Source organism: Brevibacillus invocatus, from assembly GCF_003710915.1.
Lineage (GTDB): Bacteria > Bacillota > Bacilli > Brevibacillales > Brevibacillaceae > Brevibacillus > Brevibacillus invocatus.
Genome location: NZ_RHHR01000010.1, coordinates 346029 through 402045 on the forward strand (window position 1 = coordinate 346029; position 56017 = coordinate 402045).

Sequence of the window (56017 nt, forward strand, 5' to 3'; positions counted from 1 at the left end):
TGGCTGCATTTCCCTTGCATACAGCTGATAGGCTCCATCCCGTTCAAACGCAGAAATGGAACCCCGCACAATGGCTTTGGTTCCATTTTTGGGCAGGAAGCGAAGAAAACGGTTGTAGCTGGCAAACATGACAACCTTGAGACGAGATTGATCATCCTTCAGCGTGAAGTACATATGCCCGCTGGAATGGTGAGTGAAGTTGGAGATTTCTCCCCTGACCCAAACATCCTGCAATTGTGAATCCCTTTCCAGCAGCATCTTGATGCTGCGGTTCAGTTGACTGACGGATAAGACATCTTGAATGGCCATGTTTCCCTCCCCGTAGACAGAAATGGGAAACAGGCTTGTTTCTCCCATTTCCCAGATGCTTGCGTTATCCATTCATGTCGAATGATTTGCTTGCTTGTTGTCTCGCAGCTTGTACGGTATTTTTCAAAAGCATAGTGATCGTCATCGGTCCGACTCCGCCTGGTACCGGCGTCAGGTAGCTAGCGGAATCCTTTACTTCGTCAAATTTGACATCTCCCACAAGCTTGCCTTCCTCATTGCGGTTGACACCTACATCGATCACAACAGCTCCTGGCTTGACGTGCTCTTTTCCGATCATGTGCGCCTTGCCTGCTGCTACGACCAGAATATCCGCCATTTTAGTGAACGACGGAAGATCCTGGGTGCGTGAATGACACATCGTAACGGTCGCATTTTCTCTTTGAAGCAGAAGCGATACGGGTTTGCCTACGATATTGCTACGCCCGATCACAACAGCATGCTTGCCCGCGATTTGAGTTCCGGTCCGTTTGATCAGTTCAATGACTCCGTGCGGTGTGCATGGCAAAAGCGTTTCATTGCCGATGACCATGTTCCCAACATTGATCGGATGAAAGCCATCCACATCTTTTTTCGGATCAATGGCATCCAACACGGCCTCCTCGGAGATGTGAGAAGGAAGTGGCAATTGAACCAATATCCCATTAACGTTCGGATTTTGATTCAATTGCTGGATGATAGCCAACAATTCAGCTTCTGTGGTGGAAGCCTCTTTCAATATCAGCTCGGAACGAATCCCTACTTCCTCACAGCCTTTGGATTTTCCTCGCACATACGAATGAGAAGCGGGATCATCGCCCACCAGTATAACCGTCAAACCTGGCACTATCCCTTGTTTTTTCAGTTCTAGAACTTCCTCTGCCAATTCGGCACGAATACTTTTCGCTACTTCTTTTCCTTGAAGAATAGTTGCTGGCATGGAGAAATAGCCTCCTTCATAACGTCGATACTCATAGTGTACCGATTTGAAAAGCTCATGTAAAGGCGAATCATAAAATGTTCATCATTATATAATGTTCGCCTTTTGCTTCATCCAGCCTAACATCGCAACACCGTATGCATTGTCTCCGGAGTAAACAGGATCACAAAAGTATAGCTTGGCTTTCACGGCTGGATGCTCCAGGCGATTGATCAGCCGTTCACGCATGTACTGATTGGCCGCTACTCCCCCGACGATCAGAATGTCACGCGGCATCCCTTTTTCGAGAGCATGGCGCAATGCCTTTTCCAGTGTGTTGGCAATGCACTGTTCGGTTGCTCGCGCGATATCTTCCTGATTCACTTGCCCCGCTTCAATCGCTCGCAATAGCGATGCTTCCGGACCTGAGAAACTGAAGTTCAGCCCGTCTACTGCTGAAGAAATACGGAAGTCTCCAGCCGCGTTTTTCGCGAGCTGCTCCAGTTGAGGTCCTGCTGGAAAAGACATTCCCATCGCCACACCAATCCGATCCACCAGTTGGCCGGCGTGCAGATCGATCGTTCCGCCGACTTTTTCGATCGCATATCCGGATTCGTGACGATCACACAGAAGGATCTCACTCGTTCCTCCTGACAGGTGCACGGCAAGAAAACGATTATTCGCAGGACGTTCTTCTGCTGTGTACTCCCCCGCTGCGATATGTCCTTCCTGATGAGTCGTCAGATAAAGAGGTACCTGCAAATAGATGGACAGAGATTTGGCCAAGCCTTCCCCTACCTTGAATACCGGCATATAGGATTGATCGACCGGACGCGGTTTCTCACTGACGCAGACAGCAACGATCTCATAGGCATCCCATTTCATTTGTTCGCTTAGCTCCGGCAAGTTCATCACATGCTGAAAGACGGCCTCAGATTGCTGCAGGCCGCGCTTCCCCTCCTTTACCTTCAGGAGGCGCTTCGCTTCCGCCACAATCTGGCCGTCTTCCCGAGCCAAGCATAGTGATGTCCGGTAATTGCTCGTATCAATGCCCAACAATACCTTAGTCATGCTTGTCCCCTGCCTTTTATGCCTGTGCCGTTTCACGAGCTTGCAGGAAGCTGGACAACACGCCATTGATGTAACGATGGGATTGCTCATCACTAAAGAGCTTCGCGATCTCAATCGCTTCGTTCATGACTACCTTGTCAGGTGTCCCTGCTTCAAACATGATCTCATAGAAAGCAAGACGGAGAATGGCGCGGTCTACATTGGCAATCCGCTCCAACTGCCACCCACGCAGGTATTTCTTGATCTCATTATCGATTTCGTTCTTGTTCTGCAGAACGCCGTCCAGCAAATAACGCAAAAATGTCGTATCCTCTTCGGAGTCTTCCATGACAAGGGCAACTGCCTCGTTCAGCGGAACTTCTGCCATGTCGATCTGAAACAGGCACTGGACTGCTTTTTCTCGTGCTGTTCTTCGTTTCATTCCATTCACCTACTAATTAAAGTGAGTACGGGAGCGGACTTACTCCCACGCCAATGCTACCGAAACTTTCCTGGTAGGATCCGATCGAGAATTTCTCGCAGATCTTCCTTGTGATCCAGCTTGCGGCCAATATAATATCCGGTTCCGATAAACACGACAAAGACCAGTGTATCCCAAAACCCGACGATTAGGTAGATGATACCGAAAAAAATTCCGGCCAAGATCCCCAATAGCTTCCCCTTATGCTCCCATAACAACTCCCAGATCATGGTGTTCACCTTCTATTCCACACGCTTACGAGCCGCGTAGTTTTCCTGCTGAGCCACTTCCGTCACGACAACCGCAACCTCAGAAATCAAGATTCCTGTAATGGTCTCGACGTGTTCCTTGACGTCTGTCTGAAGCTTATTAGTCAGTTCAGGAAAAGGGGTTTCCCCATCTACAGAGACTCTCAGCGTAATCATTGTGCCGCTTTCCAGTACCTTGACCGAGGTGCGCAAATCACGCACTCCCTTTACTCGTCTGGCTGCGCGTTCCACAATCGTCTGGATCGTCTGGACTGTAATGTTAATTTCACCCAAATCGCTCTTCTGGCGAATGCCGCGATCTTCTTTGGTTTTCTTGAAACGGAAGGAGCTGAAAAAGAAACGGAGACTGACAATGAGGAAAATGATCGCGACGATCAAGTAGGCGATATTAGTGCCCGCTAGAATTTGATCCATATAAGGCCGGAAGAGATCCGGGGAGAACCATCCGCTGGTCACGGCAATCATCACGCAGGATAAAACGATCAAAGCCAAGCTGTAAATCGCTAAGATAAACCGATCAAACAAATTCACTTGCATCACTCCTTCAGCCCTGTCATGGTTAACTATCCGGGACAAGGCGCGATTCGTGGTGTTACCAAGGTATGTATGAGGAAAAATGCCCCCTGTTAGTAGGGGGCATCTGTCCGCTGCTGCTTAGCGCACACGCTGATATTCTTCCACCACAGTAGCTGCTGCTGCAGGCGCTTTTTCTTCGGCTTTCAGCTCTACGTCAACGATATGTACATTTACTTCAACTACCGAAAGCCCTGTCATGGTCTCAATGGCATTGCGTACACTATCTTGAATATTTCGAGCGACATCCGGGATGCGGTGTCCATATTTTACAATAATCGATACATCTACAGCCGCTTCACGGGAACCAACTTCGACACGTACCCCGCGAGCTATATTTTTACGGCCTAAACGTTCCGCTATGTCACCAACGAAACCGCCGCTCATCGATGCCACGCCTTCCACTTCAGACGCCGACATACCGGCAATCACTTCCAAGACTTCGGGAGCGATCTGGACCTTACCAAGTTCTGTTCTCTCTAAATCTGGAGTAAACTCTTCCACACTTCGCACCTCCCTTTGGATTTGTATTCCATTATACCAAGTAGACAGTCTTTTTACAAATTAGCTCTTATTCGTCTTCGAGCTGGAGATCATAGGTCTCTAGGAATTTCGTATCAAAGTGACCACTGACGAATACCTCGTGGTCGAGAACTTTCAAGTGGAACGGAATTGTGGTAGAAATGCCATCCACGACAAACTCGTCCAGTGCCCGCTTCATCCGTTCGATCGCTTCTTCGCGATCTTTGCCCCATACGATCAATTTGGCAATCATGGAATCGTAATAGGGAGGAATCGAATAGCCTGCATATGCCGCACTATCGACTCGAACTCCAAAGCCTCCTGGAGGCAGATACTCGGTAATGCGTCCAGGTGACGGCATGAAGTTCTTGGCTGGATTCTCTGCATTGATCCTGCATTCGATGGACCAGCCGTTCATTTTGATATCCTCTTGGGTAAAGGACAGCGGAGCTCCCGCAGCTACTGTCAGTTGTTCCTTGATCAAATCAAAGCCGGTAACCAGCTCTGTGACCGGATGCTCAACCTGAATCCTCGTATTCATTTCCATAAAGTAGAATTTGCCGTGTTTATCCAGCAAAAACTCTACTGTTCCCGCTCCGTGATAGGAAACGGCCTTTGCTGCCGCGACTGCTGCTTCGCCCATCTCTTTGCGAAGCTCTTCGCTAAGAGCTGGAGAAGGCGCTTCTTCAATCAATTTTTGGTGACGGCGCTGGATCGAGCAATCACGCTCTCCCAGATACACGGCATTGCCATGCTTGTCAGCCATGATTTGAATCTCCACGTGACGCGGCCCTTCCACAAACTTCTCCAGGTAGACACCCGGATTGCCAAAGGCAGTCTTCGCTTCGTTCTGAGCTTGGCGAATCGCTTTTTCCAGGTCTTCATCATCGATAGCAACACGCATGCCACGTCCACCGCCGCCTGCTGTTGCCTTAACCATGACGGGATAGCCGATTTCGTTGGCAGTCTGAACCGCATCCTGCACGTCTTCGATCAAACCCTCTGTCCCCGGAACCGTCGGAACACCAGCTGATTTCATCGTGTCCTTGGCTGTAGACTTGTCACCCATTTTGACAATCGCTTCCGGATCAGGTCCGATAAAGGTGATGTTGCACGCTGCACAAATCTCAGCGAAGTCTGCATTCTCTGCCAGAAAGCCGTATCCCGGATGGATCGCATCTGCCCCCACCTTGGTCGCTACACTCATGATGCTCGTTACATTCAAATAACTCTCCTTGGATGCTTTGGGACCAATACAGTAGGCTTCGTCGGCCAATTTGACATGAAGCGCGTCACGATCCGCTTCGGAGTAGACAGCGACCGTACGAATGCCCAGCTCGCGGCATGCGCGGATGACCCGCACAGCAATTTCTCCGCGGTTGGCAATCAATACTTTTTGAAACATTCCGCTCTCCCCCACCTTATTCTGGCTTCACCAAAAACAACGGCTGACCGTATTCTACCAGTTGACCATCTTGAACCAGCACTTTTACGATCTCGCCATTTACTTCTGCCTCGATTTCATTGAATAGCTTCATCGCTTCTACGATGCATACAACCTTGTTGGAGCTTACCTTGTCGCCAGCTTGGACATACGGTGGCTTGCCCGGCTCTGGAGCGCTGTAGAACGTTCCTACCATTGGCGACACGATCTTGTGCAAGTTGGCATCATCTGCTGCTGAAGCTACCGGAGTTGCTGCTTTAGGCGCTTCTGCGACTAGCGGGGCAGCTGCTACTGCTGGAACACTTGGCATAGGAGCAGCTACTGCCTGCACGACTGGCGCTTGTGCTACAGGCTGTGCCACAACTACGGTTTCTGTACCAGAAGTTTTTTTCAGCTTGATTTTTGTACCCTCAGCCTCCAGCTTGAATTCATCAATGGAGGATTGATCGATCAACTTGATAATTTCTCGAATTTCATGGATTTTCAACACGAATAAGCACTCCTTCACTTCAGTAAATGTTTCAGGGAGTTATATATGTAACGATTAGGCAGACAGACCATAAACACATGGTAGCTTGTCGCCAGAAGCACGTCAAGAAAGGATTTCCCCTCTTTTCCAGCCAGAAAAGTGAGGAAATCCTTACAATCATGCCCGATTTGGGCTGCTCTTATAAGTGATTTCTTTGCTTCAGCTCAATCTAAGCAGCGAGCTTTATGAAGCCTGGAATTTGACCGATACGTGGGTCGCCGGAACGTTCAGATGCTGTCTGATGTGGGCGATAATTTCTACAGCTTCATTGGAGCTCAGCTCGTTTTTTTGCACGACGACGGTCACTTTGTCATCCTGCATGAAGACGACAGCATCCTGATACCCGCTCGCCTTCAACAGTTCCTCCACATTCATGATCGCGTTGTCCTGGTTGGACAGTTCTTCGTATTTCGCTTTCGCTTCTGCAACAGCTTGCGGAGAAGATTCTGTATTGCCCATGATCGCCAGCTGCTCGTCTTTTTGCTGTTGAACTTGAGCTTCCCGCTTCATTTTGTAGCCCTGGAAGATTTCACTTGCCGTCTCGGAGACTGGTACGACCGCAGGTGCGTTGGTCTGAGGAGTATTTGTCTTGCCAGCTTGAGCTGCCGGCTGTTCGTTTTTGGAGCCGACTGGTGTAGCATCAGGCGCTTGATCTACCTGCTTCGACTCCACGACGACTCCGGAAATTTGCTCTTGCTTCTGAACGGCTTGCTGCTGCCCAGAAGTAGGCACCTGTTCTTGTGGTCCTTTGGCCAAATAGTAGCCGGAAAGAACCACCATGACCGCCAACATCGTCAACAACCATACTGTTTGTCTTCTCAGAATCATTGCCCATTACCTCCTACCCTTTTTTAGGTAAAATGGATATCTTGTAAGCAGGGACGTCCAGAACCTTTTGCACGGCTTCTGTCATCCACGCTTTGACCTGGATGTTGTCTGCACCCTTCGCCACAACCAAAACCCCTCGAACCCTTGGCTTCATGGTCTTGATTACGACAGGCTGATCCTGTTTGCCGCCTTGCACGATGACCACTTCTTCATCCCTGCTCTGGTCGTTTTGATTGCGGGTCGCCTTTTCCTTGTCCGTCTCCTGATTGGTCGAGGATCGCGTGTTGGTGTTTTTTTCAACGATCAGCTCAGGAGTCGACTCTAGATTGACCATGACCTCAACATCCCCTACTCCTACCACCGTTGACAAAATATCGCGCAGCTGCGTTTCGTAGATGTTCTCGTATTCTGCGATAATATCCGGTGCTGGAGAACTCCCCATTGCCGGACTGACCTGTTCACTTGTCGGTGGCCCCGTAGAATCGTTGTTGATCGAGCCAATGCCCAATGGTTGATCCTTTTCCACACGCATAAAGTCGGTCAAGATCATGATTGCAATTCCAATTCCCAGGATGACGATAAAGTAATGCATCGGCTTTAGCTTTTTCGCCCCGCCCTCATCGCCTTCCCAAAGTTTTTTCCATTTTGCCAGCATCCCTCTCACCTCGCTTTTGTGGATACATCCGTCATTGTTTTTCACTCTGGTGGGACTCGTCCGTGACCATCACCTGATCGTCAGCAAGTCCCCATTGAAGGGCGATATCGGTGGCAATCCGTGCGTGCATGAGATTTTTCTGCTGCACGGCAACCTCCATGTCGGGCGGTGCAAGCTCGTGGTCTACATCATCAGCTGGTGGACCTATCTGGATGTCTACGGGCTGGATCGGCTGAACAGGCTGGATCCGCGTTGTTTCTGTCTTTTGCTCTTGCGCACCTTCGCCGAGTACGAGTTCGATCCGTTGTATGGCAGGCTGGTCTGGATTGGATTTGTCCATCTGAATTTCTATATGCTGGACATCCCTTCCATATACTTGTTTCACTCTGGTTTTGATTGCGGATGTTACCTGGGCTTGCACGTACGATGTGGTCTGGTCGTTCTGGTGACTTAACAATTTGCTAGTGATTCGCTTCCACTCTTCATCAGATGGCTTGTTCAGCTCCTCCTGGTAGCGATCCAGGCGCAAGGCCAAATCCTCCTGTGAGAGGTTGAAGAGAGAGAACAGCGGCGAGATGATCGTCAGCAGCAGGATCAAACCCATCACCATCTTGACGTAGCGCTGCAAGGTCGTATTGGGAAGAATCAGATCGAGAAAGGCTGCAAGCAATACGAGCAGAATGATCTTTTTAAGCCACAGAGTTAACCAGGTCATCTTCTTCACCTACCGAACCATCATGGAGATGTTGCCTGCTGCGATAATGATCGTGATTGCCAGAAAAAACATCAAGCCTACTGTCGCCAGCGCAGCAAATACGAACAAGAGACTTTTTCCGATCGTCCCAAGTGCACTGATGATCGGACTGTTCCCGAGCGGCTGCAGGATCGCTGACGAAAGATTGTAGATCAACGCTAGAATCAGAATTTTCATCGCGGGAAAAGCACACATGATGATCAGCAGAATGACACCAGCTAGTCCGACTGCATTTTTTACGAGGAGCGATGCGTTCAGTACGGTGTCAGCAGCATCCGAGAACACGCGCCCGACCACCGGGACAAAGTTACCCGTAATGTATTTTGCTGTGCGCAAGGTGACACCGTCCGTGACGGCAGAAGTCGCTCCCTGGATCGATATGACGGCCAGAAAAATGGTCAAGAACGACCCCAGTACGCCCATCGCTATGTTTCGGAGCAGTGTAGCCAGCTGAGTCACTTTGTATCTTTCCGAGAACATGCTGACGATCGAGAGCATGGCCGAAAGAAAGAGTAAAGGAAAAACCACGTACGTGATCATCATGCCGCTGATATTGATCATGAAGATAATCAGCGGATGAAACATCGTCGCCGTAGCCAGATTTCCCACTGATGCCAAAAGCGCGATTACCAGCGGGATCATGGCTAGCATGAAGTCGGTCATACTGCTGATTGCATCTTTGGCGTACGTAATAGCGACGTGAAAGCTATTGATGGCGAGCACCATCAGGACGAGATAAGCGATGGAGTAAGCTACCGTGGACACTGTATTTCGTTCAAAAGCATTTTGCATGGTTTCCAGGATCATGGCGAACACAGTGATGATGATAATGGAGCTGAGCAGCTTGCCGTTCATCAGGATTTCGTGGAAGGCGAACTTCGCCAGCCCTTTTAAGAATCCCGATAGACTAAAATCCCCTTCCTGCATCAAAAGCTGCACGAACCCCTGCGACTTGAGGTCAGGAAGGTAGCCCTGGTATTCGCTTTGCAGCTTTCTCCAATATTGCTCCACTCCGTCCAGTTGCATGTGACTTACCTGCTGTTCGACAAGTTCATTGATCGGGCCTGAGGAAGGTGCTGCTGGCGTGTTCGCCGACACAGGAGCTTGTACCGGGACAAGCAGGAGGAGTAGGAAGAGCGCCATGTACCATTTCAGTCGCGACAACTTTCATCCCCTCCCCTCATGCCGGCAACAAATCGATAACCGTCTCAATAATGATCTGGATGATCGGCACCGCCATGACCAGAATCAAGACTTTTCCGGCCATCTCGATTTTAGAAGCGATGGCACCTTGTCCGGCATCTCTCGTCATTTGTGCACCGAATTCAGCAATGTACGCAATTCCGATGATTTTCAAAATGGTTTCGAGAAAAACGAGATTGAGATCTGCCTGAACGGCTAGTTTTTCCAATATTTGGATGACCTCTGCAATCTTGCCGATGAGAAAGTAAAAGATGATGACGCCACTCGCGATGGCGATCAGAAAGGCGAACATGGGCTTTTGCTCTTTGATGACCAACGCGAGAATGGTTGCGACGAGTCCTAGACCGACGATTTGGACGATTTCCATCTGCACACCCTCCCTATTTGAACAGGAAGACGCGTTTTACCTCGTTAAACAGGTCGCCTACGTAGTGAGCCACCATGTACAGAACGATAATAAACCCGACAAGCGTCGCCCAGTGTGCGATATCCTCCTTGCCTGCCTGCTTCAGGACCGTATGAAGGATGGCCGTAATAAAGCCTACCGCCCCGATTTGGAAAACAGGTGTCAAATCAAAATCCACTTGTGAACACCTCGCCTTTAGAACATCAGGATGACGACCAATAGCCCACCCAAAAATCCGAGACTCTTGTACATTTTTTCGTACTTCCCCTGCTCAGCCCGAGCTTCTTCCTCAAGCCCGCGAAGGTGGGTGACAGCAAGGCGCAGATGCTTTTGCTGATCTTCTCGGTCTGTTGAACCAAGTACCTGTCCCAAACTGGCCATCACGTCCTTCTCCTGTTTTCGCATAGCAGTCTGAGACCACTGGCGCCTTACAGCCTTTTGCAGAGCTTCCTCTGCCGATTGAGCCTGCTCACTTCCCAGCATTTCGGCTGCCAGAAGAAAGATTTTGCCGACCTCCTGGTTCACCCGCTGCCCCACTTTGACAAAAGCGCGATGCAGGGGAGTCAAGCCGTACACGATTTCTGTCTCCAGCATCTGCAAGGCAACCAGCAAGGCTCGAATATGGGCTGGACGTTGTGAGTAAAATCGGCTTATTTGCCACCCGACCATGGAAGCTGAAAAGAGAATCAGCACGGCACCGATCAGCTTGACCATACGACCTTCTCCTTTTTCAACGGATTCAAGTTCTGGTCGTAGATCGCCTGGATCGTGCCAACCCCATTCGAACGACTCAGCACAATATAACGAGTAAAGGTAGCGTGCTTGATCAGCTTGCCCAGCATGGGGCGCTGTGCCACCTCGTGAACTTCTGCTCCGTGAGCCGAACAAATGACCGATACGCCAGCGTGAATCGCCTCCCAGACAGCTTCACCATCCTCCGGCCTCCCCACCTCGTCCACGATCAGGACATCAGGGGACATGGAGCGAATCAGCATCATCATTCCGATAGCTTTGGGACAAGCATCCAGCACATCGGTACGCGGTCCGACATCGCGTTGGGGTACTCCCAAGAGACAACCTGCCAGTTCAGAGCGCTCATCTACGATGCCTACCTTTCGACTGGAGGACCATTCGCTTCCATAGCTGATGGAGCGAGCGATATCACGCAACAGTGTGGTTTTCCCGCACATCGGCGGAGAAATGACGAGCGTGTTTTGGAGATTTCCTTTTTCGAAAAGGTAGCGCATTACCTTTTGTGCTACCCCTTTTTTCTCCCGTGCGATCCGTACATTGAAGCTGGTCACTTCCCGGATGCCTTTTACTTCTCCACGCTCCAGCACGACCTTGCCTGCGATTCCGATGCGATGTCCTCCTACCACCGTGATGTAACCCCGCTTCAGCTCTTCCTCCAGTGCATATAAGGAATGCTGACTTACCTTGTTCAACAGCTTGACCACTTGCTCAGCTGTAAACACCCAGCCCTGCCTTGCATGGGAGGTAATCTGACCAGAAGGAGTTACATAGCTGGTTTGCTGACCGTATCGAATTTCCAACGGCTGATTTTGCCGAAGACGTATCTCTTCCAGTACTTCTAGGACCGTGGAGGGAAGCGCGGTCAAGACACTGCGTACGGACGATGGCAATATCGCCAAAATCTCTTGCATGAAAGAAGCCCTCCTTTGCACGTGTCTGAAACGTATGCCGCTTTCATTGATGCCTTTGTCCATATTGACTTACCTCCATCCTATGCAGAGCTGGACGAGGTTTATGCCAAAAAGAGAGCGGCTCAGGAACGATATACAAAACGGTCATGACCGTTTTTCACAGAAAAAACCTGCCCCGGCGTATGGCACGTTTCAGGGCAGGCTAAGCAAAGTCTAGCTTGGAGGAGAAGGAGATAAGGTCAAGTCGGATTGATTGGTTCGAATCCGGCCTTTTCCTGGAAGGGCTCGATCACATAGTGCAGATAGCCTTCCTCATCCATGCCTTCATGGAATTTGATTCCTTTTTGACAGCTCGGACAAGTAAATTCATAGGAGGTATCAAACTCGTCTTCGTCTATCGACTCATACATGTACGCAGCTTCATCATCATCAAGATCGGAATACTCATCTTCATCGTCATCTACTGTCTCATAAAGAAGCTCGTTGTCATCGAACAAAAATAGCTCCATTTCACCCAGATCTTCATCGATCGCTTCGACGTAATCCTCGGTTTCCTCCAACCGCGTATGTAGTACGTGAATTTCCGCCTGCATGTCATCGAGGATTTCAATCATTTCCGCTAGCATTTTTCCCTCTGCACTCTGTGTACCTACATCAAGTCCGTCAGCCAATCCACGCAAGTAAGCAATCCGGTTCTCCAAGGCTTCCATCAACGTAAACCCCTCCTTGTCATCTGGTACCCAAAGCTATCTTTCCCAGACAAGAAGAAGATTACCAATGGAATCTCTTGGTCACGCTACTTTCGCACACCGATCAGAATGCAGGAGATGCCAAGCATAATCCAGGCAATCTTGGCAAAGCTGATGCGATCAGAGATGCCGATCAGACCGATCGCGGTAGAAGTAAGCAAAACCAGCGGACCAACAATGGCCAACCCCGAATTGATCAGAAGTGCCTTCTCCACTTGATTCACTTTTAAAATGAGCAAAGCGGCGAGAATTTCAAGACTGCCTGAAAAGACGCGGAGTGCCGCCATGCCCATGATCGCTTTTTCCCACATCGCTACTCGTCCCCCCTCGTTCCCACTCTATGCCTGTACCCATCGATTTCAGCACTCTTCTTGGGCAACCGCCCAAAGGCTGGCGGAGGTTCACTCCTTCTTTCCGATGGGCATAGACTGCACTAAATGCGCAGAGAAATGAGGAAATCACCTATGCTAGAGTGCTTCAACCATCCCAATCGTGCGATTCCTGCTGATTGGAGCGACCCCTCGGGTCACCGTTGTGCAAAAACGCACAAGTCAGGACTCACCATGGTCATCGACAAAGGCACCGGACTTTCTGCGTTCCGGGACTCACTTGAGCTAGCGGCTCCCTATATCGACATTTGCAAGCTTGGCTTTGGCACTACTGCCCTCTATCCTCCCGACCTCCTCCAGCATAAGCTCCAGCTCGCCAAAGCGTACGGCTTGCATATCATGCCTGGCGGAACCTTTTTTGAGATCGCCCTGCGCAAAACAACCTCCCTCTCATACATGAAAACGATCGCAAAGCTTGGTTTCAATGCTGTAGAAATATCGGATGGCACCTTTCCACTGTCAGCACAGCTGCGTAGAGAAGCAATCGTGGCTGGAGTCGAAGCCGGACTAACGGTGTATACGGAATTCGGAAAAAAAACAGCCCTTTATCGTGCAGAGCGAGAAGAGCTGCTGGAGACGCTTTCGCTCGATTTAGCCGCAGGCGCAAGCCATGTCATCGTGGAAGCGCGAGAAAGCGGTACGGTGGGTGTGTTTGATCAGGAAGGTAAATTCGACGAGCATTTCGTCCTGGATATCGTCGAAGCTGCGAAGGCAAATCGAGATCGGCTGATTTGGGAGGCTCCTCAAAAAGAGCAGCAGGTGAGTCTGATTCAGACCCTGGGTAGCAACGTACATCTTGGAAACATTGCCTATCATGACGTTCTGTCCGTCGAGACACTTCGAAGAGGCTTGCGGGGAGACACAGCAGTCAGTCTGGAAAAAAGGAGCGTCGCTCCGTGCGAATAGAAGTCGTCCCTACTGTCGAGGAAATACGCTTTGAACAAATCAGCAACCATGTCGTCATTGTCATCGATGTGCTCCGTGCCTCCAGTACCATAGTGACGGCTTTGGGAAATGGATTTGCTTCTGTACTGCCAGTGGAAACGATTGGTCAGGCTCAATCATTGCGTACGCCTACCTGCACGCTCGCCGGCGAACGCCACTGCAAAAAAATTCCCGAGTTCGATTACAACAATTCTCCTACCCAGCTAGCTCGACATCCACAAAAAGGCGGACAGCTCATCCTGACGACAACCAACGGAACACGCGCGATCCAAAAGGCAGAAAGGGCACCTGCGCTACTCATCGGTTGTTTTTTAAATGCCACCGCATGCATGTCTTACGCTTTTCACCAAAAGCTCGACATCACTTTATACTGCGCAGGCACACGCTCTGAATTTGCCCTGGAGGATGGTTTGGCCGCCGGCTACATGATCAGTCTTGCGCAAGCCAAATACCCGATGCTCCAGGTATGCGATCTGGGCAAAGCTCTCATGGCGAGTTATTTGCATCTGGCTGATTCGATTGCGGACGTACTGCCACTCACTACAACGGGTAAAAGGCTAGTACAGCATCTGTTCACCGATGATATCGCTTACTGCGCCCAGCTGGATCACTATCAGTTGGTCCCCTACGTCAAGGAGAGACGCATACTCCCCTACCTTGTCTCATAAAGTGAAAGGAGAACAGGGACAGGGGTTTTGATTCCGATGATGTCTGGAGAAGTGATGCTTGTCATCCTGATTGTGATCGGTTTGATCGGCCGTTCACCCATAATAGCGACAGCTGCGAGTATCCTGTTGGTACTGAAGCTGACGGCACTGGAACGCTTTTTTCCGACGGTAGAACGCCGTGGACTGGAATTGGGTCTGCTCTTTTTAACCATTTCCGTCTTGGTGCCATTTGCGAGTGAAAAAATCTCCTGGCGTGACATTACGCCATTGTTTACGACGGCTATCGGTTTGATGGCACTGGCAGGTGGCGCAATGGCTACCTGGATGAACGGGAAAGGGCTCGACCTGCTTAGGACCGAACCCCACATGATCGTCGGCCTTGTCATTGGTTCGATTATCGGGATTGTCTTATTGCGCGGCATTCCCGTCGGTCCACTAATGGCTGCAGGCATTACAGCATTCATTCTCAAGCTGTGGGAGTGGCTGGGTGGCCGCTGAGCCTAAGACAAAAAAGAGCTGCACCCCTGGGGTACAGCCCTTTTCTGTCTTAGGCACCGCTCTATTAAGCGCGGGATACGTATGCTTCTGTACGTGTATCGATGATCAGGCGTTCGCCTTCTTCTACGAACAGAGGAACGTTAACCACAAAACCGGTTTCCAGCGTCGCTTTTTTGGTTACGTTGGAAGCAGTATCGCCTTTTACACCCGGTTCACATTCAGTAACAACCAGCTCAACGGTGTTTGGAAGTTGAATTCCAATCGTTTCTCCGTTGTACTGCATGATTTGCACGTTCATGTTTTCCTTGAGGAAACGAAGCTCACGCTCAATCTGGTTACGCGTGAACGTCAATTGCTCGTATGTCTCGGTATTCATGAAAGTGTAATCGTCGCCACTCGCATACAGGTATTGCATGGTGCTGGACTCGATGCGGGCAGGGTTTACTTTTTCACCGCCGCGGAAAGTCATTTCCGTTGTGTTGCCATTGCGCATGTTGCGCAGTTTGGAGCGAACAAAAGCCGCACCTTTTCCTGGTTTAACATGTTGGAATTCAAGCACCTGAAAGATGTTGCCGTCCACTTCAATCGTCAAGCCAGTCCGAAAATCGTTAACAGAGATCATGGTAGTCCTCCCAAATCAATCAATAAACAACCTCTATCGAAGTCTGCCCAAGGAATCTTTTTCCTCCTAAAAGTGGCGACTGCGATACGGAGGTAGGTGCTTCTTGCTGCACCGGAATGTCTCCCAGCATGAGGCTCGATCCTTCCGATACAGTAACAGAAATAGTATAAATTACACCGGCAAAATGAGCAACTCTTTCGTGGACTTGTTTAGATTCTCATGTCCATCTGCTGTAATCCACACATCGTCCTCGATGCGCACTCCGCCCAGACCACTTACGTAAATGCCCGGCTCCATCGTTACCAGCATTCCTGGCTCCAGTACATACGTGCTGACGGTGGACAAGCCCGGTATCTCATGCACTTCCAACCCCAAGCCGTGACCGGCACTGTGTCCGTAAGCATCGCCGTATCCTGCCGCCGTAATGATGTCCCGAGTAGCCGCGTCCGCATCCTTGCAGCTTACACCCGGCTTCAGCGCCTCCAAACCAGCTAATTGTGCACGCAACACGATATCGTAGATCTCTTTCAACTTGGGGTCTGGCTCACCGACAGAAAGAGTACGTGTAATATCGGAGTTATAGCCTTTGTACGCTGCACCAAAATCCAGCGTCACCATCTCGCCCGCCTGAATCACTTTTTCTGAAGCTCGACCATGTGGCAAAGCACCGCGTGCACCGGAAGCGACGATCATGTCGAAAGCAGATCCGCTGGCGCCTTGCTTGCGCATGAAATATTCCAGCTCCAAAGCGACATCCACTTCACGTACTCCCGGTCTGATGAACCCTTGGATGTGTTCGAAAGCCGCTTCTGCAATACGAACTGCTTCACGGATGATAACCATTTCCGACTCGTCCTTGAACATGCGGATTTTCTCTACCAAGCCGTTGGTCGGAACCATTTCCACAGAGTCAAATGCCTGGCTCCAGTCTGAATAGGTCTGGAAAGACACGCTACCAGCTTCAAAAGCGAGTCGATTCACGCCGTTTTCTTTTAACAGACGAGCCATGCAATCGACAGCTTTGCGTTCATTGTTAATCACCTTGAAATCAGGCGCTTGCTCCTGTGCTTGTTCTACATAGCGGAAATCCGTTACGAGAAAGGAATCCTTGGCAGTCACAATCACCCATGCAGTCGAGCCTGTAAAGCCGCTCAAATAAAAGCGGTTTTCTGCCTTTTCCGTAATAAATGCATCTGCTCCCAATTGAGCCAGTTCCTCGCGAAGCTTGTTTATGCGTTTGCTCATTGTCTATACTCCCCTTTCTTTTCTTAACCCAGTCGAGAGCTCTGGATTTTTCGCACCAAAGCCCGTAGTGCCCACTCATATCCGTCTGCACCCAGGCCTACGATCTGCCCGATCACGATCGGTGCTATCACGGAATGGTGGCGGAATTTTTCCCTTGCATGAACGTTGGACATATGTATTTCGATAGTCGGCAGAACGACGCTGGAAAGAGCATCCCGTATGGCGTAGCTGTAATGCGTGAACGCCCCTGGATTGATAATGATGCCATCGTGTACGCCCATTGCCTGATGAATGGCGTCAATGATGTCGCCTTCATGGTTGGATTGAAAATGAGTCAGCGAACCACCAAACTCCTCCACCATTGTCTTCTCCAGATGCCCGACAATATCATCAAGTGTCTGGCTTCCGTATACCTCCGGCTCCCGCTTCCCCAACATGTTCAGGTTGGGTCCGTTTAACAACAACACGGAAATCATCTGTTCTGCCTCCCCTACGTCCGGTAAAAAAGTTTTTATTAATGAAAATATTCTACCATAAGCAATACAAACTTCAACAAAGGATTCACATCTCCTGTCTACCTTTGCAAAGATTGCGACTAATTTGTGCAAAGGATGGATATTCGTCCATCCTTTAATGATCAGCTTGCTCCAAGCTCAAGGTCATTCCGATGAAAAGGCCATAGGACAGAAACCACGCCGCTTCCGTGCTCAATGTAGAAATTTCCCATTTTCCGATGCGGAAGAAAAAACCTACCGCAAGCAAAAGCAGCACACCGTAGAGCAGTCCATTCCACCAGATCCGTGACCTGGAAAACAACAGCATATACAGAAACGAAGCAAGCAGGGAACAAACGAAAAGAACGAGCGCCCCCATCGCTGCTCCCGCAAATGTTTTTTCTCCGGTAATTCCCATAAACGGACGAGCAAAAGTAGACAATCCGTACGGGGTAAAATGAAAGAAATGTAAGCCCATGCGCATGATTCCCCAGAATATCGTGCCCCAGAAGGCTACCTCCAGAAACTTGCTGATCGATATCCGATTGCGTGTCTGTGAACGGTTTTGTTCAGCCGTGGCTTCGCCTGTTCCTTTTCGTGATTTTGTCAAATCCACTTCCCATCACCTCGCAATTAGTATGCGCGGTTCTCCCTACGCCATTCCAATTCTTTACACGCCAATCAACTGCATGTAGATTCAACGCTCCATTTCCGTTAGAATAAAAAGTGAGGAAGGTGATAGCAGTTGACGCAACAAAAAGTGCCAAACTACGGTGGCCAGGCTGTAATTGAAGGTGTCATGTTCGGCGGCAAAACCGTAACCGTAACAGCTGTACGTACAAAAAATCAAGAAATCGAGTATTTTGAAGCTCCGCGAACGGAATATACATGGATAAAGCCCTTAAAAAAGATTCCATTTCTACGTGGACTGGTAGGATTGATCGAAGCAAGTGCAAATGGAGCCAAGCATCTCAACTTTGCATCTGAGCGATACAGTTTGGATTCGGGAGAAGAAGTCTCCGAAGGCCCGTCGAAACTGACCATGATTTTGGGTGTGGCACTCGTCGGCGTCTTATCCTTCTTGTTCGGAAAGTTTGTCTTTACGTTAGTACCCGTTTTTCTAGCCGATTTTCTTTTGGGCAAATGGGTTCCGGACGGCGTTCCGCAAACCTTGGCAGAGGGTGGCTTCAAGATTCTCCTGCTGCTCGGCTACATCACAGCAATCGCCAAAGCCCCCATTATCAAAAGGCTGTTTCAGTATCACGGGGCAGAACATAAAGTGATTAACGCCTTTGAGTCTGGGGTAGAATTAACGGTAAAGAATGTACAAAAATTTTCCACACTCCATTACCGTTGTGGGAGTAGCTTTTTGATCTTCACTGTGTTTGTTGGAGTCGTCATATACTCCTTGTTTGATTACCAATCGCTCACTGAACGGGTCGTACAGCGGATCGTTCTGTTGCCACTTGTAATCGGTGTCTCGTACGAAGTTCTTCAATGGACGAACATGCTGCGCGATACACCTGTTCTGCGCTATTTGGGATATCCCGGTCTGTGGCTGCAAAAGATCACAACGCGCGAACCAGATGACAGCCAAGTAGAAGTGGCCATCGCCTCTTTTCAAAAAATGCGTGAGCTGGACCAAAAACAAGGACAGGAACGTTTGGTGACTACCGGATAACGTCTTAACGTGCGGCAATCTTTTTATTCCCTTTGAGGTGAGGCCCTATGTTACGCCGAATTCCACCTGTGATTCTGATTGTGATACTGCTTGCGATTTACGGTTTCTTAGTTACGTTCATTTCAGATCCAATCAACACCTTGATTGTGTTGGGTTTATCGGTCTTGCTTTTTCTGGGTGTCCGTCACTTCCTGCGGACGGGTAAATTTTTTTCCCGACCCGCTGTGCCGCGCAAACCCTATCAACCCAAGCCAAAGACCAACTCCGTGCGTTCGGCTGGGAAAAAGCCATCCCAACCTCCGCCAAGGAAAAACCACCCATTCCGCGTAATCGATGGAAAAAAGGGAAAAGGAAAAGGAAAAGCAAACGACAAGCAATCTGACCAGGATTCTCAGAACAATCTCTTCCAATGAATGACGAACACGGAAATTGCAAAAAACAGGTTGCCATTCAACATGGCAGCCTGTTTTCTATTAAACCAAGCGCTTCGGTGTTTGACTTCGAAACACTTCTACATAATTCTGAAAGTTCCAATGGTTCAGGAACCTCCTCGCTGACTCTTCCCCTGACAAAAACAATTCCTTTCTCATCTCTGGGGATAATTGAAATTGAGTAGCACGCACACCCAGCGTATTGATGAAAATCGTGCGAACCGCATGCGCTTTATCCACAAAAAGGCGATCGTGGGCATCCAGCATCGTCATCAATAGGCTTCGTGTAAAGGTAAACAGTCCGCTCACGTTGGCTTCCTCAGATTTCGACTGCTTGTCAGTTAATCGAAAGCCAATAGTCGGCCATTCCGGCACACCTGGGACATCAAACAACCAAACCGGATAGTTGCTGAGCAAAGCCCCATCCACAATGTAGTTCGGCTTGCCGTCCTTCTTGATCCGAACCGGCTGAAAGAAGAATGGGATCGAGGATGACATCCGTACGGCACGAGCGACCGAAAAATTCTCCGGCATCAAATCGTACTCCACCAGGTCATCAGGCAGGACGAGCATCTTTCCTCTGCTGATATCCGATGCGATAATTCTCAACTTGCCAGGCGGCAGATCACCGAAGGTTCGCACTCCCTTGCGCCGTAGCAGCTCCTCGACAAAAAGCTCGATCCTGTCCCCGCGATACATGCCCTGATGCATGATCAATTCGATTACGGGTCCCACATACGGCAGATGTCCCAGCCCTGTTTTTTTAAGAAAATAGAGATAGTCCAGCTCTTCAAATATGGGCTTCAATTCACGACCCGTATAACCCGCACTCAGTAAAGCCGCGACGATGGAGCCTGCTGATGTTCCTGCCAATTTTTCCCAGGTGTATCCATTCTGCTCCATGACCTCCAAAGCTCCTACAAAGGCTATCCCTTTTACCCCGCCGCCCTCAAACACGGCATCCGCCCTCATCCAGCCACCTCCTGTCGTTGCTCTCTATATCCATATAAGGAGATGGCTTATCTCATGCGAAAGCGAAAAACGCAAACCGTATCCGGCTTGCGTTTTTGACTGATTTCCTATTCTTCTTTTTGTTCATCCTCTAGTCTGATACGATGCAGTTCATCCATGCGGGATGGATCACCCTGAAAGTACTGCACCAAATACTCGATACAGGTTATCGATTCCCAGCTGAGATGATGTTCAATTCCCTCGACATCCTGATAAATGTGGCTCTCATCTACTCCGATGATCCGCATGAACTCTTCGAGCAGGCTGTGGCGATCCACCAATCTCTTCCCGATCTTCTTCCCTTTTGGCGTCAGCACCAGGCCACGATATTTTTCATAAATAAGATATTTGTCTTTGTCGAGCTTTTGAACCATCTTCGTGACCGAAGAGGGATGTACTTCCAACGCTTCAGCAATATCAGAGACTCGAGCATAGCCCTTTTCTTCAATTAAGCTGTAAATGCGTTCTAAATAGTCTTCCATGCTCGGCGTCGGCATGCGAACCCCTCATTTCCAAACCGTATTTCGGACGGCCAAAAAAGGCACGTAAAAATATCATACCTTGGAATGAGAATGATTTGCAAGATTTACCTGACCTATAACAGCTGTTTTTCTTTGCTTGAGTTCATGAATTGTACGAATTCCACCAGTTTCGTACCAAGTATTTCCAATCTGGCCTGCAAGGCTTCATCCTTTAGCCTGCCATCAGAAGTAAAAGCGTTGTATGCGGAAGGTATAGTCGGACTGGATGGTAGCGGACATGCATGCAAATTTCGCATGATTTGGTTCAGCGTATTGACTGTATTCGTCGCCCCCAAACTGCCCCCTGCCACTCCTAAAAGCGCTACCTGTTTATCCTTTAAGTGACGTCCTTCCAAAAAATCAAGACTGTTTTTAAGTGCGCCTGTCAGCGAGCCGTGATACTCCGGCGAACCGATGACCAAGCCATCCGCATCCTCGACAGCCTGGATGAAGCGGTGCACCACGTCCGGGTAGGTAGAAGTGTCGCTGCGACCATCATAAATCGGGAGCTGCCATTCTGCCAGATGGATGAGTTGGGTATCAGCTCCTGCTCGCTCGGCAGCCTTTAGTACAATCGATACGGCTTTTTGAGTTGTGGAATCAGCTCTCATGCTGCCAGCAATTCCGATAATTTTCATGACTTCACCTCATCGCATAATCTCGTGAGTATTTCTTTGTACAGTATACGCAACTTGCTATATTTTGTAAACATATATGTTTGTTTAATGTCTCAGTTCTGAACAAGCCCTATTCGCTCATACACTTGTACCAAGTTGGAAATAAGGATGATGCCTATGGACAAATACACTTGGCAGATCGCTGCACTTTTCGCAGGAGCTGCACTCGGAGGGACGTACCTGGGCGGATATGAATGGTTACGTTTTTTCGCCTACTTCGGTTCTTGGGGAACACTCGGGATCGTATGCGCCAGTGTCGGCCTGGGTTGGTTTGGCTATCACGTGCTGATCGTCTGTCATCGGCATGGAATCCGCTCCTTGCATGATTTGTATCTGCATTGCTTTGGCGAGTCGATCGCTCCTACCTTATCGGCATTGACCCATTTTTTTCTGCTCACGTATGCCGGAGTCATAGCAAGTCAATACGCTGGCTCTTTCGCTACAGGAACGGTAGCATGGATCATGATCGTCATACCGTCATTGATCGCCGTGTTTTTTCTGATAGGCGGCCGAAAAAGAATGATTACCGGTGCTTCCGTGATTCTGTCAACTGGCTTTCTCTTATTCCTGTTGATTTTCATGGAACAGCTGCATGTACCGATTCCCTCGCTCAGCTATCAATTAAACCTGTACTGGCTGATCCACGCATTTTTGTATTTAGCTCTTCATTATTTATTGTGCCTCGTCTTTTGTTTGCCCTTGATCAGCCGCATACCCGATGAAGGCACGATACGATGGGGAGTAGGACTGGGCAGTCTTTCGTTCTTTGTGCTTGCCATGCTCGGTCAAGCCATTCTTCTGGCTTATTGGCATGACGTACACGCGTCGCCGATGCCAATCAGGTTCATCCTGTCACAGCTCATCCCTTTTGGCGATTGGCTACACGTTCTGCTGTCCTTGTTCCATATCGGCATCTGGCTGGCTATTCTGATCTCCTCTCTTGCTTTACCGGTATCCGTCCGTCACGATCTTCAACTGAAGCCGCTCGTCTTGGTTATGGTAGGAACGATGTTCATCGTCGCATTGATATCCCTGATCTTCCCGAGGAGTGCTTCCCTTTTGGCAACAGGTGCAACGTACTGCGGAATACTCTTGCTGCTTCGCATGTACTGGATCAAACGAAAGCAAACCTGATATCAGAACTGCTATTGTGCACAGAAAAAAGCGTCCATGTCTCAGGACGCTTTTTGGCATTATTGAACCTCTTCATCCAAGCTATCTTTCCATTCAGGCAGGTTGTCATGCACAGGCTTCGGATAGGCTGGTGACTGAGGATCGGTGATGGGGCTGACTGCATCCAGCAGAGCCTGTGTGGCTTCTGCCAAATGCTCGCGACTGACGCTCTCTGGTGTATCTGGCTGCTGACCTTTTCCCGGCTGTCTTGTCAAGTAAGCGGTCGGTACATGGGAACCAGACAGGATTTGAGTACTCCCGAATACCGCCGTGTCGGAACCTGAGATCACCTGTACCCCTGCCTCTTGAATCAGCTTGACGGGAAGCCTCTCTGCTCCCCCATTCGACGTTGCCACCAACTGCCCCGCGTCCTTTTTTCCCAAGGCATCCAGCACAATAGCGGCTACAATTTTGCTTTTTTCTCGTTCTCCCAGGCTTTTGACAAAGCTGCGTGCTCCCTGATTGCCAGCCGTCGAGGCACCAAAGCTGACCAGCTGAATGTCTGTGTCAGATGGTTGCTCCGCGAGGATTCTCGCTGCCTCCAGCATGACTGCAACTCCAGATGCCCCCTGGTCCGCTCCCTGCGAATTTGCCAAGGAGTCGTGACGCGCGGCCAGAATTACCACTTGACCTCGATTGTCTGACGTGGCTGGACGATTGGCCAAAATCGAATACGACGTATGCCGAAGGGTCAAGGCTCCATCCACCTTCATGGTGGCCATAGCGCCCCCCTGATTCATTTTGGCACGCAACAGTTCTCCCTGACTTTTGGAAATCCCCACTACCGGTACCGCCATATCGAGCGGAGCACCCAATGAGCCCTTCCACATCTGATCCCGGTCATTTTGAATGATGAGTCCAGCTGCTCCTGCGGCTGCCGCCTGTCTCACTTTTTCACTGTATGGAAGACTCCCCCGTTTCACCAGGGCGATCTTTCCTTGAACATCTGTCTGTTGAAAATCGGCTGCCGTCCCTTCTCCGCATGCTACGACCATTCCACTGGCAATTCCGTTTGGAGCGTATGTAAACCCATGCAGACTCCCGGTTACCCCAGGCACCCCCTCTACCTGTAAGGAAAGGGTCGTAGGCTTTCGATAGGAGTAGTAAGTAAAGGGCTGCAGCTTCGTTTGATAGCCGTACGAACGCAAAGTATTTTCTATGTATACACCTGCGGCAAATTCCGTCTCTGTTGCTGGTGGGCGCGGGATTTTTGCCAGATATTCCACATGCTCATAAAGAAGGTCTGAATCGACCTGTGCTGACACCTGGCTGTTCACTACTGTTGGTGAGAAGGCAAGCAAAGGCGTTAGCAATAGCCCGCTTGCAAGTGCTGTTTTCAAGGCGTAATGGCGTATGATCTGCAAATCAATCTCCCCCTTCACCCGTTTGTACGTCTTATTATGAGCTGGGAAAACTGGCAGCGTCTAGTCAGAATAGTTAGTCAAATACCAGCATTCACCGTCAGTGAACGACAGCTTTTCTCCCGTTTATTCCTCTATCGATCTAATTCCTGTGTCGAATTCATGTTGGGCCTACGTTTTCGAGTATGAAGATTCTTTATGGAGACCCCTTGCTATCTGAAAAATGATTGATACTTGTTTTGCTATTTTGAAATTGACCATGATCTGACGAGATGCTAAGGTGAAATCAGTGGTTCAGGAACGCACGATTAGAGGAGGATTAACCATGCTATATGTGGATGGAAAATGGGTTGAATCAGGATCTGCAGCCGTTGATCCCGAAGATCGAGGTTACAACTTCGGAGACGGCGTCTATGAAGTCATTCGTGTTTACAAAGGAAAGCTGTACCAATGGGATGGCCATATCGCACGCCTGTATCGCTGTGCAAAAGAAATCAAGCTGGACATGACCTGGACCGAGAAAGAGCTTCTCGACATCGCTCAGCAGCTGCTGGAAAAAAATAAGATTACATCCAATGACGATGCCATCCTGTACATGCAAGTGTCGCGTGGAATCTCACCGCGCGCTCACGATATTCCCGGCAGTTCCAAGCCTGTCCTGATGGGCTTTGTCAGACTCAAGGACCGTCCACTCGCTGATCATAAAAAAGGATTGAGCACCAAGCTGGTTGACGATATCCGTTGGCTGCGTTGCGACATCAAATCGTTAAGCCTTTTAGGTGCAGTACTCGTCAAGCAATACGCCAAGGACGCAGGCGCACAGGATGCGATTCTGCATCGAGATGGCATCGTAACCGAGTGCAGTGCTGCCAATCTGTTCGCAGTGAAAAACGGCGCCCTCTATACACACCCTGCCAACAATATGATCTTGCGTGGAATTACCCGTGAAATCGTAATTGAACTGGCGAAAAACAATGGCATCGCTGTACACGAAGAGCCATTCGATACAAATTTCCTGATGCAAGCCGATGAGCTCTTCCTGAGTAGTACGACTGCTGAAGTCATGCCGCTCATCTCCGTAGACGGCCAGGCGATTGCGGATGGCCAAGTAGGAGCCGTAACGAAAAAGCTGCAAGCCTTGTTCGAACAGCATATTGAGGCAGCAGTCCTCGTATAAAAAGAACGAAGCTCTCCCGGTCTATTGCGACCAACGGAGAGCTTCGTTTTTCACCGACGCATATTCCACTCTTCTGTTCCGTATCTCGTTTGGACCAGCTCATGAGCCAGCTCCCGCTCTTCTGCTGTCAGATCGGATGCCACCAGCTCGACGTCCAAGCCCGAAGCAAAACCGCGACCAAATGCCTTGATGGCTTCCTGCAACCCGATTGGGCGTGTACTCACTTCATTGATGGTCACTGCTTTTTGGCGAAAGCTCTCCATCATGCGCTGCTTGACTCGTTCGGAAGGAAAATTCAACAGGGAGAACAAGAGCTCAACGTCCATATCGAGCAGGATCGACCCATGCTGCAGAATAACCCCTTTTTGTCTGGTCTGGGCGCTCCCAGCCACTTTTTTTCCTTCTACCACCAGTTCGTACCAGGATGGTGAATCGAAGCAGGCAGATGACCCTGGAGAAGTATATTTTTCTTTTTCCTCCTCACTGGCTAGCGACACCATTTCAGCACTCAAGCCCAGATTCTGAAATCCATGCAACAGACCCATACTGATAATTTTGTAGGCCTCTGTCACACTGGATGGCATCTTGGGATGCTCCTCCGATACAATCACGCTATACGTTAGTTCCTTGTCGTGGAGAACCGCTCTGCCCCCAGTAGGGCGACGAACGAACCCCAGACCTTGTCTATGTACTTCTTCCAGATTGATCTCTTTAACAGCTTTTTGAAAATAGCCGATGGACAGAGTAGCCGGGTCCCACGTGTAAAAGCGGACGGTAGGTGGTACTTTCCCTTCTCCATGGAGCTGCAAAATAGCCTCATCCACTGCCATATTCATCGCTGGTGACATCGGTTCTGTCACAATAAAGCGCCATTTTTCCATCAATTACGCCTCCTCTTAACCCTTTCATTGTACGCAGAAGATCGAAGCATCCACAACCCTCAGGGCGTTCACCTTGCAGTTTGCTCGATCAGCTCCAGTACCTGCTTCAAGGCATCCTCTTGTCGAATCTGCCTCATGGCAGCAGCATAACCTGTTCGACGTTCCCAAACCCGCAAAAGGTCTTGCAAAAACCGCTCGTTGCTAAGCTCTTCCTCCTGCAGCACCTGGCAAAAGCCCTGTTTTTCAAACGAACGAGCATTCAAAATCTGATCTCCCCGACTCGCCGCTTTCGATAACGGAATCAAGAGCATAGGCTTGGCTAACGCCAGAAATTCGAAAATGGCATTGGAGCCAGCTCTGGACACAACCAAATCAGATATGGCAAGCAGATGGGGAAGCTCCTCTTGCACATACTCAAATTGACGGTAGCCGTCATAGCGCAGGCTCTCCTGCATCTGCCCTTTTCCGCAAATATGTATGATTTGGAATTTCTCCAGCAGTGTAGGCAAATTTGCACGAACCGCATCATTGATCCGCTTGGCTCCTAGGCTTCCCCCCATCACCATCAGCACAGGTTTGTGATGAGAAAACCCACAGGTAATGAAGCCTTCCTGCCGATCTCCTCGCTTCAGCTCCTCCCGCACAATCGCTCCGACGTAAACCCCTTTGTGTTTGGGGATGTGGCTAAGCGTTTCGGGAAACGTCGCGCATACCTTGCTTGCGAACGGGATGGAGATACGATTCGCCAGTCCAGGTGTGAGATCGGACTCATGGATCACAACGGGAATTCGATTGATCCATCCACCCATTACGACGGGTACAGAAACAAAACCACCCTTGGAGAAAATGACATCTGGTTTCCACGTTCGCAAAAAGCGGGCTGCCTCCCAGACCCCTTTGCTGACACGGAGCGGATCGGTCACATTTTTCCAGTCGAAATACCGACGTAGTTTACCTGTAGAAATCGCAACGTATCGAACACCTGGCAGATCTTTGGTCAGCTCTCGCTCGATACCTGCAGCTGAACCGATATAGGCAACTTCCCAGCCCTCCTCCAAAAAATGAGGGATACAGGCGAGATTGACCGTCACATGGCCTGCGGACCCTCCCCCTGTAAATACGATGCGTTTTTTCATCCCGCTCTTCCTTCCCGACGAGTATCCTACCATCCATCGTATCACGAAAAGGAAAAAACCGCCCGAAACGAAAATGGGCGGTTGCTGGCAGAAGCAAAGCATTATTGTGCCTGGTAGCGAAGAACGGGCTTACGTGCCGCAGTTGCTTCATCCAGTCGCTTGACCACTGTCGTATGTGGAGCTTCCTGGACGATTTCCGGATTCTCTTCACATTCACGTGCAATTTGCAGCATAACATCGATGAATTCATCCAACGTCTCTTTGGTCTCCGTCTCGGTCGGCTCGATCATCATGCACTCATCTACAATCAGTGGGAAGTAGATGGTTGGCGGATGGTAGCCGAAATCCAGCAAGCGCTTTGCGATATCGAGTGTGCGCACACCCAGTTTCTTTTGCAGAACACCGGAGAGAACGAATTCGTGCTTGCACACACGGTCATAAGGCAATTGATAGGCGGTTGCCAAGCGACGCATCATGTAGTTGGCATTGAGTACTGCATTTTGAGACACCTGCAGCAAGCCTTCTGGACCCATTGTACGAATATAGCTGTATGCACGGACGAGAATGCCGAAGTTCCCGTTGTAGCCTTTTACCCGTCCCATCGATTGTGGACGGTCGTTATCCCAGTAGAACATGCCCTCTGCGTTCTTGGCAACGATCGGCTTAGGCAGGAATGGCTCCAGAATCTTTTTCACACCGACAGGACCTGCTCCCGGTCCACCGCCACCGTGTGGCCCCGTGAAGGTTTTATGCAAGTTGAGGTGAACGACGTCAAATCCCATATCTCCTGGTCGAGCGATGCCCAGAATCGCGTTGGCATTGGCTCCGTCGTAATAGAGCAGGCCGCCTGCTTCATGGACGATCTGCGCCATTTCCACGATATCCTCTTCAAACAGGCCCAGTGTATTTGGATTCGTGAGCATCAATGCAGCCGTGTCAGATCCTACCGCATCGCGCAACGCCTGAATATCTACCAGACCGCGCTCATCGGATGGGATCGTTACCGTTTCCAGACCTGCTACAGCAGCAGATGCCGGATTGGTGCCGTGAGCGGAATTCGGCACGATTACTTTGGTGCGATGACCTTCTCCGCGGCTCTCATGGTAGGCACGGATCATCATCAAACCTGTCCATTCGCCCGCTGCACCTGCCGCAGGCTGCAAGGTGACGGAATCCATACCCGTGATTTCCGCCAGCTCCTCCTGCAGGTTGTACAACAGCTCCAATGCGCCTTGTACAGTCTCTTCAGGCTGGTACGGATGCGTCTGGGCAAAGCCAGGATAACGCGCAATATCCTCGTTGATCTTCGGATTGTACTTCATCGTGCAGGAGCCGAGCGGATAGAATCCGTTGTCTACCCCGTGATTGCGGCGAGACAGCTCCGTATAGTGACGAACCAGTTGCAGTTCGGATACCTCTGGCAGTTCAGCTGGTGTTTCACGAATCAAATGCTTCGGCAAGAGACTGGCAACGTCCACTTCGGGTACATCCAGCTCCGGCAGATTGTAGGCAACCCGTCCTGGCTTGCTCATTTCAAAAATCAGTGCTTTCTCCTGGTCGTTACGCACGAGTGATCGCCTCCAATTCCTGCACCAATGTGTCGATTTCTTCTTTTGTTCTCAGCTCGGTCACTGCCAAGAGCGTATGCCCTGCCAGCTCTGGATAGTCCAATCCCAGATCGTAACCACCGATGATGCCTGCATTCAACAGCTGCTTGTTTACGTCAGCCACCGGTTTGGACAGCTTCACGACAAACTCGTTGAAGGAAGGAGCGCTATAGACGATCTCCAATCCTTTTGCCTGCAAGGCTTGCTTGGCATAATGCGCTTTTTGCAGGTTGATCATTGCCATTTCCTGAACCCCTTGTTTCCCCAATGCAGTCAGTGTAATGGAGGCTGCCAAAGCTAGCAGCGCCTGGTTGGAACAAATATTGGAAGTCGCCTTTTCACGACGAATATGCTGTTCACGCGCTTGCAGGGTCAGAACAAAACCGCGTTTTCCGTTTTCATCCTTGGTTTGACCCACAATGCGGCCCGGCATTTTGCGCATCAGCTTGGTTGTAGTAGCAAAATAACCACAATGCGGTCCGCCAAATGAAGCAGGAATCCCGAACGGCTGCATGTCACCGACGACAATGTCTGCACCCAGTTTGCCTGGCGCTTCCAGAACACCTAGAGCTAGCGGATTGGAGGATACGACCATCAAGGCGCTATTGCCATGTACAATCGGTTCAAATGTCGCCAGATCTTCGACGTTGCCCAGGAAGTTCGGGTATTGCAGGATGACAGCTGCAGTTGAGTCATCGATGATCGCTTCGAGTGCGGCCGGATCCGTCACGCCCTCGCTGTTGATGCCTACCTCTACCAGCTCTACACCTTGACCATACGCGTAGGATTTCAACACGGCGCGAGATTCCGGATGTACGGCACGGGATACGATCACTTTTTTCTTGCCTGTCTGACCGGATGCCATCATCGCTGCTTCTGCAAGAGATGTCGCTCCGTCGTACATGGAGGAGTTGGCTACTTCCATACCAGTCAGTTCACTAACCATCGTCTGGTATTCAAAGATAGCCTGCAGCTCTCCTTGGCTGATCTCAGGCTGGTACGGCGTATAAGCGGTGAAGAACTCGCCGCGCAAAAGCATATGGTTAACGGTGCTTGGAATGTAATGCTGATACACGCCAGCTCCAAGAAAGTTGACATGCGTGCTAAAGTTTACGTTTTTGTTGGAGAGACCGGTAAAGTATTTGACCAGCTCCGGTTCAGAGAGCGCCTCTGGAATCTGAATGGGACCCTTGGAGCGGACTTCTTCCGGGATGTCGGCAAAAAGCTCTTCAATACTGGAGATCCCTAGCGTCTCCAGCATTTCGCGCTTGTCCTGATCGGTTTGGGGCAGGTAGCGGTATTTCACGTGTATTGTCCTCCTTAATAGGATGGTAGTTTGGGTGCTATCCGTTTTTGGGGCGTTTGTAAAATGGCGCTGGAACAACTTCCGCCTTGAGGCGTTTGCCACGAATCTCTACATCCAATGATGTGCCAAGCGCAGCATATTCACTCTTCACCAGCGCGAGACCCACATTCTTTTTCAGTGTCGGCGATTGCGTCCCTGTCGTGACTTCCCCGATCTGTTCATCCCCTACAAACACTGGGTAATGACTACGCGGGATTCCTCGATCGATCATCTCGATGCCTACAAGCTTGCGTGCTGGACCGTTTTCTTTTTGCGCCGTCAATACTTCCTGACCGATGAAAGGAACTGCCTTGTCTACCTTGACCGCAAAGCCGATTCCCGCTTCGATTGGCGTAATCCCTTGGCTCAGCTCCTGACCGTAGAGGGGCAGTTTGGCTTCAAAGCGCAAGGTGTCACGCGCACCCAATCCGCACGGGAGCAATCCGTCTTCTTTCCCAACTTCCAACAGGCGATCCCACAGCTGTGCGACTTTGTCTGCCGGCATGTAGATCTCAAATCCGTCCTCACCGGTATAACCGCTGCGGGAAACCAATGCAGGCACGCCATCTACGAGCACATCCCGTTCAAAACGGAAGAAGCCGATTTGCGATAGATCTGTCTCGGTCAGTTTTTGCAAAATGGATTCTGCGAGCGGTCCCTGTATCGCCAGCTGCGCGGTCTCCTGTGAAATGTTTTGAAGGATTACGCCTTCCATCAGGTGCTCCTGCATCCAGGCGACATCCTTGTCAATATTCCCTGCGTTAATCACCAACAAATAATGGTCGTCTGCATATTTGTACACCAGCAGATCGTCTACAGTACCGCCATCGGGGTAGCAGAGAACGCTGTATTGCGCTTGGCCAACCGCCAGCTTGGATACGTCGTTGGTCGTCACGTACTGGAGATAGTCGAGTGCCTTGTCTCCTTTAACTTCGACTTCTCCCATGTGGGAAACATCGAACAAACCTGCCTTTGTGCGAACTGCCTCGTGCTCTAGTGTGATGCTTGAAAACTGAACTGGCAGCTCCCAACCACCGAAGTCGATCGTTTTGCCACCGTACTTGGCATAGCTGGCGAATAGCGGCGTTCGTTTCAAATCAGACATGAATGGCACCTCCGTGAGTTATACCTTCATTACTTCAAATAATAAATTAAAGAAAGACAGGGAAGGAGAAATGGGAACACCAAAAAGCTGGCGCCCATTTCTCCTCCCCTGTCCTTGGTACCTGAGAGTTACCTTGCATGCATGGCGAACGGATATTGTCCGCCTGCAAGTTTCCCCTTTGGTGGCTCATTCGAGCTCTCTCCAGAGTTGCGTCCAGTAGAGGTACTTTTGCCTGAGAGATTCACCGTTTCCGGCTTGCTCCTTCGGCGCTGCTGTGCAAGCAGTCTCTCCCTGCTACTATCATTCGCGTTGGATATTTGGCCATACATAAGTTCTTCATATGATTCCATACTAAGAGATGAACTTCTCCTTTATCCTACCATGAGAGTTCGCACTTGAAAACATACATTTCCACATCAACTATTAAAAATCTTAACGAAATCATAGAGTACCTTTCAAACGTTTGTGTTTTATGTTGGTGATAAGAAAGATATGGCAAAGCTGCAAAAAGGAGAAACCATTATGCCGAATGTTCCTGTTTCATTCGATACCCACTGGATCAATCCCCTGACAGAGCGGATGCATGAGGACGGGCCTTGGGACAAGTGGGAGCTGTTCAAGCTCGCTTTGGAAGCTGAAGAAGCCATGGCTGTACGAGACTTTGACCAGCTGCAATGCTTGAAGTACTTGCCACAGCTCACCCCTTACCCTCATCAAATGGAGACGGCAGAGCGTGTCCTTAACGACATGCGCGGACGTGCCATCCTCGCTGACGAAGTAGGGTTGGGCAAAACCATCGAGGCCGGCCTGATCATGAAAGAATACATGGTGCGCGGGTTGGCGAAAAAAATATTGATCCTGGTCCCTGCCTCGCTGGTCATCCAATGGACCAAGGAATTGAATCAGAAATTTGGCATTCCTGCCGTTGCACAAAAAAAAGAATACATGTGGCGCCAGCATGATGTCGTCGTTGCCTCAATCGATACGGCAAAACGCGACCCGCATCGTCGGCACGTGACGGATATCGAGTACGACATGCTGATCATCGACGAAGCTCACAAGCTCAAAAACAAACGAACCCGCAATTATCAGTTTGTCAAAGAAGTCCGGAAAAAGTACTGCCTGCTCCTGACCGCTACACCTATTCAGAATGAAATGGACGAGCTGTACAACCTAATCAATTTGCTCAAGCCCGGGCATTTGGGCCATACGTCTTCTTTTGCCTCCAATTATGTAGAAGGAAAACGCCAGGCGAAAAACAACGACGCTTTGCGAACAGAGATTGAAAAAGTGATGATTCGCAACAAACGCAGTGATGGAGGCATCCATTTTACCAGCCGTCGTGTTCAATCCATTCCTATTTCGCTTACGGCTGAAGAAATGGACTTGTACGCGGGGGTTACCCGCTTCGTTCGCGACCAGTATCGATCCGGCGCGGGCGGCTTCAACTCTCTCGCACTAATTACCCTGCAGCGAGAAGTCTGCTCCAGCAAGGAAGCATCCTTCATGACGCTGTACAATATGCATCAACGTCTCTCCGAAGACTCTCCGCTGCGACAGGAAATCATGGAGCTGGTCGAGCTGATCAAACGTATCGACACTCACTCCAAGGCGGCCAAAACAGTCGAGCTGATCCAGCAGATCAACGACAAAGTGATCATTTTCACAGAGTACCGTGCGACACAAAATTACTTGCAAAAATACTTGCATGATCACGGCATCACCTCTGTTCCCTTTCGAGGAGGCTTCAAAAGAAGCAAAAAAGACTGGATGACGGATCTGTTCCAAAATCGTGCACAGGTTTTGATCGCAACAGAAGCTGGCGGTGAAGGGATCAACCTGCAATTTTGCAATCAGGTCATCAATTACGACATGCCCTGGAATCCGATGCGTGTCGAGCAGCGAATTGGCCGTGTTCACAGGCTCGGCCAAAAAAGAGATGTTCATATCTACAACCTGTCAACAGTGGGCACGATTGAAGAACACATCCTGAACCTGCTCTATGAAAAAATTGATTTATTTGAGATGGTGATCGGTGAGCTCGATGACATCGTGGAAAGGCTGAGTCTAAGCCAGTCGCTCGAAGAAAGCCTCGTGCAGATTATCATGGATTCCCGAAGCTCTGGGGAGATGGCGCTCAAGCTGGACAACATGGGGCAAGCCATCCGGGCGATCCGTCAGACCAAACCGAGTCCCTCTCTTGCAGAAGCAGCAGATCAATGATCCTGATCCAAAAACTGAAGGGAGGTTATCGCTATGCAACAAGAACAGGTCAGACAATTTGTGGAGCGTTACCTCGCTTCCTTTTCCGCACATATCGTAGAATCCCATCCTGACTATTTGACGGTGAAGCTGCCTGTTGAGATTGACAAGGATATCGGCAACCGCCCTTTTTACTGGAGCTGGGTTGAAAAAATGAATCTGGCATACCAGCCGTTGGTCCTTACATTTGCGTTTCACCCAGATCGTATGCCGGATGGATTGCGTGCTGAGTACATTCATCTGGGCGCAGGACGAATGCAGCAAATCTTTGCCTCGACAAAAAAGCACGGACAATTCGTATGCATGTATGAGCAGACCAAGAGTGTATGGCCTTCCTCCGGTACTCGCCGATCCACTCCTCTGGTGCCCTGGCTAGGTTTGAACCTGAAAATTTCTCTGCTCTGTGATAAGAAACGAGACATTCTCATGTACCTCGGGATCAATCTTCATGAGCCCAGGATCGTCCATGATTTCACCTCTTTTTTGTTTAGACTGCCTTTATCGCCTGCTATTCCGGATTATTTTTATACCTTGGATCGGCGCATTACGCTATCGCAGGCTGTCCACATGACCCAGCAGGAGGTTTCGAGAGTACTGGATTTGGAGGATCAGAGCTGGGCTAGCGAAGCAAGATCGCGGCTGGATGAGGAATTAGCTATATTGCAGGCTTACTATGACGAACTGGCTCTAAGGGAGCAGCCTGCGGAAGAAGAAATCGAGAAAGAGGAAAATGAAATCAAAGAAACGGTGGAAGCCATGGAACAGGTGGAAGCTGCCCCTCCTGTCGAAGAACAAGACGGGACGGCGTCCTTTGACGAATACCGTTCCTCTGGCGGACGAATCCTCGACTTTTTACGTGCCAACGGGATTCCGATGACTCCACGCGAAGAGATCAATCAGCAAGAGTGGAAAAAAAGCACCCCACAGGAGGAGCGTCAGCGTCGAATGGACGAACTGACCTGGCAATACGAACCGCGGATTGATGTGAATCTGATCAATGCCGGCTTGTTCTATCTCCACTCCACCCCCGGATTGGGGCGAATCCTGTAAAAGATCAACGAGAAAATGTGTGACATAAAAGACAAGTTGCAACAAATCTTTTGTACTGATCTGGTTACAATAGGAATAAGATAGCCTTTTACAAAAGGTGGTGCATGGATTGTGACCAGATGTTTTCTGCCGATCTTGTATGCCTGGTTTGCTTTATTGCTTGCAGTCCATCCTGCTATGGCGCAAGGCGAAGCGAACTGGGACAAGCAGTTCCAAGCTCAGGTCCAGGAGTGGATGAATGCAATAGCCAGTCGGGACCCTCAATTTAAAGAGTGGCAAAATGCACGAACCGAGGTGCAGACATTGGGCGCCAATCAACACCAGTGGCTCGTCAGCATCAAACAGTCCGGACATCAGGTTGGTTACATGGTGATCGGGGAAACACCCGAGCCCAAGCCGCAAGCCAGATTTGTTTTGCTGGAGTATGGGGTTGGTGACTATATTTTATTCGATGATGCCTTCGCTCCCAGAGAAGTTGCCGCTGAGCCTGTCTATGATGGTTTTGCGTCCCATTGGCTGATCGCGCAGTCTGCACCCACAACGCAAATGGTCAATGCAAAAACGGGCGAGATGTATCCGACAGCTTTTCACGCCAACGAGCCTGTCATGAGCAAGCTATCCCCTGATGCAGTCGTCCATCCTGGGGAGCAGCTGACGCAAACCCGAATCTTGAAGCCAACGAGTGAAGATCCTTTTGATCAAATCGGCTGGATGCATCAGCTCTATTCAAACAAACGCATCACCTGGGGACAGCTCTGGCAGCAGCAAGCCGAACAATCACGCATTACGTTTACTGTGCCCCTGTACCACGAGCAGGTCCTTGCCCCGTATGTGGTGGGCTCCCTTCACTTGTGGAATGATCAGAATCCTTACGTAGGTGTTTGGGATGAAGGACTTCGGTTTGTTCCGTTCACCTACGCGGATCAAGTCGGACAATTCCACGTAAACGAAACAAGCTCTCCCGCCGAGTAACCGGTGGAGAGCTTGTTTTTTTGCCCACAACTAGTGGTGCTCGGTTTCTGACAAACGAATGTTGACCTCATGAAAAACCTCGTTGGTCGTCAAGCCATCTGCGCTAATCACCGGGGCGCCAGAGCTCTTGATATCTTGCATCCCCATGACGTTGACATCCTGACCAGTGATAACAATCGCATCGACTTCCTGCTGCCAATTCCCGAGAGGTACCACTTCATAACCATTGTCACGCAACATCTTGCTGATTGGAGAAAGCGATTGTTCTACGGCTACTCTCGCCATGATATCCCTCCGTCAATTCGTGATGTGTCGTTATTTACGCAACAAAAGCTTGATAGACATCGGTATCGCTCCAAACCAACGCGATGACCAGGATTCCCGCGGGACTTTCCGTTGCCGCCGTTCTTCCTTTGGGGTCTCCACATATTGTACAAACATTCTGGTCAAAAACTTTAGATACTCTTGAAAGGACATGGTGCGTCCCTCCTTTGCCGTTGGGCCCGTGCCGATGATCTGCAGCATGGACACCTCATTCCTAGTCTGTCCCGACTCCCTCGAATTCAACCGTCTGTCTTCAATGAGGCATCCGCCCGCCTGTTCGGTGAAGGTTTGGAAATTTTGACTGTTTTTTGCTCGGGATTGTATTGTACGTCAAACCCAAGAGCCTGCTCGAAAAAGGAGAGTGGTACCATCGCACGTTTTTTCATCTCCATCAGGGGCTTGTCCAGATCCAGTTTTTCACCATCGACAGTCGCCACGTGGTCTTTTTCCTGGATCAGCACTTCACGGCTATTCGCTCGAACGCGAATCATCTTTTCTTCTTCGCTCCAATCGATATTCACGCCCAGCTGCTCGCCTACATCGCGAAGCGGAATATACACGGTCTCCCCGCTGAGCCTTGCCGGAATCGGAGGATAGTAGCTCATGCCATTTAGTATCGTGGTGACGTATGGCTCTATCTTCACGGGTTGAAAAGCTGCGCGATTGTCCAAAGTCCGATTGGGCACAAAGTAGCTGGCCTCTCCCTGCAACGCTTGTCCCAGTGCCTGATCGAGATGCTCCGCTCCAATCACGCTTCCATGATAATTCTGTTGTACACGCTTCAGGAAGTTATTGTAGTCATCGTCACCAATCTGGCGGCGCAGGTTGTCAAACAACAGCGCTCCTTTGGAATACCAGGTCCAATGAAATTCCTCTTCCTTGGCAAACTCATGCAAGGTTTTGCTCAGGCTTCCATCCGGGTATTTGGCGCGTAGCTTCTGTAAATCCCGCTCATATTCTCCTAATAAAGTATTAGCGGACTGCTCGCCGTATCGTCCCTGCAAGTAATGGAAAACGCTGATTTCGACCAGTCCTTCATCGATCCAGCCATGCTTCGATTCCAATGTTGCGATGCTGTTGTACCACCACATATGCGCCACTTCATGCGGCAGCCAATGATCGATCAGGTTGCGTTGATGCATGTCCCGCTTGAAAATGGCCATATTTGCATATTCCATTGCATAAGTCGTCCCTGTACTTGTCTCCGCAATCGCTACATGTTGGTATGGCAGCGGGCCAAACCACTCTGTGTATGTAGGAAATACTGATTCTGCAATACTCTTGATGCGCTCGACATTGCCTTTGTCCACAGAGGCAATATCCACCTTGAGCCCTGGCTCGAAGGTAATCGTCTCGATATGGAACAAAGGGCTGCCGACTAGAGCAAAGTTAAGCAATTTTTGCCCCTGATAATGCGTTTCCTGTCGGCTGGCATCAAGCTCTACAGAAGTCCCCTGCCCAAATGAGCTAACCCACTTGTACCCTTTTGGCGAGATGAAGGAGACATCGTAATCGGCGTAATGGTAGACGAATGGGTCGCCAAAGGTAATACGAAGCGGCGGATCGTACCATTCTCCCTGCTGATTTTGCGCACCGAGCATCGGATACCAGGTCGTAAGCGTCCAAATATCGTCCTTGACCCCGTAGCGTGTACCTCGACGCGGTACAGGATGTTCAAATTCCAGTTGGAACTCGGCACGCTCCACGTCCCCCATTGGGTTAGCTAGCTTGATTAAGGACGTCCCTCTTTCAAAAGGCAGTGATTTTTCCTGGTAGCGGATCGATTTGACCGTCATCTTGTTCCACAAGTAATCGTACACGTAGAAATGGATCTGGTCCGTCTTCGGATTGTCTAACTGGACCGTCATACTGCCGGTAATTTTGGCTTCGCTAGGGTTCAATTCCGCTTTAATGGTATATTTGGGATGAAGATCCTTCACATAGGAAGGCAGTGGCGGATCATAGGAGAACGGATCTACTCCTGTCTGTTCGGCTACGGTTTCTGTCGTACTTGAAAGCATGGAGACGATCGTAGGCCAGTAGAAAACAACACCCACTGCACTGAACATCACGAAAATGGTAAGACATACCAGCAAACTCGTTTTATGTATTTGTTTCATAACAGCCCCCAAAAATCGCTCGGCTGCAAGCGTTCTTATTGTACTATCGGAGATTTTGGCTATATGTTGAAGTGCACACTTTCATCATTGTAGCAAATCTGAATCAAACTGAGTAGAAATTCGGTTGAGGATGCAACACAAAAGCCGGTGGCCCCCATATAGGGGTTGACACCGGCTTTCTTTCTACCAGGTCTCATACATGATCTGGCCAGTCTGCGTCAGATCATAACCGCCAATCGCTTCCAATTCTTTTTGAAATGCTATTGAACCTACAATCTGCAGGATTTTTTGAATCAAATGCTCATTCTCTTCTTTTTTCAAAATAACCAGGTCATAACGCTCGCGTACCAGTGGAATAAAATCAACCCCAACCAGCATGGAGGCCTTCTCGATGCCGATGCCTACGTCAGCTTCCTTACGTGCTACAGCACCTGCCACAGCGAGGTGGTTCGTCTCTTCCCGCTCGTAGCCTGCCACATCATGCCCGGTCATTCCGTGCAGCCTGAATTTTTCTTCGATCAACGTCCGAGCTCCAGAGCCTTTTTCGCGGTTCACCATATATACGCCAGGTCTTTTTAGGTCTTCCCAGGTGTTGATCTGTTTGGGATTTCCTTTTTGAATGTAAAACCCTGCTTGACGGGAGATCAGATTGACCACCACGAATCGATGTCCTGACAGAAGACGTCGCACATACGGAAGATTGTACTCCTCCGTTTCCCCATCATACAAATGGGTGCTGACAATATCCGCCTCGCCCATGTACATCGCGATCAAGCTGTTGATGCTACCGACATAGGAGCGGAGCCCACGGTAGGTTCTCTCTTCTTTTTCCAGATAGTTCGCCAGTATATCCAAGCTAACGTCCTGTCCGCTGATGATGATGTTTCGTGTCTTGGTTGATTGCCCGGTCCGTTGCACTTGTTCGATAGGGGGAACCGCGGCTGGCATTACGGGTGCCGCCTGTTTGGTGTACTCCCCTTTTGCTTTTACCTTATACGCATCCAAATCCGAAGCGTCTACCCGCATTTGTCTGCCCACCCGATAAGCCGGCAGCTCGCCTTTTTTTATCAAATCGTATACGGTCAGTTTGGATATCCGCAACAATTTGGCGACTTCTTCTGTCGTATAGGATTTGTCCTGTGTCATGACCGTCATCCGCCTCTCTTATCTCTATTTTCGTTCATTAAAAACAAATTCGCAATTGCTTCTTGTGAACAAAATAATATAATCTAATTATATCTAGTTATATTTAATTATAACTAATTATTACATACGGAGGTTTTGGCATTGAAAAAAATAGGACTTACCTTACTTGCGTCCCTTTTCCTTCTCTTGAGCGCTTGCTCTGCTCAACAGGCAAAACCAGAGGGAGAAGCGAAGCAAGGCAATCAACAACAGCCGCCAGCTCAGCAGGTTGAGCTCATGGTATTGGCAGCAGCCAGTCTGACCGATGCCCTCACTTCCTTAAAAACGATCTATGAAAATGACCATCCTGGTGTTACGCTTACTTTTAGTTTCGGAAGTTCCGGAAAATTGGCACAGCAGATCGAGCAAGGAGCTCCTGCAGACCTCTTCCTCTCTGCCAGTCAACAGGACATGAATAAGCTGGATGAAAAACAACTGATTCTAAAAGATACCCGGGTCGATTTTTCCGGGAATTCTCTCGTCCTCGTCACGGAAAAGGACAGTGCCATTGCGGTTTCTTCCTTTGAAGACCTGACTGATCCTGCACTGAAACACATTGCACTCGGAGCTCCGGAAACAGTGCCAGCAGGCCGTTACACCAAAGAAGTACTGGAGAACCTGAAGCTGTGGGATACCCTCACAGACCGCCTTGTGTATGGCAGTGATGTGAGACAGGTATTGACGTTTGTCGAAGCAGGAAATGCCGAAGTGGGCGTCGTCTACGCCAGTGACGCAGCCATCTCTAAGAACGTCAAAGTGCTCGCTACGTCAAAGCCTGAATGGCACAAGCCAATCGTTTATCCTGGAGCAGTGATTGGCGCTTCTACGAATGCTGATGCGGCTAAAGCTTTCCTGGCCTACCTGACCAGTGAAGAAGGTAAAAAAGTCCTGGGTGAATACGGTTTTCAATAATCCCACGTTGGAAGAAAGGTGGATTTCACGATGCTCGAAACCAATATGACTCCATTGCTCCTCTCTCTGAAGGTTGCTTTGGTATCCACCTTGATCGTCTTTGTTTTCGGGATGCTCTTTGCACGCTTCATGACGAAAAAAAGCTTCTTTGGCAAGCATGTGCTGGAGTCCTTATTTTTGCTTCCTCTCGTCTTGCCGCCTACAGTGGTCGGCTTTGGACTGCTGCTATTGTTTGGAAAAAATGGCCCTTTGGGCAAGCTTCTGGACGAGTGGTTTGGGATTACGGTCGTTTTCACACTGACGGGTGCAGTGATCGCCTCGATCGTCGTCTCATTTCCTCTGATGTATCAAAGTGCAGTCGCTGCCTTCACCGGTGTGGATCGACGGCTGGAGGATGCCGCACGGACGATGGGTGCCTCAGAATGGCGCCTGTTTTGGACAGTAGTCTTCCCGCTCGCTTGGCCGGGATTGCTGGTAGGCTTCGTCCTCTCGTTCGCGCGTGGCTTGGGCGAATTTGGAGCGACCTTGATGCTGGCTGGATATCTGCCAGGTAGAACGGATACAATCCCTGTCGCTATCTATTTTGCTGTCGAAGCAGGTCAAATGGAGAAAGCCTTGTTCTGGGTCGTCATCATCGTAGCCCTCGGAATGGGGACTACTCTCTGGCTGAACTGGTGGAGCCGTCGTAATGTCCGTCGTTTTGCAAATCAAAAGTAAAGCAGGTGAACACAGGTGCTGACTGTCGCGATTCAAAAACAACTTCCCGATTTTCTGCTCGATATTGAATTTTGCTTGAACGATGAAATTGTGGTCCTGTTTGGTCCATCTGGTTCCGGGAAAACGACGATACTCAACAGCATTGCCGGCCTTATCACCCCAGATTCAGGACGCATCCAACTGGGAGATTCCTGCTTTTATGAGCAAGGCAAAAAACCGCTTCCCGTTCAAAAACGAAATGTTGGCTATCTGTTCCAGGATTACGCGCTCTTTCCGCACATGACCGTGGAGCAGAACATCCGCTACGGATTGAAGCCGGGAAGCGGTCTACACCTTGCCTCCCTGCTCGCTACAGTGGGAATTGATCATCTGGTGCAAAAGTATCCTCATCAGCTTTCTGGCGGTCAAAAGCAACGCGTTGCCCTCGTGAGAGCACTGGCAACAGAACCAGACATTCTTTTGCTGGACGAACCGCTATCCGCTCTGGATGCAGATACGCGCAGAGAGTGCCAGGACGAGCTTCTTCGCTTGCATGAACGCTGGAAGATTCCTTTTCTGCTGGTCACCCATGATCGAGATGAGGCCAATAAGCTGGCAGATGTCATTTTGACACTAGATAATGGAAAGCTCATCCAACAAAATAAAAGCCGTGGAGCAAAGCTGATCCCATCCTTGTAGGAATTGCTTGCTACGCGGCTTTTTTATTGTAGGATATTTATTCTACCGTGCAGTGATCGGCTCAATCAGGACTTGATGCTGCTTTGCCCAGCGATGCAAATCGATCAGATACGAAATCACATCATGGCTCTCATGATGCACACATAACGTATCGGCTGCGAGATCGATGTGCTGTCCGTTCACAGTAAGCACTCGCTGGTGGAGGACGAGCTGTCTGGTTTGTTCCATCTGCTCTTCCTTGCTGATCAAGACACTGCCTTCCAGCTCACGTGGCGCCAGCCTTCCATTCGGAAGATAGGCACGATCTGCAAAAACCTCTTCCGCAACCTGCAAGCCATGCTCCAGCCCCGCTTCCACCAGCTTGCTGCCGGACAAAGCGTACAGGATCAGCTCTTCATCGATATCGGCTACGGCAGATACAACGGCTTCAGCCAGTTCCGGGCGCTCAGCCGCTTCATTATACAGGGCACCGTGCAGCTTGACGTGATGGAGTTCGCCTCCAAGCGCACGTGTCATGCCTGCAAGAGCTGCCACCTGATAAAGAACCAATTCGTACACTTCATTCGCTGACAGGTTTATAGAGCGTCGACCAAAGCCATGAGGGTCTGCATAGCCTGGATGTGCACCAATTTTCACATTGTGCTTCAATGCAGCATCGATCGTCCGTCGAATAATATGTGGATCGCCAGCGTGCATGCCGCAAGCAATATTGACCGAAGTGATCCATTTCAAGATCCCCAGGTCCTCAGATTGTCGCCCCCTGCCGAAGCATTCGGCCATATCGCAGTTAATGTCTAGTTGAATCATATATGTAAGCCCCCACCTTTCCTGGTATCGTCGAATATCCTTATTTGAAAACGCATACATCGGCGCTCTTATTAGCTTCTAGCTCTCTTTAGCATATCATGTACCAGGGACAATCAAAAGCAAAAAAGCTGCCGAAATATGGCAGCCATTCTACAACTTATGTCGAAGCAACTCTGGATTGAATATCTTCCTCTGCCATCAACGTCTCTGCCAAAGCCATTACCTGACTCTTCTCTTGTTTGTAATCGTATTCCTTTGCCTTGTCAGGTTTTGCATTATTGTACTCCACCGGGATTTCATGGCGGTGGGAACGCTCAACTTTGGTTACAAAATGAAGCTTCTCCATGATCCGTATGGTCTCATCGATCTGATCCGCGTCCACGTACATCGAAACGTACTGCAAGCGTTTGGAGATGTAGTGAATGGTGCCAAATTTGCGTAAATTTTTGGCAGCGCGCGTGTTTTTAACCCACACGGCAACCCCCAGTCGTCGATCTCTCATGTTTGGTCGTCAGTCTCCTTCCCAAACGATGGTATAATTGGTTTCAACACTGTGAAAAGAAAGGAATCGTGCCCTATGCTCGCTTCGTTTTATCGGCAATTTGAGGAATGGCTTCACCTAGAAGGGATCATCGAAAACAGTGATTGGCGAACGTATGCTGGCCAACGATTTTTCTATGTAAACAGCAAGCTCCCTGCCCAGAGCCTGACACAGCAACTGCTGGAAACAGGAGAGCGTCTGTCCATTGGCACAAAATTAAAGCCAGAGTGCATCTATGTCCGTTCTGCCGAGCATTGGCACGTCTATCGTTTTCGCTTTCGCGTACCAGACGAAAAACAGTTTTGCTGCGGAAATCTGTGCGAGGATTGCTTCCTACTCCGGCTATCGCCATCCTCACAGACTACGACCAGCTAGTGCTTTTTCACACTGCAGCCGCAGCTGCCACCCGAGCCACACCCACTGCTTTTGGCTTCCAGAAACGGGTTATTGCTCGGCACCTTGATCGTTCCTGAGACCGCATCCGCAATGGTCCGGCTGACTTGATACAGGAGTTCATCCAGTCTGTCTTCAGCCCGTTTGAAAGCTTGAACCGAATCCATCAGTTCGATTGTCCGTTTCAATTCACGTACTTCTTTGGATATATGGTTGAAATCGGGGTGATATTTCCCGAACCGTTGTACATCCTCATATTGCAGTTTCTTTGCTTCGAACACGGAAAGCAGTCTTTGCACCTCCGCGTCTTCTTCCATCTGCCGCTTGGCCTGCAGATAATCCGAGACCTCGCGAGACTGGTTGATCATCGTGGACAATTCATGGGACTCCATGATCAGATCAGTCATGTCCGCTGTATACAATGACTCCATGTAGCGAGACCTCCCTTCTATCATATAGGTAATGCCCCTTGATTGTACCACGATCAACTACCTTCGTACAGATATTCGGGCACCACAATGCGCACTCGGTCTATCTCTTCCAGTCGGAGCTTATTTTTACCGCTGTCTCCCGTAAAAGTGACCATCCAATACCCCATTTCTACGCGCAGCTCTGCTGGCTTTCCTCTCTTCTTCATCTGATCAGCCAGTTGATACTCTACTTCCAGCTGCAATTCTGCTGCACGCTTCAACAAATCACGCAAGGATTGAGGGTGGTAGGATTGCAGATGCCCTGTCCAAACCTTAGGCAAAGCCGATATCTGTGCCTGTCCTTCCTGCTCGGGAAAGGTGTTCTCCACAGCGTACCCATCCCAGGGACGTTCCACACGAACCATTCCGAGTCGTGCTTCTTCTACCTGTGGCGAACCATGTTTTTCTGCCGGATGGGTATGGGTAGCCAGTACATGTGGCTCATAGCCATATTGGCGAAGCAGGGCCACCAATTCTTCGTACTCTTCTCTGGACACGAGAAACTCCGTGGAAGAAATCATTTGGGTCAGGTAAGGCTTGAAATCGGCAAGCTCCAACCATTCTGTCAGAAAACCGGCGTGTGCCGTCCTCACCCGATAACAAGGTTCGAGCTGAATTTGCCGAGCGGATTGTGCCCACAACGTAATCAGCTCACCAATGCTATCTGGCAGCGGATGTACACAATAATCCTGCAAAAAGCTCAAGACCTGTGCTTCACTCCCGCCTGATGCCAGATAGCTTTGCAATTTTTTCTCCTGGAGGTCTCCCCGGATCAAAGTGCCGTCGAATTGCAAGCTACAATAACGGCTCGCCTCCCAAATTGCTTTGATCGGAACGAGTGGCGGTATGGTTATGACTCCTGCGGGATCTACGTACCAGCCTTCCTCTTCTGCGGCACGCGATATGGCATTCCAGCGCCAATACACATGCTTCTCTTCGTCCACCCCTAACTGAATCCAGCCAAATCCCAACAGCAAATGTAGCCATTCTTTGGTTATCCGATCCACGGCATCCTCTGTTATTACAAAGCCTGCTTTTTCTAGCATGCGCAGTTGTTCGTCCAACGAACACCACTGATCTACGGGAACTTTCCCCATGATGTAAGTCAGAGTGTCCCACCACTTTCCAGTCGGCACATACAGATCGTGGACAATCTGGTACATCTCTTTCCAACGCGAGGTCGGCTCTGCGTTCAGCCATTGTTTGACTCTGCTTTGATCCAGGACCAGACGTCGATCGCTTTCCCGAACAAGTCCGAGCTTCCAGGCAAGGTCAAGGACGACGAGCAAAGCTCTTCCGGTTTGTCCTTCTTCGTGCAAAATCGGTATATCCAAGCCGTTCACATGCTCACTTCCAAGCGAAAGTGAAGCGGTCAATTTTTGTTGATAGCGGCGGTGTACGCTGCCTTTTTGGGTCAATGGAATTTCCTGGTCACGGATGGCGAGCAACAATCCAATAAGATCCAGCTGTATCCCCCTGCCAGCCGTTATATAATAAGGGAGCGTTTTCGAAAGTGTAATATGAGCCGAATCGGAGTCGGGAAGCAGGTAGGTTGTGAACTGGTCCCGAATTTCTTGTGGCATCAAATAGCCAATCTCGCTCCACATTTTTCTCACAGTCACCACAAGCCCAAGCCTTCGCAGCTTGGTCAAAGCTGCTTGCAGAGGGCGGTGTTCACCTGCTGTATTCTTTTCCCAGTCTTTTCTGCTAAAAAATCCTCTAGTCGCTGTTTGAACAAACAATCGGATCACTTGTCGTTCCAGCTCACTTGAACGTTCCCACACATGATGGATAAACACGGGATCGCTCAGTCTAGCTAAAAGCTCCTGATTGTCTGTCCAGTCAAAGCGACGCGACTGCTCTTTCAAGATGGCCTGCCGCGTCGACTCGGACAAGTTTTCCAGCGTATCCTGTAGGCGCACGCCTGTCACCTCGACTTTACGTATAAATATCAATATCAACAAATGGAGGGATGTTCATGTTGTCCATGTTGCCCGGTTTGTTGCTCGCCGCTGCACTCACCCTACCTGTCGGAGATTCGGCCCTGTCTCTTTCTCATCCTACCCCATCTGCACCAGTGATGAAAGAGAGTGCTTCTGAAATGGTTTTCGATGAAACGGCTGCTGCGTCCTATCCGCCAGCTGTAAAAGAAGCTTTGAAAAAAGTACGCAAGAACGGCGGACATACAGTCGTTCGTGCCCACGGCAAAGCCTATGTCGTGATCGGAGCCGGCCAAAGACCGACCGGTGGGTACTCGCTCGTCGCAGACCCGGTCAAAAAGACAGGTCCGCACAGCTACACCTTGAAGGTACGTGTTCAAGCACCTGCATCTGGTACCATGAAAACACAAGTGATTTCGTATCCTACGCTCGTCGTGGCGATACCGGATCAGCAAGCACAGGTTAAGGTTCAAATGAGATAATCAACCAGCAAGAAAAAGCCGACATTCGCAGCGCCATCTGGCACTTCGGATGTCGGCTTTTGTACGTAGGAATCAGTGGAAAGCTTTTTTCGCTTACGGTTTGACCTCAATCTGAAACCGTTGCGAAACGCCATACGATTCGTGGTTATTATGAGCCAATTCCACCATCACCTCATGCTTGCCAGCAGCAATGTCCTTGAGCACAAATGTCGGTTCGAATATTTTCGCCACCTTCTTGCCATCGAGATACAAGTGGACATGTCCCTGTCCATCCTTATTCTCCTTTCCCATCTGCTCCAAAGAAAAGGAGAAATGGGTGACAGCAAGCTGCAGGTGCAGATCATCCTGTTGCAGAGTATACTTCACGTCTAAGGAGGGAGTTTGCTGTTGAACAGCTGCTTCCTCTACTGCCTGAACAGGAGAGTTTGTTTCTGACGTGTCCTTGTTCAGATAGAGAAGCAGTTCAACACAAGCAGCAAAAGCGACCAAGATCATCAACCGGAATACAAAACGTTTGGCTTTCATGGGAGACCCCTTTCCAAAATCAGTCATCCCACAGTTTTCCCCAGTTGACAGCCCTTCATTCGTAGCAGAGGTCCAGGTTCAGCAAGCGCCTACTGGCTGATTAAAAAAACTTCTTCCGATCCTGCTCTTCTTTTAAAATCTCGACAGCTTCTCGAAACCGTAGGGAATGAACAATTTCACGTTCCCGCAAAAATCGGAGACTATCCTGCAAATCGACGTCGTCGGTCATATCGATTAGCCACTGGTAGGTGGCACGCGCCTTTTCTTCCGCGGCAATATCCTCATAAAGATCGGCAATGGGATCGCCTTTTGCTTGAATATACGCAGCCGTCCAAGGTACTCCAGCTGCATTTTCATAAAACAGAGCTTTATCGTGGGCTGCATAATGGGCGCCGAGTCCTGCTGCCTCTAGCTGTTCCACGGTTGCATCCTTGGTCAATTTGTAAACCATCGTCGCGATCATTTCCAAGTGGGCAAACTCTTCGGTTCCGATATCCGTCAACAAGCCGATCACTTTATCCGGTATGGTATAACGCTGATTCAGGTAGCGAAGCGCTGCTGCCAATTCCCCGTCCGCTCCACCGTACTGCTCCATCAAAAACTTCGCCATCTGAGGGTCACACTTGCTGACACGAACCGGGTATTGCAGTTTTTTTTCGTATATCCACATACCTCACTACACCCTCTTTTCTAAACTTGCCAAGGCCAGGGAACCTGGTTCCACTGCCAAGGATATCCGGAATAGCTATGACCAAAGTTGGTAAGCGGGCCGTACAGAGCTTCGAACTCATGCGCGATCGCCCAGCGCTGTTCTGCCTGTTCATTGTATTGGTTGATCGCTTGCATATCATTTGGATGTGTGTCCAGATACAGATTGAGTTCGACCAGCACGAAATCCACGGCTTGAAGTCGCTCCAGCATTTCATAAAAGCGATTATCGATGGGCTGAGGTGTATTTGTCATCTTAACCCTCCAATCCTTCCTGATCGCCACGGCCTGCATATGGACTGTACAAAGCAGGCCATAGGACTCCATGCCTCAAGGCTTCCATCGGCGAAAATTGCGGGAGATTTTCCGGCTGAAACCCGATAAACAATTGCGGATTTACCTGAAATGTCTTGACACGGATCGGCGGACAAGGATCGAACGGACTTACATACGGAAAGTACACACGGGTTTGTGAGTACAAGGCGAAATCCTCCTCCAAACTACTAGGTATTTGACCAGTCACACTACCATATGTTTGCTTGCGCCTACTGGTGATGGGCGATTATCTAAAAAAAAACCTTGAGCTTCGTCCATTCGAAGTCAAGGTCTGCATTTATCTTTTGGGAGCTCTATATCCGGCTGCCTGTGCCTCTTCCTCGGTGGCAAACCACTCTTCCGGCTGCGTGCGATCGTAATTGGCCGATCCTGGCACGTGATAGATTTTCTCTCCCTTGGAGTTTATATTTCCTTTGATCAGCTTGCCCTCAGGCGGAGCTTGTTCCTGTGGAGTCTGGTTGGAACCCGCCGAAGCTTCATCCTTTTCCTTGGCAGGCTTTGCTTTCGACTTGCTGTCTTCGAGTCCCCATAGTCCGCGATCATGCTCTCTTGCTTCCCTTTCCGCCTCCAAGAAAAGATCGGCAAAAGCGACGTTCGGGGGAATGGTCATGATTCTGGCATAGCCATCTCGAACCAATTTTTCATTCACAAAGGTACCGTCGGACAAATAGACATAGGCGAGTAAACGCTCGTACTTGTCCCTGGGCTCCACATCAAATATTAACGTCACTTTTTGATCGGTGAGCAGCTTTTTCGTAAAGTCGCTGGCCTCCTTGCCATATGGCTCTACAGGAGAGTTAGGCTTTACCGTCTCAGGCGTATCTACACCAATCATTCGGACTCTTTCTCCATCGCTTAGTTCAAACGTATCACCATCAATGACTCGTTTCACCGTCGCTTCAATCTCTCCGTTTGGCTTTGGCTGATTGTCGCTGGAGCATGCGCCCAGGGTCATCAAAGCCAGCAGGAGAAATGACAGCAGGTATCGCTTCATTCCTACATTCTACCCCTTCCTCTGCGTTGCACTGTTTTTAAGGGTAGTTGAAGAAAGTGACGAGGTCAATACTTAGAAACGATAAAAACGACCTGACATCGAGGTCGTTTTGTCTATGCGCGATGCAGTTAGTCCCGGTCGGAATTAAAGAAGAAGAGCAGCACAACCACGACTACGATTATCCACAGAAACTCTTCGTTATCTCGATCAAAAAAGCCGTCGAACAGACCCATAACGGAGTCCTCCTTTCCCTTCTCGCTACAGCCTATGCAAGAACTTAGACGCGTGTCATTGCATGGAAGAGCCCAAAAAAGAAAAGTTGGATGTTTACTTGAGTCTTGCCACGATTAAATGGACGTATCGGGTCAGCTCTTTTGCCTCCGTCTCAAAACCCATAGCCATAAGTTCTGTCAGCAATCGGGAACGATCTGCATACCATTCATCCTCAATGCAGTGAATGGACTCCTCGTCCTTTGCGGCTCGCAAGGCCTGCAGGTGCGTTTCCCGATGCGACTCGTCCATGAACATCAGGTCAGCGATCACAATACGTCCCCCTGGCTTCAACACGCGACGACATTCGGCGAGAGCCAAACATTTTTGATCGTCCGTCAGATGATGCAAGGCGTAGCTGCTCACTACAAAATCAAAACCATTTTCCATAAAGGGGAAGGCGAAAAAAGTGCCTAGCTTGGTTGCGATAGTCGGATGTTTTTGTCTGCACCGCTTTAGCATCTGAAGTGATTGATCAAATCCACTCATCTCAACACCCTTTGAAACAAAACGACTTGCCAGGTTCCCGGTTCCGATTCCTGCCTCCAACCCCAACTCTCCAGGCTGCGGATTCACGCCCTCCACGACGGCATTCAGCACCTCGTCATAGGATTCATGCGGGTTGAAGCCTTCCTGATCACGGGTGACCATCTCGTCGTACTGATCCGCCATCTCATTAAAATTCCACCGATCTTCCCAGTTGTCCCTCGTTTGTCTCAGTCGTTTGTTCCCTTCAGCCAGCTCGTACAAGGCAGCCGCATCCATCACACCATCATTTTTTACCCGTTCGATCATTTTCTCGGTTGTTTGGATCAGCTTGCTCATTTCGACCCATCGACTGTACAGAAAAGATCGCTGGAGCTCCAAATGGTGAAGGAGACTACCTTGCTCATCCCCCACCTTGTTCATCAAATCATGTATTTCTTCGATTTGCATGCCGACTTCGCGCAAGGTAATGATTGTCTGCAATCTCCAGACATCTTCTTCGGTAAAATGGCGATATCCGGATTCATCGGCTTTGTTTGGTTTGATCAGCCCTTTTTCTTCGTAATATCGTATCGCTCGCGGAGTGATTTGCAGGCGAGCCGCCATGTCCTTGATCAGCATCTTTTCCTCCCGTGTTCCCTTGCAAAATTTATCCTGTTCCTATCATAAACCTTGCCGTAACGGGAATGTACATACCTAAATGTATGAATGCAAAAATTTATTTCTGGCATGCAAGAGAATGCTTACTGCTTCGCTTCCCAATCCGCGATTTCTTCACGTACCCGTGGAGCCACTTCTGTACCCAGCAGTTCAATCGCCTTCATGACCTGATCATGAGGCATGGTGCCTACCGGAACGTGCAGCATAAAGCGTGTAATGCCGACCTGCTTGCGCAGATGTATGATTTTCTCGGCAACCGTCTGGGGATCGCCTACATACAGTGCTCCTTCAAAGCTTCGCGCTGCATCAAAGCTGGCTCGTGTGTACTCACCCCAGCCACGCTCTCGTCCGAGTACGTTCATGGCTTGCTGTGTAGATGGAAAGAATTGATTCGCCGCAGTTTCCGTGTCATGAGCCACGAAACCGTGAGAGTGCGAAGCGACGGGCAGCTTGGACGGATCATGACCAGCTTTGGCTGCCGCCCTCTTATACAGTTCCACAAGCGGCGCAAATTGTACGGGACGGCCGCCAATGATCGCAAGAACCAGGGGCAACCCTAACAGACCAGCACGAATGACCGAATCCGTACTACCGCCGCTGCCGATCCATACAGGCAAAGGATTTTGCACAGGACGCGGATACACACCCAGATTTTGTATCGCAGGACGATGTCCTCCGCGCCAGGTCACTTTCTCAGATTCGCGTATTTTGAGCAGCAGCTCCAGCTTTTCTTCGAACAGTTCGTCATAGTCTTGCAAATCGTAACCAAACAGCGGAAATGATTCAATGAAAGAACCCCTGCCTGCCATAATCTCCGCACGCCCATTCGATACCGCATCCAAGGTCGCAAAGTCCTGAAACACGCGAACAGGGTCAGCTGAAGATAGTACCGTTACCGCACTGGTCAAACGGATCCTTTTGGTCTGCGGTGCTGCCGCAGCCAAGACAACGGCTGGTGAGGATGCCGCATAGTCTTTGCGATGATGCTCCCCTACTCCAAAGACATCCAACCCTACGCGATCAGCCAGGATGATTTCCTCGACGACTTCGCGCAAACGCTGCGCGTGACTGACTACCTCACCGGTTTCAACATTTGGCGTTGTTTCTACAAAAGTGCTCAATCCTATTTCCACTGGGTCTTCCCCCTTCTAGCTTCTATTCTCATACCCATTTGGGCGTGATATTCTCTATTTCAAAAATAGATATCTTTAATTTAAGACTTTTCTTCGCACATTTCAAGTTACCTTGTTCACACCTTTACACTTTGCGCACCGAATTGAACCTGCCAAAAGCACAAAAAGCCACCACAAGGTGACTTTTTGGTGAAGCCTTTTTCTGTTTACCACATCAGATCGGTCCAAATTTTTATGGTAGATCCCAAAATCAATATCGTCAAAATGCCTTGCAGTATTTTCGTGTTCAGTTTTTTGCTGACCATGGTTCCCAGCGGAGCCGCCAAGACACTGGCTACCACCATGACAACGGATGGCCACAGCAAGACATCTCCTGCCATCACTTTCCCAACCGTCGAGCCTATTGAAGAAATAAACGTAATGGCAAGCGAAGACGCAATCGTGACTCGGGTAGGAATCTTAAGAACGATCAGCATGATCGGCACCAGAATAAATGCCCCGGCAGCTCCTACAATGCCGGATGCCAAACCGACGATAAACGCGGAGATGACAGCAGTTGGCTTGTGAAATCCCACTTGCTTGATATCCTGGTACTCGATTTCTTTTTTCGGCAAAAACATCATCACGACTGCAATCGTAGCCAAAATCGCGTAGACCGTATTAATGACATCGGCTGACAGATATTTTCCACCGTACGCACCTAGCAGACTGCCCACGATAATGGCACTGCCCATATAGACGACCAGCTGGTGATGAATGAGTTTGTCTTTGCGTAAGGCCCAGACCCCCGCTAATGTGGCGAAAAAGACCTGGACTGCGCTGATCCCTGAAACTTCGTGAGCCGTATAAGCTACAAATCCGAGTGCGGGAGGAATGTACAGGAGCATGGGATACTTGATGATCGAGCCCCCGATTCCTACTAAACCCGATAGAAAGGAACCCACAAATCCGATGAGAAAGAGGGTCAGGAACAGGCTAAGCGTCATGGTTTGCCTCCTTGTACGTGCCCGTTAGACGGTTACCAGACCATCCCTCTTCCATTTATCGATGCCGCCGGACAGGTTGATGACCTCTTTGAATCCGTTTGCTTGCAGGATGCTCGCGGCGATCGCCGAACGTGCACCGGAACGGCATTGCACGACGATCGGTTTATCCTGAGAAATTTCACTCATTCTGCCTGGCAATGTCCCGAGCATGATGTGCTGGGCATTTGGGATATGGCCTTCGTTCCACTCTGCCTGATTGCGAACGTCGAGGATATGCACTTCCCCACTTTCGACTTTCTTGGCAATTTCGGCTGGTGTTACTTCATCATAGGATTCGAGGGCAAATGCATCACTGGCAAATATCTTTGCGCAATCAATCAGCCCAACCACATGGTCGATCCCTACGGAGCGCAACGTTTTCAGATTATCCTCCAGATTTTCTGGATTGGTCAGCAGGTAAAGAGGACGGCTGTAGTCGACAATCCAACCCGCCCAATTCGTGAACGCCTTGTTATACGGAATATTGAGTGTTCCTTCGATATGGCCTTTGGCAAAATCCTGAGCAGGGCGCAGGTCAAGAATCTGCTCGTTGCTAAACACTGCCTTGACATCTTCCGTCGCGGATACTTCTTTTGGCACGGGAAGATTGCCGATCAACTCTGGTCCCACTTTGTTTACATGCTTCATGACTGCAAAATATTTAGGCGGTTCTGGTTGACCGTCCAGCAAAGCCTGAACGAACTCGTCTTCATTTGTGTGCTGCAGAGCCCAGTTGAACAGCTTTTCGTAACCGACTGTCGAGGAAGGAACCGCACCCAATGCCTTCCCACACGCACTTCCTGCACCGTGTGCTGGCCAAACCTGCAAGTAATCCGGAAGCTGTTTGAATTTCATGAGGGATTGGAACATATCTCGTGCACCTGTTTCAGAAGTGCCTTTGATTCCCGCAGCTTTTTCCAATAGGTCTGGTCTGCCTACATCTCCGACGAAAACAAAATCCCCCGTGAAAATACCCATAGGACGGTCAGCGCTGCCTCCACGGTCTGTCAGCAGAAAAGAAATGCTTTCCGGTGTGTGGCCTGGCGTGTGCATCACTTCAAATACCAGATTGCCTATCGTAAACGTATCACCATCGTGCAAAAGCTGATGGCTCAAGCCCTCAACGTATTGATAGCGCCAGTCATCTCCACCTTCGTCAGACAGGTACAGCTTCGCTTGATGGGTCGCTCCCAGCTCACGCGCACCGGAAACAAAATCAGCGTGAATATGGGTTTCCGTCGCAGCCACAATTTTTACGCCTTCTGCTTTGGCTACTTGAAAATAAGGCTCCAGGTTTCGGCTAGGGTCAATGACAATTGCTTCTCCTGTTCTTTGACAACCTACAAGATAGGATGCATGAGCGAGCTTTTCATCGTAAAAATAACGTAACAACATGGGAGGTTCCTCCTTTATTTTGAATGTCTTTGTTTTTCTCCAATGACTTCTACCACGGATTGTGCAAAGCGCAATCCTTTCTGAACGGTAGGATCTTTCAACAGCTTGTAGAGGTCAAAAATCGAGACAGACTGCTGCTTCTGTTCGGATCGTTCCTTTGCCTCCTGAAACACCTCTACCGCATGATCGATCTGCTGGGTGACAGGCTTGATGTATCCCTGCACGCTGGCGAACAAATATTGCTGAGACTCTTTGTCCTTCATCAATGATTCCGCCAGATCGGCTACTTGTTCGAGAGCGCTTACAAGCTTCAAAATCTTCGGCATTTTATCCATCAAAGCCATGAGAGCCACGATTGATTCCTTTTCTATGCGAAACGGCGCCATTTGTTCTTCTGCCCGCTCGAATAGACTGCGCAAGGACTGCTGATCCTTCATGACGGAGGTTGCAAACTCCAGTCCTTGCTCCGCTGCCAGAACTGCATCCTTGATCTTGGGGAGCTTTTGGATGAGTGTTTGTATGGCTTCCTGCACTTCTGGATCTGACAAACCTTCGAAAGCAGTATCGTTTTTTTGTTGCTCCTTCATCTCATTCACGACTTTTTCTCCTCCTTTCCCTCATTTCGATGGTCTACATCAGCCCTTTCAACATGCCATTCCAATACACCACTGGAAGCATGTCCTTCTTCATCACATACATGCTGAAGCGTTCTTTGGACTGGTCAAACGGAAAGGTCTCCTGCGGATTCTGATTGTAGTCAAACTCCGCCAGAACCAGCTTGTTGTATCCTGTAACCAACGGACAAGACGTATATCCGTTGTAGTGAGCGGTCAATGGCTCGTCGCGCATGAGAGCCAGCAGATTGTTCTCCACGACGGGTGCTTGCTTGCGAATCGCAGCCCCTGTTTTCGATGTAGGGAGATTGGCGCAATCACCGAGGCCAAATACGTTCGGATACGTTTTATGCTGCAAGGTGTACGGATCGACGTCCACCCAGCCTCCCTGATCGGTCAGCGAGCTTTCTTTCAGGAAATCCGGTGCTTTCATGATCGGAGTCACGTGAAGCAAATCGTACTTGATTACTTCCTGTTCCTTGGTATCCAGATTTTCAAATACCGCTTCCTTCACATCAGCCCGAACCTCGATCAAATTTCTTTTGTATTTGGTTTGGATGCCTTTACGCTTGACGACTTGATCAAGTGTATCCGCGTATTTCTTCACATCGAATATCACGGATTTTGCAGAAGCAAAGATGACTTCTGATTGCTTGCGTACTCCTGACTTGCGGAAGTAATCGTCAGCCAGATACATGATCTTCTGAGGTGCTCCACCGCACTTCACAGGAGAGTTGGGATGCGTGAAAATGGCAGTGCCTCCCTTGAAGCTTTGGATCGCTTCCCAGGTACTGTCTACCGATTCATAGGAGTAGTTGCTGCATACTCCGTCTTTGCCCAGCGCATCCTTCAGACCCTTGATGCCATCCCAGTGAATGTGAAGTCCTGCAGCCACAACCAGATAATCATAGGTAACCGTGGTTCCCGCTTGCGTCTGTAGTTGATTTTGTTCCGGCTGAAAGGAGGTAACGGCATCTTGCATCCAATCCACGCCTTCCGGGATCAATGAAGACATCTCACGCTCTGAATCTTCTTTCTTGGCTGCTCCTCCGCCTACCAGCGTCCATAATGGCTGATAATAGTGCTTGGAGGCAGGATCTATGATGACGATGTTTCCTTTGAGTTGCTTGGAAGCGCGAGCCAGTCTAGCCGCCACAGAAATGCCCGCTGTCCCTGCACCTACAATGGCTACTGTATAATGAACCTGATTTGCCATTCCTCTAACCCCCTATTCATTTTTTCATGCCCTGCATAAATGGTGACAAGAAGATGTACATCTCTATCTCTTAGTCTACTCCTCCGAATTTTTTTACATATAGGGGAACTCCCCTACTTTTGGTCCGGACTGGTGGAAACAAAAAAGTCCTTTACGATGCCTGATGGCACGAAAAGGACTTTATGAAAAGCTGTTGCATTCCAGCTAGAACGCCAGCTCCAAATATTTGTTCTTGATCGCATACTGGATCAGCTCATGCTTCGAATCGATGGAAAGCTTTTGCATGATGTTGGTTTTGTGGTTTTCTACAGTCTTCACGCTGATGGACAGCTTTTCTGCGATGTCTTTATTGGTATAGCCCAAGACAATCAGTCGCACAATCTCCTTTTCCCGATCCGTCAAAATAGAAGGCATGACCTTGGCGTCTGACTTCATCCATTGTCGGATCATCTCCTGGGAGACAGAGGTTCTGTAAAAGTGCTT

General features: G+C 49.6%; 67 protein-coding genes and 2 riboswitches (2 of these 69 only partly in view). Of the genes, 15 read left to right on the forward strand and 52 right to left on the reverse strand.

Annotated elements, in window-relative coordinates; all coding sequences use genetic code 11:
* The 19 genes from xseA to EDM52_RS07860 form a co-directional block, all read right to left on the reverse strand.
* Positions 1-309 carry the start of an exodeoxyribonuclease VII large subunit gene (gene xseA / locus EDM52_RS07770; RefSeq protein ID WP_122908549.1) on the reverse strand. The gene continues 1080 nt to the left of window position 1, outside the view, so the window shows 309 of its 1389 coding nt (coding positions 1-309); it begins with the start codon at positions 307-309; the stop codon falls past the left edge of the window.
* A 64-nt stretch (positions 310-373) separates the two neighbouring features.
* On the reverse strand, positions 374-1246 hold the full coding sequence (gene folD, locus EDM52_RS07775; protein WP_122908431.1) for a bifunctional methylenetetrahydrofolate dehydrogenase/methenyltetrahydrofolate cyclohydrolase FolD: 873 nt from the start codon (positions 1244-1246) through the stop codon (positions 374-376).
* 87 nt (positions 1247-1333) lie between these two features.
* Positions 1334-2296 carry a tRNA (adenosine(37)-N6)-threonylcarbamoyltransferase complex transferase subunit TsaD gene (locus tag EDM52_RS07780; RefSeq protein ID WP_122908432.1) on the reverse strand — a complete coding sequence of 321 codons (963 nt, stop codon included), beginning with the start codon at positions 2294-2296 and terminating at the stop codon, positions 1334-1336.
* A 16-nt stretch (positions 2297-2312) separates the two neighbouring features.
* Positions 2313-2717, reverse strand: coding sequence for a transcription antitermination factor NusB (nusB, locus tag EDM52_RS07785; RefSeq protein ID WP_122908433.1), 405 nt, complete (start codon positions 2715-2717; stop codon positions 2313-2315).
* A 56-nt stretch (positions 2718-2773) separates the two neighbouring features.
* Positions 2774-2986 (reverse strand): DUF2273 domain-containing protein, encoded by a 213-nt coding sequence (locus tag EDM52_RS07790; RefSeq protein WP_023554557.1) that lies wholly within the window; start codon positions 2984-2986, stop codon positions 2774-2776.
* A 12-nt stretch (positions 2987-2998) separates the two neighbouring features.
* Positions 2999-3562: an alkaline shock response membrane anchor protein AmaP gene (gene amaP, locus EDM52_RS07795; protein ID WP_183184891.1), complete on the reverse strand. Its 564-nt coding sequence runs from the start codon at positions 3560-3562 to the stop codon at positions 2999-3001.
* Positions 3563-3679: 117 nt separating this feature from the next.
* The gene (locus tag EDM52_RS07800) at positions 3680-4102 is read right to left on the reverse strand and encodes an Asp23/Gls24 family envelope stress response protein (RefSeq protein WP_122908435.1); all 423 of its coding nucleotides are present in this window, start codon (positions 4100-4102) and stop codon (positions 3680-3682) included.
* 67 nt (positions 4103-4169) lie between these two features.
* Positions 4170-5525 carry an acetyl-CoA carboxylase biotin carboxylase subunit gene (gene accC, locus EDM52_RS07805; protein ID WP_122908436.1) on the reverse strand — a complete coding sequence of 452 codons (1356 nt, stop codon included), beginning with the start codon at positions 5523-5525 and terminating at the stop codon, positions 4170-4172.
* Between the two features lie 16 nt (positions 5526-5541).
* Positions 5542-6054, reverse strand: coding sequence for an acetyl-CoA carboxylase biotin carboxyl carrier protein (gene accB, locus EDM52_RS07810; RefSeq protein ID WP_183184893.1), 513 nt, complete (start codon positions 6052-6054; stop codon positions 5542-5544).
* A gap of 222 nt (positions 6055-6276) precedes the next feature.
* Complete coding sequence (locus EDM52_RS07815) at positions 6277-6921, reverse strand: SpoIIIAH-like family protein (protein WP_122908437.1); 645 nt, start codon at positions 6919-6921, stop codon at positions 6277-6279.
* A gap of 13 nt (positions 6922-6934) precedes the next feature.
* The gene (spoIIIAG, locus tag EDM52_RS07820) at positions 6935-7576 is read right to left on the reverse strand and encodes a stage III sporulation protein AG (RefSeq protein WP_122908438.1); all 642 of its coding nucleotides are present in this window, start codon (positions 7574-7576) and stop codon (positions 6935-6937) included.
* Between the two features lie 31 nt (positions 7577-7607).
* A complete protein-coding gene (spoIIIAF, locus tag EDM52_RS07825; protein ID WP_122908439.1) occupies positions 7608-8291 on the reverse strand; it encodes a stage III sporulation protein AF in 684 nt (227 codons plus the stop codon).
* Positions 8292-8300: 9 nt separating this feature from the next.
* Positions 8301-9473: a stage III sporulation protein AE gene (spoIIIAE, locus tag EDM52_RS07830; RefSeq protein ID WP_122908551.1), complete on the reverse strand. Its 1173-nt coding sequence runs from the start codon at positions 9471-9473 to the stop codon at positions 8301-8303.
* Between the two features lie 37 nt (positions 9474-9510).
* A complete protein-coding gene (gene spoIIIAD / locus EDM52_RS07835) occupies positions 9511-9900 on the reverse strand; it encodes a stage III sporulation protein AD (protein ID WP_122908440.1) in 390 nt (129 codons plus the stop codon).
* 13 nt (positions 9901-9913) lie between these two features.
* The gene (gene spoIIIAC, locus EDM52_RS07840) at positions 9914-10117 is read right to left on the reverse strand and encodes a stage III sporulation protein AC (RefSeq protein WP_122908441.1); all 204 of its coding nucleotides are present in this window, start codon (positions 10115-10117) and stop codon (positions 9914-9916) included.
* 17 nt (positions 10118-10134) lie between these two features.
* Positions 10135-10653: a stage III sporulation protein SpoIIIAB gene (gene spoIIIAB / locus EDM52_RS07845; RefSeq protein WP_122908442.1), complete on the reverse strand. Its 519-nt coding sequence runs from the start codon at positions 10651-10653 to the stop codon at positions 10135-10137.
* Entirely contained in the window at positions 10641-11603 is a 963-nt protein-coding gene (spoIIIAA, locus tag EDM52_RS07850) for a stage III sporulation protein AA (RefSeq protein WP_122908443.1), read from the reverse strand. Before spoIIIAA ends, spoIIIAB begins: the two co-directional genes overlap by 13 nt.
* 239 nt (positions 11604-11842) lie before the next feature.
* Complete coding sequence (locus EDM52_RS07855) at positions 11843-12313, reverse strand: CD1247 N-terminal domain-containing protein (protein WP_338068293.1); 471 nt, start codon at positions 12311-12313, stop codon at positions 11843-11845.
* A gap of 86 nt (positions 12314-12399) precedes the next feature.
* Entirely contained in the window at positions 12400-12663 is a 264-nt protein-coding gene (locus EDM52_RS07860; protein WP_122908445.1) for a YqhV family protein, read from the reverse strand.
* 153 nt (positions 12664-12816) lie between these two features.
* On the opposite strand from EDM52_RS07860, the gene comA reads away from it, so the two are divergent.
* The 3 genes from comA to EDM52_RS07875 are packed head-to-tail and all read left to right on the forward strand — an operon-like array spanning position 12817 to position 14852.
* The gene (gene comA / locus EDM52_RS07865; protein WP_122908446.1) at positions 12817-13647 is read left to right on the forward strand and encodes a phosphosulfolactate synthase; all 831 of its coding nucleotides are present in this window, start codon (positions 12817-12819) and stop codon (positions 13645-13647) included.
* Complete coding sequence (locus EDM52_RS07870) at positions 13638-14354, forward strand: 2-phosphosulfolactate phosphatase (RefSeq protein ID WP_122908447.1); 717 nt, start codon at positions 13638-13640, stop codon at positions 14352-14354. The genes comA and EDM52_RS07870 overlap by 10 nt, the downstream gene beginning before the upstream one ends.
* Before the next feature lie 36 nt (positions 14355-14390).
* Positions 14391-14852, forward strand: coding sequence for a DUF441 domain-containing protein (locus EDM52_RS07875; RefSeq protein ID WP_122908552.1), 462 nt, complete (start codon positions 14391-14393; stop codon positions 14850-14852).
* Positions 14853-14916: 64 nt separating this feature from the next.
* Here the strand turns inward: EDM52_RS07875 and efp are convergent, their stop codons facing one another.
* The 4 genes from efp to EDM52_RS07895 form a co-directional block, all read right to left on the reverse strand.
* Positions 14917-15474, reverse strand: coding sequence for an elongation factor P (gene efp, locus EDM52_RS07880; RefSeq protein WP_122908448.1), 558 nt, complete (start codon positions 15472-15474; stop codon positions 14917-14919).
* A 171-nt stretch (positions 15475-15645) separates the two neighbouring features.
* A complete protein-coding gene (locus EDM52_RS07885) occupies positions 15646-16719 on the reverse strand; it encodes a M24 family metallopeptidase (protein ID WP_122908449.1) in 1074 nt (357 codons plus the stop codon).
* A gap of 23 nt (positions 16720-16742) precedes the next feature.
* A complete protein-coding gene (gene aroQ, locus EDM52_RS07890; RefSeq protein WP_122908450.1) occupies positions 16743-17195 on the reverse strand; it encodes a type II 3-dehydroquinate dehydratase in 453 nt (150 codons plus the stop codon).
* A 154-nt stretch (positions 17196-17349) separates the two neighbouring features.
* Positions 17350-17829, reverse strand: a complete 480-nt coding sequence (locus tag EDM52_RS07895; RefSeq protein ID WP_122908451.1) for a YqhR family membrane protein — start codon at positions 17827-17829, stop codon at positions 17350-17352.
* Between the two features lie 129 nt (positions 17830-17958).
* On the opposite strand from EDM52_RS07895, the gene EDM52_RS07900 reads away from it, so the two are divergent.
* On the forward strand, positions 17959-18894 hold the full coding sequence (locus EDM52_RS07900; protein ID WP_122908452.1) for a DUF1385 domain-containing protein: 936 nt from the start codon (positions 17959-17961) through the stop codon (positions 18892-18894).
* 47 nt (positions 18895-18941) lie between these two features.
* Entirely contained in the window at positions 18942-19307 is a 366-nt protein-coding gene (locus EDM52_RS07905) for a hypothetical protein (protein ID WP_122908453.1), read from the forward strand.
* 60 nt (positions 19308-19367) lie between these two features.
* Here the strand turns inward: EDM52_RS07905 and EDM52_RS07910 are convergent, their stop codons facing one another.
* From EDM52_RS07910 to EDM52_RS07920, 3 genes are all read right to left on the reverse strand, one after another.
* The gene (locus EDM52_RS07910) at positions 19368-20297 is read right to left on the reverse strand and encodes a patatin-like phospholipase family protein (RefSeq protein WP_122908454.1); all 930 of its coding nucleotides are present in this window, start codon (positions 20295-20297) and stop codon (positions 19368-19370) included.
* A gap of 107 nt (positions 20298-20404) precedes the next feature.
* Entirely contained in the window at positions 20405-20833 is a 429-nt protein-coding gene (gene mntR, locus EDM52_RS07915; protein ID WP_122908455.1) for a transcriptional regulator MntR, read from the reverse strand.
* Positions 20834-20931: 98 nt separating this feature from the next.
* The gene (locus EDM52_RS07920) at positions 20932-21495 is read right to left on the reverse strand and encodes an NADPH-dependent FMN reductase (protein WP_122908456.1); all 564 of its coding nucleotides are present in this window, start codon (positions 21493-21495) and stop codon (positions 20932-20934) included.
* A gap of 156 nt (positions 21496-21651) precedes the next feature.
* On the opposite strand from EDM52_RS07920, the gene EDM52_RS07925 reads away from it, so the two are divergent.
* Positions 21652-22668 (forward strand): hypothetical protein, encoded by a 1017-nt coding sequence (locus EDM52_RS07925; RefSeq protein WP_122908457.1) that lies wholly within the window; start codon positions 21652-21654, stop codon positions 22666-22668.
* Between the two features lie 59 nt (positions 22669-22727).
* Here the strand turns inward: EDM52_RS07925 and EDM52_RS07930 are convergent, their stop codons facing one another.
* Complete coding sequence (locus EDM52_RS07930; protein WP_122908458.1) at positions 22728-24071, reverse strand: PA domain-containing protein; 1344 nt, start codon at positions 24069-24071, stop codon at positions 22728-22730.
* 322 nt (positions 24072-24393) lie between these two features.
* Between EDM52_RS07930 and dat the strand changes: the two genes are divergently transcribed.
* Positions 24394-25245: a D-amino-acid transaminase gene (dat, locus tag EDM52_RS07935; protein ID WP_122908459.1), complete on the forward strand. Its 852-nt coding sequence runs from the start codon at positions 24394-24396 to the stop codon at positions 25243-25245.
* Positions 25246-25295: 50 nt separating this feature from the next.
* Here dat and EDM52_RS07940 read toward each other — a convergent pair whose 3' ends face one another.
* From EDM52_RS07940 to gcvT, 5 genes are all read right to left on the reverse strand, one after another.
* On the reverse strand, positions 25296-26126 hold the full coding sequence (locus EDM52_RS07940; protein WP_122908460.1) for a lipoate--protein ligase family protein: 831 nt from the start codon (positions 26124-26126) through the stop codon (positions 25296-25298).
* Positions 26127-26194: 68 nt separating this feature from the next.
* Positions 26195-27262 (reverse strand): undecaprenyldiphospho-muramoylpentapeptide beta-N-acetylglucosaminyltransferase, encoded by a 1068-nt coding sequence (locus tag EDM52_RS07945; protein ID WP_122908461.1) that lies wholly within the window; start codon positions 27260-27262, stop codon positions 26195-26197.
* Positions 27263-27363: 101 nt separating this feature from the next.
* Positions 27364-28830 carry an aminomethyl-transferring glycine dehydrogenase subunit GcvPB gene (gcvPB, locus tag EDM52_RS07950; RefSeq protein ID WP_122908462.1) on the reverse strand — a complete coding sequence of 489 codons (1467 nt, stop codon included), beginning with the start codon at positions 28828-28830 and terminating at the stop codon, positions 27364-27366.
* Positions 28823-30175: an aminomethyl-transferring glycine dehydrogenase subunit GcvPA gene (gcvPA, locus tag EDM52_RS07955; RefSeq protein ID WP_122908463.1), complete on the reverse strand. Its 1353-nt coding sequence runs from the start codon at positions 30173-30175 to the stop codon at positions 28823-28825. The genes gcvPB and gcvPA overlap by 8 nt, the downstream gene beginning before the upstream one ends.
* Positions 30176-30212: 37 nt before the next feature.
* The gene (gcvT, locus tag EDM52_RS07960) at positions 30213-31319 is read right to left on the reverse strand and encodes a glycine cleavage system aminomethyltransferase GcvT (RefSeq protein WP_122908464.1); all 1107 of its coding nucleotides are present in this window, start codon (positions 31317-31319) and stop codon (positions 30213-30215) included.
* Positions 31320-31417: 98 nt separating this feature from the next.
* Positions 31418-31529, reverse strand: a riboswitch (glycine riboswitch).
* Positions 31530-31623, reverse strand: a riboswitch (glycine riboswitch).
* A 218-nt stretch (positions 31624-31841) separates the two neighbouring features.
* On the opposite strand from gcvT, the gene EDM52_RS07965 reads away from it, so the two are divergent.
* From EDM52_RS07965 to EDM52_RS07975, 3 genes are all read left to right on the forward strand, one after another.
* Positions 31842-33542, forward strand: coding sequence for a DEAD/DEAH box helicase (locus EDM52_RS07965; RefSeq protein ID WP_122908553.1), 1701 nt, complete (start codon positions 31842-31844; stop codon positions 33540-33542).
* 33 nt (positions 33543-33575) lie between these two features.
* A complete protein-coding gene (locus EDM52_RS07970; protein WP_122908465.1) occupies positions 33576-34631 on the forward strand; it encodes a YqhG family protein in 1056 nt (351 codons plus the stop codon).
* Positions 34632-34742: 111 nt separating this feature from the next.
* Positions 34743-35603 (forward strand): hypothetical protein, encoded by an 861-nt coding sequence (locus EDM52_RS07975; RefSeq protein ID WP_122908466.1) that lies wholly within the window; start codon positions 34743-34745, stop codon positions 35601-35603.
* Positions 35604-35633: 30 nt separating this feature from the next.
* Here EDM52_RS07975 and EDM52_RS07980 read toward each other — a convergent pair whose 3' ends face one another.
* The 4 genes from EDM52_RS07980 to EDM52_RS07995 all read right to left on the reverse strand — a co-directional run bounded on the left by EDM52_RS07980 (position 35634) and on the right by EDM52_RS07995 (position 39193).
* Complete coding sequence (locus EDM52_RS07980) at positions 35634-35888, reverse strand: YkuS family protein (RefSeq protein ID WP_122908467.1); 255 nt, start codon at positions 35886-35888, stop codon at positions 35634-35636.
* 30 nt (positions 35889-35918) lie between these two features.
* On the reverse strand, positions 35919-36080 hold the full coding sequence (locus EDM52_RS07985) for a YqzE family protein (RefSeq protein ID WP_122908554.1): 162 nt from the start codon (positions 36078-36080) through the stop codon (positions 35919-35921).
* 86 nt (positions 36081-36166) lie between these two features.
* Entirely contained in the window at positions 36167-38047 is a 1881-nt protein-coding gene (locus tag EDM52_RS07990) for a stalk domain-containing protein (protein ID WP_122908468.1), read from the reverse strand.
* A 183-nt stretch (positions 38048-38230) separates the two neighbouring features.
* Positions 38231-39193: a helix-turn-helix transcriptional regulator gene (locus EDM52_RS07995; protein WP_122908555.1), complete on the reverse strand. Its 963-nt coding sequence runs from the start codon at positions 39191-39193 to the stop codon at positions 38231-38233.
* Between the two features lie 141 nt (positions 39194-39334).
* On the opposite strand from EDM52_RS07995, the gene modA reads away from it, so the two are divergent.
* From modA to EDM52_RS08010, 3 genes are read left to right on the forward strand one after another with little or no spacing between them, the layout of a single operon-like run.
* On the forward strand, positions 39335-40144 hold the full coding sequence (gene modA / locus EDM52_RS08000) for a molybdate ABC transporter substrate-binding protein (RefSeq protein WP_122908469.1): 810 nt from the start codon (positions 39335-39337) through the stop codon (positions 40142-40144).
* A gap of 30 nt (positions 40145-40174) precedes the next feature.
* Positions 40175-40861, forward strand: a complete 687-nt coding sequence (gene modB, locus EDM52_RS08005) for a molybdate ABC transporter permease subunit (protein ID WP_122908470.1) — start codon at positions 40175-40177, stop codon at positions 40859-40861.
* Between the two features lie 15 nt (positions 40862-40876).
* Positions 40877-41539 carry an ABC transporter ATP-binding protein gene (locus tag EDM52_RS08010; protein ID WP_122908471.1) on the forward strand — a complete coding sequence of 221 codons (663 nt, stop codon included), beginning with the start codon at positions 40877-40879 and terminating at the stop codon, positions 41537-41539.
* A 42-nt stretch (positions 41540-41581) separates the two neighbouring features.
* On the opposite strand, the gene EDM52_RS08015 is transcribed toward EDM52_RS08010, so the two are convergent.
* Positions 41582-42346 (reverse strand): 5-oxoprolinase subunit PxpA, encoded by a 765-nt coding sequence (locus EDM52_RS08015; protein ID WP_122908472.1) that lies wholly within the window; start codon positions 42344-42346, stop codon positions 41582-41584.
* A 157-nt stretch (positions 42347-42503) separates the two neighbouring features.
* Positions 42504-42848, reverse strand: coding sequence for a YlbG family protein (locus EDM52_RS08020; protein ID WP_122908473.1), 345 nt, complete (start codon positions 42846-42848; stop codon positions 42504-42506).
* A 75-nt stretch (positions 42849-42923) separates the two neighbouring features.
* Here EDM52_RS08020 and EDM52_RS08025 point away from each other — a divergent pair, with 75 nt between their 5' ends.
* On the forward strand, positions 42924-43262 hold the full coding sequence (locus EDM52_RS08025) for a hypothetical protein (protein ID WP_122908474.1): 339 nt from the start codon (positions 42924-42926) through the stop codon (positions 43260-43262).
* Here EDM52_RS08025 and EDM52_RS08030 read toward each other — a convergent pair.
* Positions 43259-43711, reverse strand: coding sequence for a YlbF/YmcA family competence regulator (locus tag EDM52_RS08030; RefSeq protein WP_122908475.1), 453 nt, complete (start codon positions 43709-43711; stop codon positions 43259-43261). The two genes, EDM52_RS08025 and EDM52_RS08030, sit on opposite strands and share 4 nt — an antisense overlap.
* A gap of 53 nt (positions 43712-43764) precedes the next feature.
* Positions 43765-45705: a hypothetical protein gene (locus EDM52_RS08035; RefSeq protein ID WP_245996663.1), complete on the reverse strand. Its 1941-nt coding sequence runs from the start codon at positions 45703-45705 to the stop codon at positions 43765-43767.
* Between the two features lie 23 nt (positions 45706-45728).
* On the opposite strand from EDM52_RS08035, the gene EDM52_RS08040 reads away from it, so the two are divergent.
* Positions 45729-46172, forward strand: a complete 444-nt coding sequence (locus EDM52_RS08040; protein WP_122908477.1) for a protease complex subunit PrcB family protein — start codon at positions 45729-45731, stop codon at positions 46170-46172.
* 93 nt (positions 46173-46265) lie between these two features.
* Here EDM52_RS08040 and EDM52_RS08045 read toward each other — a convergent pair whose 3' ends face one another.
* The 12 genes from EDM52_RS08045 to EDM52_RS08100 form a co-directional block, all read right to left on the reverse strand.
* Positions 46266-46697: a hypothetical protein gene (locus EDM52_RS08045; RefSeq protein WP_122908478.1), complete on the reverse strand. Its 432-nt coding sequence runs from the start codon at positions 46695-46697 to the stop codon at positions 46266-46268.
* A gap of 100 nt (positions 46698-46797) precedes the next feature.
* Positions 46798-47367 (reverse strand): manganese catalase family protein, encoded by a 570-nt coding sequence (locus tag EDM52_RS08050; RefSeq protein ID WP_122908479.1) that lies wholly within the window; start codon positions 47365-47367, stop codon positions 46798-46800.
* A 20-nt stretch (positions 47368-47387) separates the two neighbouring features.
* Positions 47388-47660 (reverse strand): spore coat protein CotJB, encoded by a 273-nt coding sequence (locus EDM52_RS08055; protein WP_122908480.1) that lies wholly within the window; start codon positions 47658-47660, stop codon positions 47388-47390.
* A gap of 1 nt (position 47661) precedes the next feature.
* Entirely contained in the window at positions 47662-47886 is a 225-nt protein-coding gene (locus EDM52_RS08060) for a spore coat associated protein CotJA (protein ID WP_122908481.1), read from the reverse strand.
* A gap of 132 nt (positions 47887-48018) precedes the next feature.
* Positions 48019-48735: a thermonuclease family protein gene (locus EDM52_RS08065; protein ID WP_122908482.1), complete on the reverse strand. Its 717-nt coding sequence runs from the start codon at positions 48733-48735 to the stop codon at positions 48019-48021.
* Positions 48736-49062: 327 nt separating this feature from the next.
* Positions 49063-50112: a MerR family transcriptional regulator gene (locus tag EDM52_RS08070; protein ID WP_122908483.1), complete on the reverse strand. Its 1050-nt coding sequence runs from the start codon at positions 50110-50112 to the stop codon at positions 49063-49065.
* A 122-nt stretch (positions 50113-50234) separates the two neighbouring features.
* A complete protein-coding gene (locus EDM52_RS08075) occupies positions 50235-51284 on the reverse strand; it encodes an LLM class flavin-dependent oxidoreductase (RefSeq protein WP_122908484.1) in 1050 nt (349 codons plus the stop codon).
* 206 nt (positions 51285-51490) lie between these two features.
* Positions 51491-52270, reverse strand: a complete 780-nt coding sequence (locus EDM52_RS08080; RefSeq protein WP_122908485.1) for a sulfite exporter TauE/SafE family protein — start codon at positions 52268-52270, stop codon at positions 51491-51493.
* Positions 52271-52294: 24 nt separating this feature from the next.
* On the reverse strand, positions 52295-53704 hold the full coding sequence (locus EDM52_RS08085; RefSeq protein ID WP_122908486.1) for an MBL fold metallo-hydrolase: 1410 nt from the start codon (positions 53702-53704) through the stop codon (positions 52295-52297).
* 14 nt (positions 53705-53718) lie between these two features.
* Complete coding sequence (locus EDM52_RS08090; RefSeq protein ID WP_276330098.1) at positions 53719-54291, reverse strand: DUF1641 domain-containing protein; 573 nt, start codon at positions 54289-54291, stop codon at positions 53719-53721.
* A 43-nt stretch (positions 54292-54334) separates the two neighbouring features.
* Positions 54335-55534 (reverse strand): FAD/NAD(P)-binding oxidoreductase, encoded by a 1200-nt coding sequence (locus tag EDM52_RS08095; RefSeq protein WP_122908488.1) that lies wholly within the window; start codon positions 55532-55534, stop codon positions 54335-54337.
* 204 nt (positions 55535-55738) lie between these two features.
* Positions 55739-56017, reverse strand: partial view of a response regulator gene (locus EDM52_RS08100; protein WP_122908489.1) — the end only. 366 nt of this gene lie beyond the right edge of the window; only the last 279 of its 645 coding nucleotides appear in the window; the start codon falls outside the window, past its right edge; it ends in the stop codon at positions 55739-55741.

Bases quoted from the DNA above. Each gene is read 5' to 3' on its own strand.
- EDM52_RS07945 (WP_122908461.1), bottom strand. From the start codon at position 27,262: ATGAAAAAACGCATCGTATTTACAGGGGGAGGGTCCGCAGGCCATGTG.
- EDM52_RS08040 (WP_122908477.1), top strand. From the start codon at position 45,729: ATGTTGTCCATGTTGCCCGGTTTGTTGCTCGCCGCTGCACTCACCCTA.
- mntR (WP_122908455.1), bottom strand. From the start codon at position 20,833: ATGCCGACGCCGAGCATGGAAGACTATTTAGAACGCATTTACAGCTTA.
- modB (WP_122908470.1), top strand. From the start codon at position 40,175: ATGCTCGAAACCAATATGACTCCATTGCTCCTCTCTCTGAAGGTTGCT.
- folD (WP_122908431.1), bottom strand. From the start codon at position 1,246: ATGCCAGCAACTATTCTTCAAGGAAAAGAAGTAGCGAAAAGTATTCGT.
- EDM52_RS07815 (WP_122908437.1), bottom strand. From the start codon at position 6,921: ATGATTCTGAGAAGACAAACAGTATGGTTGTTGACGATGTTGGCGGTC.
- spoIIIAA (WP_122908443.1), bottom strand. From the start codon at position 11,603: ATGCAAGAGATTTTGGCGATATTGCCATCGTCCGTACGCAGTGTCTTG.
- EDM52_RS07970 (WP_122908465.1), top strand. From the start codon at position 33,576: ATGCAACAAGAACAGGTCAGACAATTTGTGGAGCGTTACCTCGCTTCC.
- gcvT (WP_122908464.1), bottom strand. From the start codon at position 31,319: ATGTCTGATTTGAAACGAACGCCGCTATTCGCCAGCTATGCCAAGTAC.
- spoIIIAD (WP_122908440.1), bottom strand. From the start codon at position 9,900: ATGGAAATCGTCCAAATCGTCGGTCTAGGACTCGTCGCAACCATTCTC.
- EDM52_RS08050 (WP_122908479.1), bottom strand. From the start codon at position 47,367: ATGTGGATATACGAAAAAAAACTGCAATACCCGGTTCGTGTCAGCAAG.
- EDM52_RS07925 (WP_122908457.1), top strand. From the start codon at position 21,652: ATGGACAAATACACTTGGCAGATCGCTGCACTTTTCGCAGGAGCTGCA.
- EDM52_RS07980 (WP_122908467.1), bottom strand. From the start codon at position 35,888: ATGGCGAGAGTAGCCGTAGAACAATCGCTTTCTCCAATCAGCAAGATG.
- spoIIIAG (WP_122908438.1), bottom strand. From the start codon at position 7,576: ATGCTGGCAAAATGGAAAAAACTTTGGGAAGGCGATGAGGGCGGGGCG.
- EDM52_RS07885 (WP_122908449.1), bottom strand. From the start codon at position 16,719: ATGAGCAAACGCATAAACAAGCTTCGCGAGGAACTGGCTCAATTGGGA.
- EDM52_RS07920 (WP_122908456.1), bottom strand. From the start codon at position 21,495: ATGAAAATTATCGGAATTGCTGGCAGCATGAGAGCTGATTCCACAACT.
- EDM52_RS07790 (WP_023554557.1), bottom strand. From the start codon at position 2,986: ATGATCTGGGAGTTGTTATGGGAGCATAAGGGGAAGCTATTGGGGATC.
- EDM52_RS08080 (WP_122908485.1), bottom strand. From the start codon at position 52,270: ATGACGCTTAGCCTGTTCCTGACCCTCTTTCTCATCGGATTTGTGGGT.
- EDM52_RS07985 (WP_122908554.1), bottom strand. From the start codon at position 36,080: ATGTCCTTTCAAGAGTATCTAAAGTTTTTGACCAGAATGTTTGTACAA.
- EDM52_RS08090 (WP_276330098.1), bottom strand. From the start codon at position 54,291: ATGAAGGAGCAACAAAAAAACGATACTGCTTTCGAAGGTTTGTCAGAT.
- EDM52_RS07990 (WP_122908468.1), bottom strand. From the start codon at position 38,047: ATGAAACAAATACATAAAACGAGTTTGCTGGTATGTCTTACCATTTTC.
- spoIIIAF (WP_122908439.1), bottom strand. From the start codon at position 8,291: ATGACCTGGTTAACTCTGTGGCTTAAAAAGATCATTCTGCTCGTATTG.
- EDM52_RS08070 (WP_122908483.1), bottom strand. From the start codon at position 50,112: ATGCTGATCAAGGACATGGCGGCTCGCCTGCAAATCACTCCGCGAGCG.
- EDM52_RS07940 (WP_122908460.1), bottom strand. From the start codon at position 26,126: ATGGAAAAATGGCGCTTTATTGTGACAGAACCGATGTCACCAGCGATG.
- EDM52_RS07965 (WP_122908553.1), top strand. From the start codon at position 31,842: ATGCCGAATGTTCCTGTTTCATTCGATACCCACTGGATCAATCCCCTG.
- efp (WP_122908448.1), bottom strand. From the start codon at position 15,474: ATGATCTCTGTTAACGATTTTCGGACTGGCTTGACGATTGAAGTGGAC.
- EDM52_RS08030 (WP_122908475.1), bottom strand. From the start codon at position 43,711: ATGGAGTCATTGTATACAGCGGACATGACTGATCTGATCATGGAGTCC.
- EDM52_RS08095 (WP_122908488.1), bottom strand. From the start codon at position 55,534: ATGGCAAATCAGGTTCATTATACAGTAGCCATTGTAGGTGCAGGGACA.
- EDM52_RS07995 (WP_122908555.1), bottom strand. From the start codon at position 39,193: ATGACACAGGACAAATCCTATACGACAGAAGAAGTCGCCAAATTGTTG.
- spoIIIAE (WP_122908551.1), bottom strand. From the start codon at position 9,473: ATGGCGCTCTTCCTACTCCTCCTGCTTGTCCCGGTACAAGCTCCTGTG.
- EDM52_RS08020 (WP_122908473.1), bottom strand. From the start codon at position 42,848: ATGAGAGATCGACGACTGGGGGTTGCCGTGTGGGTTAAAAACACGCGC.
- EDM52_RS07910 (WP_122908454.1), bottom strand. From the start codon at position 20,297: ATGAGGGCGGATGCCGTGTTTGAGGGCGGCGGGGTAAAAGGGATAGCC.
- EDM52_RS08025 (WP_122908474.1), top strand. From the start codon at position 42,924: ATGCTCGCTTCGTTTTATCGGCAATTTGAGGAATGGCTTCACCTAGAA.
- spoIIIAB (WP_122908442.1), bottom strand. From the start codon at position 10,653: ATGGTCAAGCTGATCGGTGCCGTGCTGATTCTCTTTTCAGCTTCCATG.
- EDM52_RS07855 (WP_338068293.1), bottom strand. From the start codon at position 12,313: ATGGAAGCCTTGGAGAACCGGATTGCTTACTTGCGTGGATTGGCTGAC.
- accC (WP_122908436.1), bottom strand. From the start codon at position 5,525: ATGTTTCAAAAAGTATTGATTGCCAACCGCGGAGAAATTGCTGTGCGG.
- EDM52_RS08015 (WP_122908472.1), bottom strand. From the start codon at position 42,346: ATGATTCAACTAGACATTAACTGCGATATGGCCGAATGCTTCGGCAGG.
- EDM52_RS08055 (WP_122908480.1), bottom strand. From the start codon at position 47,660: ATGACAAATACACCTCAGCCCATCGATAATCGCTTTTATGAAATGCTG.
- EDM52_RS07780 (WP_122908432.1), bottom strand. From the start codon at position 2,296: ATGACTAAGGTATTGTTGGGCATTGATACGAGCAATTACCGGACATCA.
- nusB (WP_122908433.1), bottom strand. From the start codon at position 2,717: ATGAAACGAAGAACAGCACGAGAAAAAGCAGTCCAGTGCCTGTTTCAG.
- dat (WP_122908459.1), top strand. From the start codon at position 24,394: ATGCTATATGTGGATGGAAAATGGGTTGAATCAGGATCTGCAGCCGTT.
- comA (WP_122908446.1), top strand. From the start codon at position 12,817: ATGCTAGAGTGCTTCAACCATCCCAATCGTGCGATTCCTGCTGATTGG.
- amaP (WP_183184891.1), bottom strand. From the start codon at position 3,562: ATGCAAGTGAATTTGTTTGATCGGTTTATCTTAGCGATTTACAGCTTG.
- aroQ (WP_122908450.1), bottom strand. From the start codon at position 17,195: ATGATTTCCGTGTTGTTGTTAAACGGACCCAACCTGAACATGTTGGGG.
- EDM52_RS08065 (WP_122908482.1), bottom strand. From the start codon at position 48,735: ATGAAGCGATACCTGCTGTCATTTCTCCTGCTGGCTTTGATGACCCTG.
- EDM52_RS07905 (WP_122908453.1), top strand. From the start codon at position 18,942: ATGTTACGCCGAATTCCACCTGTGATTCTGATTGTGATACTGCTTGCG.
- EDM52_RS07875 (WP_122908552.1), top strand. From the start codon at position 14,391: ATGATGTCTGGAGAAGTGATGCTTGTCATCCTGATTGTGATCGGTTTG.
- EDM52_RS08085 (WP_122908486.1), bottom strand. From the start codon at position 53,704: ATGTTGTTACGTTATTTTTACGATGAAAAGCTCGCTCATGCATCCTAT.
- EDM52_RS07860 (WP_122908445.1), bottom strand. From the start codon at position 12,663: ATGTGGGAAAAAGCGATCATGGGCATGGCGGCACTCCGCGTCTTTTCA.
- EDM52_RS08045 (WP_122908478.1), bottom strand. From the start codon at position 46,697: ATGAAAGCCAAACGTTTTGTATTCCGGTTGATGATCTTGGTCGCTTTT.